Origin of the sequence: Pauljensenia sp. 20925_1_27 (assembly GCF_041432835.1) — a bacterium.
Classification (GTDB): Bacteria; Actinomycetota; Actinomycetes; order Actinomycetales; family Actinomycetaceae; genus Pauljensenia.
Window position 1 is genome coordinate 1 of record NZ_JAPWAH010000015.1, and the last position, 46,216, is coordinate 46,216.

A 46,216-nucleotide genomic window follows, 5' to 3' on the forward strand; every position below is an offset into this window, starting at 1 on the left:
GGCCAACCGGTACAAAACTCTCCCAGCACACGGCGTGTAAGGCCACAACCGGTACAAAACTCTCCCAGCACAGCAAAAAACGCCCATTTCAGCCCATCTAGCGCGAGCAGGGAGAAAAATATCCCGGTCCAGACGCAAACAACCCGAGCAGGGAGAATCTTTTCCCGCAGACCACCACCCACCAGCCACGCAGCGCACACTCCCCGGTACAAAACTCTCCGGGCAATCCCCGCCTCAAGGCCAACCGGTACAAAACTCTCCCCGCACTCCCCGACGCGGACACGCACGCTCAAAGTCGCATGCAATTCCATAACCGCCCGGATCCGCGCGTACTCAAAAGCGTTGGAATCTCAAGGATCTGTCATCACGGCCCGAAGGACTCACTGGGGAATTGCATGCGAAACTGCCGAGCATCCAGAAAGACGGCACACAAAACGGGGCCGGTGATCATTCACCGGCCCCGCCTCGTATCTGTCAGTTCTATCAGCGCAAACGCGAGCGACTATCAGGCGCGCACGGAACGCTCGTAGTCCTTCATCAGGTCGATGCGGCGCTGGTGACGCTCGTCGCCGCTGAAGGGGGTCTCGAGGAACGCATCAATGAGCGCGATAGCCTCTTCCTCGCTGTGCTGGCGGGCGCCAACGGCAATGACGTTCGCATCGTTGTGCTCGCGAGCCAGACGCGCGGTCGCATCAGACCACACGAGGGCGGCGCGCACGCCTTCCACGCAATTGGCGACCATCTGCTCACCATTGCCGGAGCCACCGATGACGATGCCGAGGCTACCCGGCTCGCTGACGACGGCCTGGGCTGCCTCAATGCAGAACGGCGGGTAGTCATCGAGCGCATCGTAGGCGTGAGCACCATGGTCAACGACATCGTGACCGGCCTCGCGCAGGTGGGCGACAACCTTTTCCTTGAGTTCGAAACCGGCGTGATCGGTGCCGATATGAACGCGCATGGGATCCTCCTGAAGAGTTCTCAAACAAGCAACGTCCACTAGTATGGCACACATCACCGTTCCGCGTGGATGTATGAAACCCTGCTAGACTGGCCGAGCTGCCCCGATAGCTCAGCGGATAGAGCGCTTGCCTCCGGTGCAAGAGGTCGCAGGTTCGAGTCCTGTTCGGGGTGCCACGCATACCCACGCATACCCACTCGCGCGCACATACACCCGGCGGCCAGCAATGCCCGCGTTCGCCCGACGGAAACCTACGCGCGCACGCGCCCCGGCCTCGTCGATGAGGCCACTCCCACCTGCCGGAACACTCCACGCCCCACTCCCCTACCCCATAAAATGGTGGGCGTATCTATCGTCAACCAAGGACTGGCCGATGACCTACCCCTGGTGGAGCCTGCTCCCCTTCGTTGCGATGCTCGCGTGCATCGCGCTCTTGCCTATCATCCCGAAGACCTCGCACTGGTGGGAAAAGGAATGCTCCCAGCTCTCCGTCGCGCTCGCTCTCGGCGTGCCGACGACGGTCTGGATGTTCATGAGGGCGGGCACCGGACCGCTCATCGCCACGGGCGTGGAGTACGTGCAGTTCATCGCGCTGCTCTTCGCGCTGTTCGTGGTGTCCGGCGGCATTCACCTGGCCGGCGACATTAAGGCGACTCCGCGTAACAACACGATCTTCCTGGCGATCGGCGGCCTGTTGGCGTCGTTCATTGGGACGACGGGCGCGGCCATGCTGCTGATCCGCCCGCTCCTGGAGACGAATAAGGAACGTAAGCACCGCGTGCACACGGTCCTGTTCACGATCTTCATTGTGGCGAACTGCGGCGGCATACTGACTCCGCTCGGCGACCCGCCGCTGTTCCTCGGCTACCTGCACGGCGTGCCGTTCTCGTGGACGTTCGCACTGTGGAAGGAGTGGCTGTTCGTCCTGGTGCTGCTGCTCCTCACCTACTACTCGATCGACCGCGTGCGCTACGCCTCCGAGGACACCTCCTCCATTGAGGCCGACGACCGCGACGTGCAGCCCCTGCGCCTGCACGGAAAGATCAACCTGCTGTTCTTCGCGATCATCATCCTGTCTGTCGCTTTCGCTCCGTCGTGGGATGGCGAGGCTCTCGCCGAGGGCCACTTCGAGTCGTGGGTCGACCTGGTGCCGTGGCGCGAGATCATCATGTTCGCGGTCGCGGGCCTGTCCTACAAGCTCTCGGACAAGAAGGTGCGCTTCGAGGAGAACGCGTTCACATGGGGCCCGATCATGGAGGTTGCGACCCTGTTCATCGGCATCTTCTCGACGATGGCGCCCGCGCTGCGTTACCTGGAGCAGATTGCCCCATCTCTGCCGCTGACCCGCATGACATACTTCGTGTTCACTGGCGGCCTGTCGTCGGTCCTGGATAACGCTCCGACGTACATGACGTTCTTCGAGATGGCGAAGGCGTCCGGCGGCGAGGGCACCCTGATCGCGGGCGTGCCCGAGTACTACCTGATTCCGATTTCGCTGGGCGCCGTGTTCTGTGGCGCTATCACGTACATCGGCAACGGTCCGAACTTCATGGTCAAGTCGGTCGCCGAGGCCGACGGGGTTCCCATGCCGTCGTTTGGCCGCTACGTGGGCTACGCGTTCACGCTCCTGGTGCCCGTCCTGGCTGCCATGGCGATGATCTTCGTGGGTGAGTCCTGGCTGGTTCGAGGCCTGGGCATCGCTCTGGCGCTCGGCCTGGCCTTCCTCTCGCTCGTGCGCATCCGCCGCGCGGGCCTGGACGAGGCCGTGGCCGACTTCAGCGGCAACGAGTGAGTCAGTGGTCCTGACACATGCGTCGAAGGGGGCGGAGCCAAGCGGCTCCGCCCCCTCGCTGTGTGGTGTCAGACCCTAGGGAGAGTCTTCCTTGTATTCCTCTTCGCCGGTCTCCCCCTCGTTTCCCTCGTCGGGCCACTGTTCGCTGAGGGGATCGGGGTAGGTGGGATACCAGTCGGCAGGATAGCGGATCGGTAGCAGGCCGCCGACCATGACGATCCCGGCGACGATCTCGAGGGCAGTGAGCCCGAAAAGCGCCCGTGGCAAGGCACCGTAGTAGGCCACTACCTTGATGAAGGCGGCGAGGTAGCACAGGCACAGAAACGCCGGGATGCAAATCGCGCGCACATTCTTGGAGACCTGGCTGTTGATGTTCGCGTTGCGCCAGGCGACGCCGATTCGGCCGGTTGAGTTCGTCTCCACCCACAGGATGGCGGCGAGCAAGATCCACAGGCCGAAGAGGCACAACGATGTGACGATGCTGTCTTGCATGGGCCCCTTTCGTGTCTCAACTCATGTGGGTTGTCGGACCAGTGTGAGGGCGCATGGGGCTGTGGCCTGGCATTGCCAGAGCTTCCAGGGCCTCCCAATGGCGAACGAGGACGCGTTAACGGGTGCGCACTCACCGGTGCGCACCCGCCATTTCAAGCAATAGCCTCAGTCCCTCGGCCCAGAGACGGAACCGGGAGCCGGAGGCTGGGTCCACAGGCCGCGAGCATCGAGGAAGTCACGCAGGAAGACGGGGCGGTCGGTGATGATGCCGTCGACGCCGACCTCGAGGAGGCGCAGCACGTCGGCCACCGTGTTGATGGTCCACACGTGGACGGCCAGGCCCAGGGTGTGGGCGGTGGCCACGAAGCGCTCGTCGACGACGCGGATGGGGCCCTGGTGCATGGGAACCTGCGCGGCGATGGCGCCCTGGCGAGGGCCGGGCACGTGCCACCAGGCGGGGTTCGTGGCGCTCTTCGCGGCGCCCACGAGGCGCACGACGGCCTCGGTGCCGAGAGACGTGGCGACCGCTCGGGCCGGGTCCGAAGCCGCAGTATCGCGCACGGAACGCAGACGAGGCTCGGAGAAGGAGGCCACCAGCACACGGTTGGCCGCGTCGTGGTCAGCGATGACGTCGAGGAGCGGCCCCTCAACGCCCGGTTCCTTCGCATCAATGTTGAAGTACATGTCAGGGAAAGCCTCGAGAACCTGAGCGAGCAGCGGCATCTGTTCCCCGGAGTCGCGGTGACGCAGCTTAGACAGCTCGCGCCACGTCATCTGGGCGATTGCGCCGGTCCCGTCGTAGCAGCGCTCCACGGTCACGTCGTGGCAGAGGACGACCTTGCCGTCAGCGGTGATGTGAGCGTCCGTCTCCACGTGGCGGATCCCGGCCTCGTACGTGTGCGCGAACGCGCTCATCGTGTTTTCGGGTGCCTCTTCACTGCCGCCGCGGTGGGCGAAAATGATGGGTCCCTGACGCATCGTGACGGGCATCATGAGCAAGACTCCTGTCCGAGATAAACAGCTTTGTTTGCCTCCATCCACGACTCGGGGTCCACGGGGGTATCCGAGGAGTCGTGGATTTCGAAGTGCAGGTGGGGGCCCGTCGACCAGCCATTGTTGCCGACCGCGCCGATGACCTGTCCGGCGGTCACGGTGTCGCCGACCTTCACCTTAATTTTGTTCATGTACTGGTGCAGGTAGGCGGAGTGGAAGACGGTGCCGTCGGACTTTGTGTGCTTGATCTGCACGTAGGCGCCCGAGCGCGAGTTCTCCGCAACCTCTTCGACGACGCCGCCGTACACGGCCGTGATGGGCGTGTCGAGCGGGGCGGCCATGTCGATACCCTCGTGGGCCAGGAGCTGGCCGGAGACGGGCGAAATACGCATCGTGAAGGGCGACGTGATCGTGTAGGACCCCTCCGGCAGCGGCCAGTAGATCGTGTCGGCGACGACGCGCACGTTGCGGTTGCCGTCCGCGCCGTTGCCCGACGCGCAGCCGGTGATGGACACGGGGGCCTTCGCCTTGGCGCGGGAGTTCGCGGTGAGGGTGCCGTCCAGGGCGGTCGCCTGCGGCAGCGCGGAGGACACGGCCCAGCTGGGTCCGCCCACCGAGGTGCCGAAAGCGCGCGCGGGCACGGTCAAAGACGAGTCGGAGCCGACGCGTCCCGTCATGGGGACGGCGATCGTCGTGCCCGCCAGGCCCAGGACGAGGAGGGCGCGCAGCACGTAGCCCACGGGGTGGACGTCTCGGCGTCGGCCAGCGGACGAGGCCGGGGCCTCGCTCCCGGGTTCAGCCTCACTCTCGAGTTCGGCCCGGTCCTCGGGTTCGGCCTGGCTTTCGGGTTCGGCCACGTTCTCGGGTTCGGCCACGGGCGAGGCCGGGGCTGCCTCGTCGGGTGCGGCTTCGTGACGCGTGACCGCGGCGCGAGGGGGCGGCGGCGCAGCGGGATCCAGGTCGAGCGGAATCGCCGCGGTGATCGGGGTCTCCTGGGAGTCCTCGCCGCTCTCGGAGCGCGCGGCGCGCAGCTGTGACCGCTTCGGCAGCGGGCATTCGATGTCGCTCACGCTCTCCCCCTCATCTGTGTTCGTCGTTTGCGGGCCTCGATCTAATGTACCTTGCTGATCGCGCCGCGTCACGGGCGCTGGAGAGCATCTCGGACTTCGCCGACCAGCAGCTCGAGGATGTCTTCGAGGAAGAGGATGCCGACGACGACGCCCGCGTCGCGCACGAGAGCGCAGTGGACACCGGTGCGCTGCATGTGGCGCAGCGCATCCTCGACCTGGTCGCCGGAGGACACGGCCTCGAGGCGACGGATGCGCCACGGCGTGATCGGCTGCTCGCGATCCTCCCCGGTGGCGTACAGGACGTCTTTGAGGTGAACGTAGCCGACGATGGAGCCGTCGTCCCCAGCGATCGGGAAGCGCGAATAGCCCGTGTGGGCGACCTGCTCCTCGACGTCGGCGGGGGTAGCCCCTTGCGGCAGCACGACGAGCTTGTCGAGGGGAACCATCGCGGTCCCAGCGGTTTCCTCGGAGAACTCCAGGGTGCCACTGAGCAGACCCAGCTCATCTGTCAGCACGCCTTCGGCCTGCGAAGCGACGACGATCGAGGCCACCTCCTCGACCGTGTAGGTGGCCGAGATTTCCGAGCGCGGCTCGTAGCCCGCCATGCGCACAAACCAGTTCGCGAAGTGATCCATGGCCTCGATGATCGGACGCAGGACGTGGCCCAGGCGCACGAGGACGGGGGCCAGGACCAGCAGCATCCGCACGGGGGCGGCAATCGAGACGTTTTTGGGGACCATCTCGCCGAACACGACATGGCAGAAGAGGACGATGACGAGGGCCGCCGCAAATCCGACGACGTGGCTGGTCGCCTCGGGCGCGCCCAGGCGCTCAAGCGGCGACTCGACGAGGTGCGCGATCGCGGGCTCGGCGACGACGCCCAGGGTCGTGGACGCGACCGTCACACCCAGCTGGCAGATCGCCAGCATGAGGGAGACGTGCCGCAGGGCGAAGAGAGCAGCGCCGGCTCCGCGCACCCCCTCGTCCGCGAGAGGCTCGACCTGCGAGCGACGCGTCGAGGTGACGGCGAACTCGCCGGCCACGAAGAACGCGTTGACGGCCAGCAGGGCCACGGTGATAGCGAGACCAACCCCGACGCTCACAGGGACACCTCCTCATCGGTATCCTCGGAGGCCGCGGGCGTGATCGCCACCTGGGCAACGCGCCTGCCCTGCATCTGGGTGACCTCGATGCCGATACCATCGACGCTCACGCGCGAGCCGACGCAGGGGATCTCACCCAGCTCATTCATGACGAGGCCGCCGATCGTGTCGTAGGGGCCGTCCTCGGGCAGGTTGATGTCCGTGCGGCGCGCGAGCTCATCGGGGCGCAGCGTGCCGGGAACAAGGAAGGTCCCGTCGGGGCGCGGGCGGATACCGAGGCGACGCTGGTCGTGCTCGTCGGAAACCTCGCCGACGATCTCCTCAACGACGTCCTCGAGCGTCACAATGCCGGACACGCCGCCGTACTCGTCGACGACGACGGCCATTTGCAGGCCTTCGTCGCGCAGCTGAACCATGAGAGGACCGATCGGCGCGGTCTCGGGAACCGAAGGCGCGTCCGTCAGGAGCGACGACGACACAACGGGGACCTCGGCGCGCCGCTCGGCGGGTACGGCGACCGCGCGGCGCAGGGACACCAGGCCGAGGATGTCGTCGGAGTCGTCGCCGATCACCGGGAATCGGGAGTGCCCGGTTTCGTGGGCCAGGTCGAGCACGTCCTGGGCGCTGTCGCCTTCGCTGAGGGTGTGCAGGCGGCCGCGGTCGGTCATGACGTCGGCGGCGCTCAGGGTGGACATGCGGATCGTGTTGACGAAGAGGTCGGCCGTGGACATGTCGAAGGTCCCCTCTTCGACGGAGTGCTCGACGAGGGCCGCCAGCTCGGAGGCGGATCGCGCGGACGAGATCTCTTCCTGCGGCTCGATACCCATGCGGGAGAGCACCCAGTTTGCCGTGCCACCCAGCACCCAGATGATGGGTCGGGCGATCACCGTGAAGACCATCTGGAAGGGAACGACACGTACGGCCGTGGCCAGCGGATGGGCCAGGGCGAGGTTCTTGGGGACGAGCTCACCGAAGAGCATCGAGAAAACGTTGATGAACGCGGCAGCCACGAATGCCGCGATGCCGGTCGCCAGGCCCCACGCGAGGCCGACCGATCCGAGCAGGTCCTCCAGCAGCTCAGCCAGAGCGCTCTGCGTCGTGTAGCCGAGCAGGATCGTGGTCAGCGTGATGCCCACCTGAGCGCCCGACAGCTGAGTGGAAAGAGTCCGGGTGGCCCGCAGGACGGATGCGGCGCCGCGATCCCCCTCCTCCGCTTTCTTCTCGAGGACGGCCTGGTCGACCGCGACGAGGGAAAACTCGGCGGACACGAAGACGAAGGTGCCGGCGGTCAAGACGATGCCAAGCACAAGCATGAGCGCTGTGATCATCGCGCATCCCCCTCCACGAGGGCGGGGCTGGTCGCGGGCAGACGCGCGGGCAAGGGGTGAGAAAGAGCGGCAGTACAGCCGACAGTGTCGCAGTCCATGATGGTTCCAGTCTAGCGTCCCAGCCCCTCTCCCCCAGCGCGCATTTCCACACACCGCGGCGCATGTGCCAACAATCATTCTCCAACGGACCAAAGACCCTTGAAGTACACGCCAAAGGCATACCAGGTTTCGTGAAGACGGTCACGCGGCGGTAGAATTATTGAGGTATGGCCGCGCGGGATTTTGCCCATGCGCGCGGCGCGACACTTACGGAGGAATACGTGCCCACTCCCACCGCTTCTCAGCCCGATCCCCAGTGGTACATCGCGAAGATGCGAGACCTCTACGAGCGCGATCCCCAGCTCCTGGATCCCTCCTGGCGAGCCTATTTCTCCACCGAGTCCGCTCCCCCGCAGCTGCGAGCCAAGCGCCCCGCGATCCCCGAGGGCACACCCACACTCGAGTCGGCCTCGGCCCCCACTGATCACGCGATTCCCGCATCGGTCACGCCGCCCACCCTCGACATTGAGGACGACGCTCCCGAGGCCTCGCGCCAGCCGGACGCCCATGTCGTCTCCGTGACGCGCTCGGACCTGCCGCCCGCACCGCCCGCCGCCGTCGCGGAGGCCACCAGCCCCTACACGCGCCAGCAGCACGGGCGCGCAGCCTTCACCCTTTTCCAGGGTGCCCCCTCGCAGGATGAGCTCCACATCCTCAAGTCCGCCGCGCGCGCGACCGCCAAGCACATGGAGGCCTCGCTCTCCATCCCCACGGCCACCTCCCAGCGCCAGATCCCGGCCAAGCTCCTCATCGAAAACCGTGCCCTCATCAACGCGCACCTGGCGCGCACGGTCGGCGGCAAGGTCTCATTCACCCACCTCATCGGCTACGCGCTGGTGGAAGCGCTGTGCGAGATGCCTGACCTCAACGTGCGCTACACGATCGAGGGCGGCAAGCCCGCCGTCGAGCAGCTCGCGCACATCGGCTTCGGCCTGGCCATCGACGTGGCCGACGCGCAGGGCAACCACTCCCTGAAGGTCCCCGTCATCCACGACGCCGACACGCTGACCTTCGCCGAGTTCGTCGACGCCTACCAGGACCTCGTCACGCGCGCCCGCAACGCGACGCTGACGACCGCCGACTTCCAGGGCACCTCGGTCACCCTGACGAACCCGGGCACGCTGGGCACCACCACCTCCGTGCCGCGCCTCATGGTCGGCCAGGGCCTCATCATCGGCGTGGGCGCCACCGACTACCCGGCGGAATACCGCGGCGTCTCCCCCAAGCGCCTGGCCGCCCTCGGCATCGGCAAGACGATGTTCTTCTCCTCCACCTACGATCACCGCATCATCCAGGGCGCGGCGTCGGGCCGCCTCCTGGCACTCGTGGACGCCAAGCTCTCGGGCCGCGACGGCTTCTACGAGCGCGTCTTCACCTCGATGCACGTACCCGCGCGCCCCTACGCGTGGGAAGCGGACTACGACTACGACCCGAACCACGAGAAGGGCAAGCCCGCGCGCATCGCGGAGCTCATCCACGCCTACCGTTCGCGCGGACACCTCGCCGCAGACACAGACCCGCTGGCCTACCGCGTGCGTCGCCACCCCGACCTCGATATTTCCTCCTACGGCCTGAGCGTGTGGGACCTGGATCGTCCCTTCCCCACGGGCGGTTTCGGCGGCTCCGACCAGATGCTGCTGCGCGACATTCTCACGCGCCTGCACGACACCTACACGCGCACGGTCGGCATCGAATACATGCACATTCAGGATCCCGAGCAGCGCGCCTGGGTCCAAAAGCGCATCGAGCGCCCCTACGAGGCCCTCTCCCCCGACGCGCAGCGCCACATCCTGGGCACCCTCATCCGCGCCGAGGCCTTCGAGGAGTTCCTGCAGACCAAGTTCATGGGCCAAAAGCGCTTCTCGCTCGAGGGCGGCGAGTCCCTGATCCCGCTGCTCGACCACATCCTGGCCGACTCGGCGCGCACCGGCATCCACGAGGTCGCCATTGGCATGGCGCACCGCGGCCGCCTCAACGTGCTCGCCAACATCGCGGGCAAGTCCTACGCGCAGATCTTCGACGAGTTCGAGGGCAACTACATGCCTAACTCCGTCCAGGGTTCGGGCGACGTCAAGTACCACCTGGGCACGTGGGGCGTCTACTCCCTTGACGACGGCCTAGCCACCAAGGTCTACATGGGCGCCAATCCCTCACACCTGGAGGCCGCCGACGGTGTCCTGGAGGGCATCGTGCGCGCCAAGCAGGAGCACCTGGGAGACCCCGACCTGCCGATCATCCCGATCCTCATCCACGGCGACGCGGCCTTCATCGGCCAGGGCGTCGTCCAGGAGACCCTCAACCTCTCCCAGCTTGAGGGCTACAAGACCGGCGGCACGATCCACATCATCGTCAACAACCAGATCGGCTTCACGACCGGCCCGACGCAGGGCCGCTCGACCGGATACGCGACTGACCTGGCCAAGGGCCTGCAGGTCCCGATCCTGCACGTGAACGCGGACGACCCCGAGGCCGTCATCCGCTGCGCGCACCTGGCCTTCGAGTACCGCAACGCCTTCCACAAGGACGTCATCATCGACATGGTGTGCTACCGCCGTCGCGGTCACAACGAGGGCGACGACCCGTCGATGACCCAGCCCGTCATGTACTCCCTCATCGACCGCATCCCCTCCACGCGCGCCGTGTACATCCGCGGCCTCGTGGGTCGCGGTCAGCTCACCGAGGACGAGGCCCGCCAGTCGATCACCCAGTACGAGGCGGAACTCGGGCGCATCCTTGACGAGACCCGCGCGGGCGGTGCTTCTTCCGTGTCCGAGATCAACCCGGGCAGCCGCACGCACGACCCCGCGCTCACCGTCGGCGTCGGCGAGGCCGGGGAATCCCCCGACGAGGAATGGACCATGCCGGAATCCCAGATGCCCGGCATCGGCATGATGATCGGTTGGACGTCGGCGGCCCCCGCCGAGCAGCTGCGCCGCATCGGCCGCGCGCACACGCGCTTCCCCGAGGGTTTCGAGCCCCACCCGAAGCTGCGCCAGCTGTGCGAGCGCCGCCTCGAGATGGCGCTGGGTAACAAGCCCATCGACTGGGGCTTCGCGGAGCTCCTGGCCTTCGGCACGCTCCTCATGGAAGGCACCGGCGTGCGCCTGTCCGGTGAGGACGTGGGCCGCGCAACCTTCGTGCAGCGTCACGCGATCCTACACGACGCGAACGATGGCCGCGAGTTCACCCCGCTGCGCTTCCTCACCGAGAATCAGGCGCGCTTCGACGTGTGGAACTCCCCGCTGAGCGAGTACGGCGTGCTGGCCTTCGACTACGGCTACTCGCTGGAGAGCCCCGAGACCCTGACGATCTGGGAGGCGCAGTTCGGCGACTTCGCGAACGGCGCGCAGACCGTCATCGACGAATTCGTGTGCTCGGCCGAGCAGAAGTGGGGCCAGCGTTCCTCGCTCGTCATGCTCCTGCCCCACGGCTACGAGGGACAGGGACCCGACCACTCGAGCGCGCGCATCGAGCGCTACCTGCAGCTGGCCGCCCAGGACAACATGTGGATCGTTCAGCCCTCCACGCCCGCGAACCACTTCCACATGCTGCGCACGCAGGCCTACAAGCGCCCGCGCAAGCCCCTCATCGCGTTCACGCCCAAGCAGCTGCTGCGGCTGTCGGCGGCATCCTCGCACATCGAGGAGTTCACCTCCGGCGGCTTCCAGCCCATCATCGGCGACACCACGATCACCGACCCTGCATCGGTGACACGCGTCCTGCTGTGCTCCGGCCGTCTCTACTACGACCTCGCCAAGGAGCGCGAGCACCGCGGCGACACCTCGACGGCCATCATTCGCCTGGAGCAGCTCTACCCGCTGCCCGAGGCCGAGCTGGCCGAAGTCCTCGCCCAGTACCCGAACGCGTCGGTAACGTGGGTGCAGGACGAACCGCGCAACCAGGGCGCGTGGCCGCACCTGGCGCTCAACCTCTTCCCGTCGCTGGGACGCCCGGTCCGCGTGGTCTCGCGCCCCGAGTCCGCGACGACCGCCGCGGGACGTGCCTCGCTTCACAAGGAGCAAGCAGCTACCCTTATTGCGCAGGCCTTCGAAGGCTAAGAGGGATCGCGCGCATCATCTGGGTTCGCGCGGGAGGCACAGGAAAGGAACACCATGCGGATCTGCTTCATCGGAGACGAGCTCGTCGCCGGCGTCGGTGACCCCCGAGGCCTGGGCTGGGTCGGTCGCGTCAATGCTCACTCGACCTTCGATCTGCCCGCCACGTTCCTGACCCTCGCCGTCCCCTCAGAGACGACGAAGCAGATGGCTGCGCGCTGGGAGGCCGAGGTCCTGCCGCGCCTGGCCGAGGGCGAGCCCCACGGCCTCGTCATCGGTGTGGGTCCGGGCGACGTCGCGGCCGGCATCTCGACGGCCCGCTCGCGCCTGAACCTGGCCAACATCACCGACCGGGCGACCGCGCTCGGCATCCCTAGCTTCGTCGTCGGGCCCCCGCCGCTCGCGGGCGTGGACTCCGGATCCCTCAAGGCACTGTCCTCCTCGTGCTCCGAGGTGTGCGCGCGCCGAGGCATCCCCTTCGTCGACTGCTACACACCGCTGGTCGCACACGACCAGTGGTTCGAGGACATGGCTGCCTCCCTCGCGCGCGGAGGGGACGGCCAGACCCTGCCCGGCCAGGCCGGCTACGCCCTCATGGCGTGGATCGTCCAGCACCAGGGCTGGTACGAGTGGACGGGAGCGATCCCGGCGGACGTGTGAGCACAGGAGGAATGTGTGTACCCACGTCATTCACGTTTCTCCCCCGAGAGCCGTCCGATGAGTGCTCGGCAACAGCTCGGCATGGCCATATGGGCCTGTGTGATCGTCGGATCCGCGGTCGTCATGCTCGGCGCGTTTTTGCTGGCCGGGAACTTCGGCGTCCGTCAGCTGGTCTGTTCACTCATCGGCTCTGGCGCGGCCGTTGTCTTCGGTATCTGTCTCTTATCGCTCCTTCCGACGCTTGTGCGCACGATGCGCGCACAGCTGGATCAACCTGGCGACGCAGGCCCTGCGATCAAGACACTTGTCGGCATTGCTCTCATCGCGTTGGTCGCGACCGCGTGTACCGTCATGGGCGGTGGAGCCTTCAGCGAGCTGTCCAGCGACGCCCGCCAAGGCCCCCAGACGCGGGCCGTCACGAGCTGTGAGAACTTCCAGACGCTCACCGAGCACGGGCGTCGCGGCAGCACCTACTACCGCAACGTTTTTACCCTCCATTTTGACGAAGGAAAGCCGCGTCACTTCGACATCACGACGCACACGCAAGACGAGTTCACGAAACCAACAAGCCCCTACTACGCTGTCTATCAAGCATGTGTCGTCCACCCTTTCACGACCTCGCTCGTCGTCGACTACTACCCACGCAGTGGGATCATGAAGGCTATCCGTGAGGCGTGACGCGAACGCGCCCCGGCCTCGTCCATCCCACACACGTCAGTGAGACCATGAGCAACCAGTACCCCACCTCTCCCCCGCCCGGTCCCGCCAACCGCCCCCCGGCCTCGTCGATGATCGAGCGCCTGCCGCGGGGGTTCTCAACGCGCGCAAACCTGCTCGCATTCGTCGTCATCGGCTTCTTCGGCACCATTGCCTACGCCTTCGCGACGCTCGGCAGGTACGTGCACTTCGGGTTCTGGCGGCTCGTGTGGGTGGCCGCATGGTGCGCCATCGGTCTCGTCGCTGCGATCGCATGCGCGGTTCTCTTTACCTATCTGCGGAGGCGTGGGCGCCGAGCGCAGGCCAAGGGGAAGGCGTCCTCCAGCAGGCTCTACGCCGTCATCTATGAGACATGCAAGGCGCGTTCCGGCGCGACATCCCTGACCGTCGATGTCTACAGCCACAGCTGGATCATCGTCGACGCACGAGTGGAATGAGGTTCACATGACCAAGCAGAAAGTCACCACGCGCGAAAAGCTCCTCGTCTGCGCAATCATCATCGCTTTCATGTCCCTCAATATCGTCCTGGGATCTTTCTTCTCACCCCGCTCATGGGCACCGGCCGTCGTCACCGCATCGGCCTCCTATCTGATTATCTTCATCGTGGTCGCAGCCGCTGCCGGCATCCGATTCCTGTACAGGGATTGGAAGACGCCTCCCCGCCACGCCCTCGACCACCCAGCCGCGACACTGCCCGCGAACCTCGCTGGGCCCACCCCGACGCCCGCCCGCGCCCAGGCGGCCAGCCGCGAGCGCCCAGCCCCGCCCGCACCACCGAGCAATTTCGCGACCATCGACGGCGCCATCAGCCACGCGCAGCAGTCCGGCTTTTCCATCATCAACCTGTTCACTGAGCACACGCCGCTCAATGACTTCCGCGAGGCCGTGGGCGCGGAAATCATCTACCTAGTTCTCTCCCACATCGCCGAAATCGACAAGAACGCCTCGGTGAGCGTCACCGGGTCTGCGATGGACGGGGCGCTGACACTGACCATCAGCGCCCTCACGCCTGAGGCGTCCGTCCTGGGCGGGCGTCGCATGGGTGAGATACGCGCCCTCATCGATAGCGTGAGCGGTAGTGTGGAGACCGACGAGCAAGTCGGTGCCTGGTCGCTCACCGCGCACCTGCCCACCGCAGCGGGTGCACCCTCCTAGCTCAGGCCTCGCCCACCATCGCCCGAACACCTGCATCAGGAGATCATGACCACCCAACCCCAGAAGACGTCCCGACGCGGGCGCAAGAAAACGCGCATCTCCTTCCCAGTGGCGCTCATTCTCGGGTGCGTCTACATCTACCAGATGAGCGGGCAAGGGCGAGACGTCGGCAAAGACAGGTTCATCTGGGAACTGATCGGCGCCGGGGCAGCGCTCCTCATCCCGCTTGGCTGTCTGCTCGTCATCGCCCTGCTCACGTATAGCTTCACGCGCCCCGGAAAAAACGGAAAAGGACTCGGCGCGACGGTCATCTCCATCCTGCTCGGTGTCGCTTTCTTCCTGTCCGCCCTCATCAGCTACGTCCCGGTCACCTACGCCCTCCCCCGCATCCGGGACGCGATCGACGGGCCACAAACCGTCACCATTATCTCGTGTCGATTCGAGCAAGACACGCACACCGAAAAACGATCCCGACACAGCAGCACAACCGTGTACGACAACAAGTTCATCATGACTGCGGCCGACTACACCAGACACACAACGACATTCGAGACCGGGTCACAAACCTCAATCCAGCACGCGACCGGTGTCGGGGCTGTTCTGTACGACGCGTGCGTGACGCGATCCGGTTCCGCGACCTTCACCGTGGACGTCTATCGCCACAGCTGGGTCCTCGTCGACGCGCGAGGGGAATGAGCGGCACATGACCAAGCAGAAAGCCACCAGCCGCGAGAAGCTGCTCGCGAACCTCGCTAAGCCCACCCCGACGCCCGTCTGCGCCCAGGCATCCGTCCTGGGCGGGCGTCGCATGGGTGAGATCCGCGCCCTCATCGATAGCGTGAGCGGCACTGTGGAAACCGACGAGCAAGTCGGCGCCTGGCCGCTCACCGCGCACCTGCCCACCGCAGCGGGTGCACCCTCCTAGACCAGGCCTCGCCCGTCACCCCTCACATCATAGGTCCCCGCATGAGCAACCCCAACCAGTTCGACTCCCCGTCGAACCCGTCCGGCCCCAGACAGATTCCGCCCTTCGATGCCTCCCAGTACCAGTACCCCTCCTACCAGGGCACCGACTCCCAGCGGGCATCCGGATACCAGTATCCGCAGTACGGGCACCCCTACCAGGTGCCCGGTGCCGCGTCGCCCGACGGCTACCGCAGCGAGTATCAGGGCCAGCACAACCCGCAAGCCGACTACCGGTACCCGCAGAACCAGTCGCCCGCGGGTGCCGCCTCCTACGGGTACGCCCAGCCCGACTCCTCGCACGAGGAAGATGATGCGCCCCCATCCAACAGAAGAAGCGTTCCCTCGCGACGACCATCCTCACGATCCTGGCCGTCCTCGCCATCCTCATCTACACCGTGGTGGGAGGCTCATTCGACTTCGGCACGGATCGACTCACCTGTACGGCCGCGGCCAGCGGGCTCGCGCTCATCGTCGCCATCGGGTGCCTGGTCAGCATCCCCCGCTCCTTCCGCGAATTGCGGCGAGCCAAGGCCGCCGGCGACATCGCAACCAGAAGCATGCGCGTTCGCGCCCTGTTCTTCGCCATCATCATCCTCCCCCTCAGCGGCTACTTCTCCGTCGCCTACGGCGTCCCGGCCGCCCAAGACCTCGTCGAAGGCCACCACACCGTCACCGTCACCTCGTGCACCTACGAGCAGGGCTCGCATCGAAAGTCACGTCGGCGCGGCCGCGGACGCACCGTGTTCGACAACTACTTCACGATGACCCTCGCGGACGGGACGTTGCATACGACAACCATCGAGACAGACCAGCCCGCGAGCATCCAGACCATGGGCGGTACCTACGAGGTGCTCTACCAGGCGTGTAAAGTGCAATCGGGCAGCTCGTCGATGACCCTGGACGTCTACGAGCACAGCTGGATCATCGTCGACGCCCGCCTGAACTGACACACACGATCAGTCTCGCCCCGGCCTCGTTCCCACCCTTTCCCTCAGGTCCACCATGAGCAATCAATACCCTTATCTCTCCCCCTACGATCCGTCCACTGACGGCAGTCAGCCCGCCAATCAGCCGCAGGTGCCGCAGCCGCAAGCGGGCGACGCGCAGCCTTCCTTGCCGCCGCTGTCGTACCAGGGTTGGGCATACCAGGGGTCCCCATACGGGCAGGCGTATGCCGCGTCGTCCGACGCCGACGAGGCCTCTCAGAGTGTTCCTGCCCCCAACGATCCTTCCGGCGAGGACACAGCGCCGAAGAAGCACACGGGGTGGTGGATCCTGCTCACGCTCGTGGGCCTCCTCCTTGGCACAGTCCTCTATTTCTTCGGCGAGATGTTCGACTTTGGCACGGAACGGATCGTCTGGACCCTCATCAAGTGCGCCGTCGCGCTCGTCTTCGCCCTTGCCATGATTCCCCTCTATGCCGCTACGCGGCGCAATTACCTCGTGGCGAGCGCGCGGGGCGATGAGAAAGTGGCACAACAACGCCAGCTCGGCCTGGGGATGGTCGGCGTCTTTGGCCTCGGTTTTGCCGTTTTCGCGCTGTCGAACGGCGTTCCCGCGGTGCTTGACGTCGCTGACGGCCCACACACTGTGACGGTCACGTCATGCAGCTTCGAGCAGTACAAGACGAGTCGGTCACGCCCCCGCGGGGGCGTCTCGACCGTGTATAAGAACCAGTTCATCATGACGTTTGAGGATGGCTCGACCCACACGCAGACCGTCGAGACGGACAGCAAGGATGAGATTGCGAGGCAAGGGGACGTGACAGCCGTCCTCTACGAGGCCTGCGCCCTGCGCTCCGGCAACGCGACCATGACCATCGGTTACTACACGCACTCGAGGGTCGTCGCGAGCGCGAGGATCAACAACTGATCGGTCGACCCGCCCACCCGGCAGGCCGGCGCACGCGCCCCGGCCTCGTCCCAACCTCTGTGGTCTGAAAGGGAACCCATGTCACGCAACCCCACTTCCTCTCCTCGTCGGGCATCCTCGCCCGCGCAAGGCCCGACACGCACACGCGTCCTCAAAAAGATCGCCAAGGCCATCGGGGCCGCCCTCGTGGCTCTGGTCATTGCTGCCATCGCCACCTTCTGGTTCATCGGAGATCACACAGACTTCGGCCGCGAGCGCGTCGTGTGGAAAGCGCAGGCCTGCGGCGTTGGGCTCGTCCTCGTCGCCGGGCTCCTCATCGCGTGCGCGTTCGCGTACCTCGGCGTTTGGCGGGCCAAGCGCGACGTCGATATCGAGAGATACAACCAGCGTTCCTTCGCCATGGTCGCCCTGTTCGTGATCGCGTTATTCGTGGGGTTCCAGTCGATCAGCCGCGGCCTGCCCGCCTTCCGCGACCTGAAGGAGGGCACCACCACCGTCACCGTCACTTCGTGCAGCTACGAGCAGACACCGCGGTCAAACCCGGGGACGCGCGGTGATCGTACGCCCGACAACGATTGGGACAACACCTTCACGATGACGCTCGCTGACGGCACCAAGCGCGCCACGGTCATCAAAACAGCCACTGGTGAGGACATCGCCTCGCGCGGCGGTCTCACGGGCGTCCTCTACGAGGCCTGCGCTTCGCGCTCCGGGTCCGCCTCCATGACCATGGAGGTCTACCCCCACACGTGGTCCATCGTCGAGGCACGCATCGACTGACAAAGCACAGGAGAGAAGCATGAGCACACCCCCACGTGATCCTTCCTTTCCGCCGTCGCGGCAGGACTACAGGGACCTCATCGACCACCACTACGTCATCCGCGGCCTCACGTTCGCCCCGCTCATCCTCTTCCCAATCGCACTGAAGACCGGCGCGCAATACGGGCCGCTCAGCCTGTGGACGGGCATCGGCATGAACCTCAGCATCCTCCTCACCTGCCTGACGATCCCGCTGGCGATTCCCGTGATGCTGCGCGACGCCCGCGAGGCGCAGGCCCGCGGCGTCGACAAGGCGATCCCCCGCCGACGCCGCTGGAAAGCCGCCGGACGAGTCGCCATCGCCATCTCTTTCGGGATACTGAGCACCGTGCGCATCGTCCCACTCATCCAAGACCTGGCAAGCGGGCCGAAACCCGTGACCGTCACCAGCTGCACGAGTAGCGTCGCCGACCGTGAATGGCGCAGCGGCAGACGAGGATCGCGCACAACCACCGTCTATCAGGTCTACGAGAGCACCATGCAGCTCGCAGACGGCTCCACCCGCGTCCAAGACATCAGCCTGCAACCGCCGGATTCCGAACCCGCCGACTCCCTCGCGGTCTACGACACCCTCTACGACGCCTGTGTCACCCATCCGGGTCAGACTTCCATGACGCTACAGGTCATGCCCCGCAGCTGGCGGATTATCGAGGCCCACCTCGGCTAGCACCAGGCTCCACGGCCTCCACACACAGGACACGACCCCATGAGTTTTCCCAGTACCCCTCCCCTGCCTCCAGTTCCTGATACTCCCCCTACTCCTCCCCTGCCTCCGACACCCGCACCCGCCGCCGCGAAGCAGGGCCGACGCACCGGACGCTCCCTGTTCCTGCTCGTCCTCGTTCCCCCGGCGTTGATCATCACGATCATCGTCGTCATGTACAACATGGGTTCGTATGGGAGGAGCAAACTCGTCGGCGTCATCATCCTGTGCTGTCTGGGGCTCCTCGTCGTCATCGGCGCAGTCGCTACCCTCCTCGCCTCCATACCAGACCTGCGCGCCGCGAAGCGCTCCGGGGACCGGCGGGCGGTACGCAAGCAGCTGGACAACCTCGCCTCGATGGCATTCGGCGTCCTCGTGATTGCCGCACCGGTCTTTTACTTTCTCACGCACGCGGTGATCGACCTGGTCCAAGGACCCCAACCGCGAGCTGTCGCCTCCTGCAGCTACGCCCAAGACACCGTCACACGATCACAGTGGTTCACCGGAGGCACCAGCTACAACAACCACTTCGTCATGCGCTTCGAGGATGGCACCCAACACACCTTCACCATCGCCACCTCTGAGCAGGACATTTCCCAGCTGTCGGGCATCATTCATCCGCTCTACGACGGCTGCGTCCTCCACCCCGACCAGACGCCGCTGACCATCGACATGTACGTCCACAGTAAAACGCTGGTGGACGCGCGCCTCGACTAGTTGCCTAGTGGCGCAGGGCGGCCTGCGGCCGTGGCTTGCGACCGTGATCCTCGATCGACGAGGCCGTGAAACGGCTCGGTTACGCCTGGGTGAGGATCCCCGAGATGAAGCGCGCGCTGTGGTCGAGGGCGGCCTCGGCCTCGGGAATGACGGGAACGCTCAGGACATACACGTGGAAACCGTCCGGCTCCACGCGCAGACGCACGTCCACTCCAGCGCGAGCCGCCTTGCGGGCGAAGTCGATCGCGTCGGGCCCCAGGATGTCAGTGTCACCCTGGAAAATACGCATCGGCGGCAGGCCCGACGGATCGCCAAACAGGGGGCTGACACGCCAGTCGGCCGGATCCAGGTCGCCAGCCCACGCGCGGCCCGCCCACGCTAGCCCAGGCACGCGCAGGATCCTATCGCGGCCCTGCACGTCCTCGATGCGCGGGTTCGTCATGGTGACGTCCACCCACGGTGCGTACAGGACGAGGCCGTCCACCTGACGCGCACCCGTGTCGCGTCGCTGCATGGCGAGGGACAGCGCCAGGCCGCCACCCGCCGAGTCGCCGAAGATGATGACGCGGCCGAACTCGGCCTGCGCCTCGTCGATGATGGGCTGGACGAAGTCGAACGCTTCTGCCGCAGTGTAGTTGGGGGCGAGCGGATAGTCGGGGATGATGACGGGCAGCCCGGTGCGGTCGATGAGGCCCTCGACAATCCCCCACTGACCAGCGACCATCGGGTACACATACGCTCCACCATGCAGATAGATGAGTACTCCGCCCGAGCGCAGACCCTGCTTCGGGAACACGCGGGTTATACCTCTGTCGCACGTCGCCGTGAAACGCTCTCGCATCGACGCGGGCATCGGGCCCGGCTGTGGGGCGTGGGCCGCCATATCGCGCGCGGCTTCTTCGGTGTGCAGCGCGGGAGGCGTGAGCCCCTTGCGGGCGTGAACGAGACGCATCTGGAGGGACATGGAGCCTCTTTCGCTCTTTCAGGTCGACAAACGGTTTCTGTTCGCATCGGGACGCACCCGCGCGCCAGCACGTACCAGGATACGCCGCACTTGATACTCCCACCGTTGGGCCCGCGTCGCATCCCGAATGGAAGAACCACTAGTCTCGCCACTACTCGCGGGCTCCACGCATAAGAGGCCATCACGCGGATAGGTTACGAACATCCGGATAGCTTAATAACCTATCCAGAAGCGCCGATCCTATCCGGATGCGCCGTTCCTATCCAGATACGCGGTTCCTATCCGGATGCGACGCCACAAGTCCACCAACCGCCAGGCTCACGTCGTCTCGCAAGCAGACAATCAACAGGACTCACATGTCCTCACAGATCCCACCCACCACACGCGATCACGCAGATAGGTAACGAACACCCGGATAGGTTACGAACATCCGGATAGCTTAATAACCTATCCAGAAGCGCCGATCCTATCCGGATGCGCCGTTCCTAACCGGATACTCGCATGCGCTTATCCACAGGGCTGTTTCCAGTGTCGGGTGTATCCACAGGCACTCGTCTAGCGCTTTACTCGATACCGATGAAGATACGAAACTCCGTCTATGACAAAGTGTTCCATTATTATCGCCCCGCCCACAGATGCACCTCGCGAACGATCAGCGTCAACATCGGCCCACATCATGCGTGGCGTCTGCGCAGTCCTACCCCTCGATTCCACAAACACCAACCCCTGGGAGGTATGGGACGCCGTCGCTCGCGCACGTATACATGCCGTCGATACCTCCCACGAGCACTCTCCCGTCTTTGTCGGACAGAGCTGCTTACGACTGTTGGGGATTCACGGCTGGTCCCAAAACCCTCCCGTAACCATCTACCGGGAAAGTCGGAGATGCACCTCGTCTCTCCCCTCTTGTAGTGTCGGCTCCACGACGGTTCCAGCGACATCGGTGTCATGCTCTGAGTTTCCACCTCTTTCGGAAGAACGTAACAGGATCGACGGCTTGGTCGTAGAACACCCCTACGATGCGCTCGTGAGAAGCACGCTTCATGATGAGCCGTTAGAGTCCTTCGTCCTTGGGTGCATGGCACTCAACGCATGGAGCCAATTCTCAATGTTCCATCAAGATGAGTGCCGCCGGAGAGCCGAGGAGATACGAACTGAACTGATCGCTCGACTTGAGCGGGCTGGCCACGTGCGCGGCTACCGACGCGCTCACGCGATCCTCAAGACTATCGATCCGGGCTGTGCCAATCCCGCCGAAGCTGCGCTTTTGTGGCTGGTACGGTCCATCTGTCCCTTCTCAGTTAAGACGCAGGCGCATATTGGTGTACGCGGCCACCACTACTACATCGACATCCTGATTGAAGACTTGCACCTCATCATCGAATTTGATGGGGTTGCAAAACTCGGGGAAAGTCGCGTCGAGCTCGAACAAGCCAAGCGCGAATGGGTGTTGCGCGATCAGAACCTTCGAGATGCCGGGTGGCAGGTCATCCGAGTGAGTTGGCCAGACTACAACGACTGGGAACAGCTGCGGATCAGGTTGAGCCGGGTCCTCGGGCCGATCAATCCTGCTCCCGACTGCCGTTTCCTGTGGAAACTACCGACGCAACGTTGCGATGGCCCATTGCGGCGCTTCTACTCACGAAGCCGTGCTTAGGCCGTCATTACGCGGATAGGTTACGAACACGCGGATAGGTTAATAACCTATCCAGATGCGCCGTTCCTATCCAGATGCGAGGGCACGAGTCCACCAACCGCCAGGATCACGTCACCTCGCAAGCGGAAAAACAACTGGCCCTACGTCTTCTCACGGACCCTCGCCTAGGCCGCCACAACGCGGATAGGTTATGAACATCCGGATAGGTTACGAACACGCGGATAGGTTATGAACATCCGGATAGGTTAATAACCTATCCGGATCCGCTGATCCTATCCAGATGCGCCGTTCCTATCCAGATGTGACGCCACAATCTCCCTGATTCTGGCCCTTCGGACGCCCCACGCGCTAGGTCGGGAGTGTGCACCACCGATCACCAGGTGCCCCGTGAATCGCTGCCTCGCAATGCGCCTGGCACCCAGCCCCGGCAGCACACCCCACACGTCACGCGCGCCCAGCACGCGGCGCGCACCTCGCACGGCCGCACCCGGCTCCTGTAAGCCGCGCATACAAAACGCGCCCGGACCATCCGGTCCGGGCGCGCAACGTATTCGGCTCAGGCGTTAGGACGCTTGCCGTGGTTCGCGCCGTGCTTACGACGATCGCGACGCTTACGACCCCGCTTCGACATGTCATTCTCCTTGGGTTTGTTGTCTAGACTGAAGCATTTTTGCACACATTGACCCAAACCACCAAGGCACAGGCGGTTCCCGGCGACGAAGGTCACCGAAAAACGGGGGGCTCACCGGGCCTCGTCGATGCACGAGTCGATACGCGGGTTGGCACGCGAACGGGCGCCGACGACGCGACCAAGCGGGTAGCAACCCCACGCCAGGTTCAACGCCAGCTGACAGACAGGCTCGTAATGGAGGCGACGACGCGGGCGCGCAGCGCATCCGAGGCCTGTTCGGACTCGTAGCAGCCGCGCATGAGGGCGCGCACGTGACGTTCGGCGTCCAGGGCGTCGGAGCAGTGCTCGCAGGTGGCGACGTGCTGGATCATGAGGGCGCGGGCGCGCGCGTCGGGGCCGGGGACAGACCCGGCGTCGATGAGGCCGCTGCGGCGGTCGCATTCCTCGCAGTCGATCAGTTCGTACAGGGCGTCGAGGACGTCCTGGCAGGTGACACGCGTGTTCACTTGGCTCCTCCGATCCCGTATTCCGCGGCGACGTCGGCCAGCGCGGAGCGCAGGTTCTTGCGCGCCCGGTTCAGTCGGCTCATGACGGTCCCCATGGGAACTCCTAGTTCTTCGGCGATTTCCTTGTAGCTCATACCTTCAACGTCAGCCATGAGGACAACCATCCGGTGTTCCTCTGAGAGCGAATCGAGGGCCTCGCGCAGCTGCGTGGAGGGCAGCGCCTCGAGGGCTTCGACTTCCGCAGACTTGAGGCCGACCTCCGCGTGGGAGGCGGCGTCGGCGAGCTGCCAGTCCTCGACGGTGTCGCTGGAGGCGCGCTTGGGCGAACGCTGTTCCTTGCGGTACCCGGTGATGTAGGTGTTCGTCAGGATTCGATACAGCCAGGCTTTGATGTTGGTGCCGGGCTTGTACTGGTGGAACTTCTGGTAGGCCTTGAGGTACGTCTCCTGGACCAGGTCCTCCGCGTCGGCTCGGTTGCGGGTCATGCCCAGGGCCGCGCCGAAGAGTTGGTTCATGAGGGGCATCGCTTCGTCCATGAAGCGCGCCTGGAGCGACGCGTCGTCCGGGGCGGACGAGGCCGGGGCAGCAGAGGCCGGGGCGGAGGAGGCCGCGGCGAGATCGGGGGTCTGCTCCGCTGGTTGGGGGGTTGTTGCATCCATCGCCTTCCAGCGTAGTCGCGCGCGGACGGGGCGCGGCTGCGAGTGGTCGATGGGAGCTCATAGTGAGGGCAACGCCTCAGATGCGCCTTTATTCCACAACCAACCACATCTGTGCGTTGCACCACTTTCACACCGTTGATTGGGAGCCTCAGGGCCGTTCGGCTTCCCCCAGGGACAAAGGTGTCGAACAATAGGGGTATGAATCTGCTGCGCGTTGTTGCCCGTCCCCTGCTCGCCGCCCCGTTCATCGCCGACGGGGTTGATGCCCTCATGCATCCGCGTTTCCACGTGGAGCGCGCCGCGGGCGTTCGTCCCCTCATCGATAAGGCGACCGACGCGGTCGGCCTGGAGCCGCTGACGGACCAGCAGCTGGCCGTCGCGACCCGCGTGACGGGAGCGGTCACGGTCGTCGCGGGCCTGCGCTTTGCGCTGGGGCGCAAGCCCCGCGTGGCCGCCCTGACCCTGGCCGCGATCGGCGCGCCCATGGCCCTCGTGAACGCTCCCCTGCCAGGCACGACGCGAGACCTGTCCAAGGAGCAGATCAAGCGCCGTCGCTACCGCACGCTGAATAAGGCGGGCCTGGCCGCCGGCGTCCTCCTCGCGTCGACGGACCGCGTCGGCCAGCCCTCGGCCCTCGTCGCCCATGCGATGCGCCGCGATCAGCGCCGCGCAATCGCTGCGGCCGAGGCCGCCATCGTGGAGCGTCTGAGCGGCACCGCTTCGTGAGCGCGCCCTGGCCCGCTCCCCTGGCCGCCTCTCCCGTGGATGCCACGGTCGAGGTGCCGGGGTCTAAGTCGATCACGGCGCGCGCCCTCTACCTGGCGGCCGTCGCCGACTCCCCCTCCATCATTCGGGGTGCCCTGGATGCGCGCGACACGCGCCTGTTCGCGGCCGCCCTGGAGGTGATGGGCGCTCGCGTCGAAGACGAGGGCGCGGGCACCCTGCGCGTCACCCCGATGGAGCTTCCGCCCCGAGGCGGTCGCATCGAGTGCGGGCTGGCCGGCACCGTCATGCGTTTCCTGCCGCCCCTCGCTGCCATCTCCCCCGAGGAAACGCTTTTTGATGGGGACGAGCAGGCCTACGCGCGCCCCCTCGGCCCGCTCCTGGACGCCCTGGTGCGCATGGGCGCGACCATCACCTATCACGGGGAGCGCGGGCACCTGCCTTTCACGATTCAGGGCCCGATCCACACGCCGCTGGGCGCGCAGGCCTGGGTGGACTCCTCGTCCTCCTCGCAGTTCCTCTCCGCGCTGCTTCTGGTCTCTCCCCTCGTGGGCGATCCCCTGTTCGTGTCGGCTCCGGGGCTCGTCCCGTCGATGCCGCACGTGGAGATGACGCTGGCGTCCCTCGCGGGTGCGGGCATCGACCTGGAGGTCGTGGACGAGGGCCGGGCCGACCTATCCACCTGGCACATCTTCCCGTCGCGCCCCCGCGGCGGCGAGATCACCGTCGAGCCCGACTTGTCCAACGCCGGCCCCTTCCTGGCTGCCGCGATGGTGACGGGTGGACGCGTGCGCATCCCGGCGTGGCCGGGGGCGACGACGCAGGCGGGCGACGCCTGGCGCGCGCTGCTGGGACACATGGGCGCGACCATCACGCTGGACGAGGAGGGCCTGACCTTGACGGGTCCGGGCGCCGGCAACTACCCGGGCATCAAGGCGACCATGGCCGAGGTCGGCGAGCTCACCCCCACCCTGGCCGCGATCTGCGCCTACGCCTCGACTCCCTCGCACCTGAGCGGGATCGCGCACCTGCGCGGACACGAGACCGACCGCCTGGCGGCGCTGGTCGCCGAGATCAACCGCGCGGGCGGGCAGGCCGACGAGACCGAGGACGGCCTGATCATCACGCCGCGCCCGCTACACGCCGCGCAGATCCGTTCCTACGCGGATCACCGCATGGCGACCTTCGGCGCGATCCTGGGCCTTGTCACGCCCGGCATCACGGTCGACGACATCGCCTGCACCTCCAAGACGATGCCCACCTTCGAGGCGATGTGGGCCTCGCTCGTGAGCACTCACGGTCAGGACAGCACCCCGGCCGCCCCGGCCTCGCCCGTCGAGGAGGAGAAGTGATGGCCCGCCGCGACACCGGAACCGACGACCCGCGCGTGCGCGTGCGCGCCGGCAAGGGCTCGCGCCCCCGCACGAAGGACCGGCCCGACTGGTCCTCCAAGCCGCTGGGCCGCGTCGTCGGTATCGACCGCGGCCGCTACCAGGTGTGCCTGGAGGCGGACGGGACCCGCGTGGTCGCCGTGCGCGCCCGCGAGCTGGGCCGCGGCTCCGTCATCATGGGCGACCGTGTGCGCCTCACCGGCGACCTGTCCGGGCGCCCCGACACGCTCGCGCGCATCGTCGCCGTCGAGGAACGCTCCTCCGTGCTTCGCCGTTCCCTCGAGGACGCGCCGGATCAGCGCGGGGAGAAGGCGATCGTCGCGAACGCGGACATGATGTGTATCGTCGTGGCGCTGGCGGATCCGCCGCCGCGCACCGGCATGATCGACCGCTGCCTCGTCGCGGCCTTCGAGGCGGGCCTGTCCCCGATCCTCGTGCTGACGAAGGCGGACCTGGCCAGCGCGGACGAGCTGATCGCCGCCTACGAGGACTTCGACGTGCGCGTCGTGCTCACGAGCGCCGAGGCCGGGGAGGCCGACCCAGGCGTCGCCGAGCTGCGGGCCCTCCTGACCGGCCATTGGTCGGTGCTGGTCGGTCATTCGGGGGTCGGAAAGTCCACGCTCATCAACCTCCTGGTGCCGGGCGCGGGCCGCGCGACGGGGCACGTCAACGAGGTGACGGGGCGCGGGCGCCACACGTCCACGTCCTCGGAGGCCTTCGAGCTGGAGACGGGCGGCTGGATCGTGGATACGCCCGGCGTGCGGTCCTTCGGTCTGGGGCACGTGAGCGTCGCCGACGTGCTGGGTGTCTTCCCGGACGTCGCGGAGGCGGCCGCCTGGTGCCTGCCGCTGTGCTCGCACGGCGAGGAGGAGCCCTCGTGCGCACTTGACAGTTACGCGCGCGCCACCGGCCCCTTCAGCATTGACGAGGCCGGGGACGAGGACGCGGATCGGGTGCGGTCTGAGCGCGCGTCGCGCGTAGCGTCGGTGCGCAGGCTCCTCGAGGCCGTGGCGACGGCGGAGGCCGCCAGCAAGGCCGCCCGGTAAAGATAGTGGGCGCTGAAAGTGCTTGACAGCGCCCCCCCTTCGTGGATAATGAGGAAATAGCGAAGGTCGCTATCTCTGAGTCACAAGGTCGTGATCGCTATGTCCACCATTGAGCAGAACCTTATCGGCAACACTGCGGGGCTTTCGCGGGTCGACAGGGTCCTCCGCTACTTCTTCTTCGCGCTGTTGATCGGCACGGTCGTCTATTCGACTGGCGGCACCTTCTTCGGGATAGACAACCGCCTGAATGACTACGGGCTCGTCACTGCCTTAGCGGCCCTCGCTTCTCAGATGCCAGGATATTCGCGCACGATTCCCGGTGTTCATCGTTTCCTTCGAGCCTGCGAGTGGGCGGTGATGGGCTGCTCCCTCGTATGCACCGCCGCTGTCATCGTCGGTGACGTCACGGACCACGGAGTCCGCCCCGAGCCCTACAACACGCCATCGAACGTCGCGATGGGTGCTGTGTTCGTTGCCCTCTGTTTATTCGTGGTGCTCTTCATCGCAAAGGACCGCGCTCGCAGGCGCGGGCTGATTCCCCCGGCCAGCTAAAGCCGGGGCATGGGCCGGTCGCCCGCGCGTCAAGCGCGCGGGCGCTCAGCGCTGGAAGCGGCGCACGAAGTTACGCAGGATGAGGCGCGAGGGGTCCGTGTCGACGGTGGCGACCTGGGCGCGGATGGCCTCGGCCTTCTCCACCGGGTAGTAGCGGCCCGCGTACTGGTCGATGCGCACGTTGACACCGCCCAAGTCCATCTCGGGGTGGAACTGGGTCGCCCACGCGGCCTCGCCCACGCGCACCATCTGGATCGGGGTGTCGTCGCCGGCCAGGAGGACCTGCATGCCGGGGGCCAGCTCGCGCACGGCCTCGTGGTGGCCGACGTAGGAGTGGAAACGGTCGGGGGTGCCCTCCAGGAGCGGGTCCTCGCGGCCGGCGTCGGTCTTTGTCAGAGCGATGCCGCTGATTTCCTCGCCGTGGTGGGTGTCGACGACGCCGCCCAGGTGCAGGGTGAGGGTGCCCAGCCCGTAGCACAGGCCCAGGATCGGGAAGGACTCTGCGAGCGCCCGGTCGTAGAAGGAGCGCAGCCACGCTTCGGCGCGCACCTGGCGTTCTTCCTTGAGGTGGTCGTCGGTGTTCGCGTCCCACGGGGATCCGCACACGAAGGCACCCGAGTACTCGGACAGGTCAAGGTCGGGCAGCTCCCTCTCCATGCGCACCTGGCGGACCTGGTCGGGGGCCAGTCCCGAGAAGCGAGGCAGGTCGGCGCATTCGGCGGCCAGGACGGGGCCGTCGTCGCGCGAGGTCAGCATGAGGAAGGGCTTGGTCATGCCCACCATGCTATCGGGTGAGCGCGCGTATGCAGCTCGTGTCCGCTCTCCAAGCGTGTGTGACGGACGCAGATGTGGGCGCCCTCTGTCACACTGGGATCATGTTGATTCTGCACACCTCCGACTGGCACCTGGGGCGCACGCTGCACGGCGCGTCTCTGGCAGACAGCGCGGACGCGTTCATCGAGTGGCTGGTCGCCCTGGTGCGTGAGCGCGGCGTGGATGCCGTGCTCATCTCGGGCGACGTGTTCGACCGCGCGGTTCCACCCGTTGACGCGCTCGCGCGGATGCGGCGCGCCCTGCGCGAGCTGACGGAAATCACGACGGTCATCCTGACGTCGGGAAACCACGACGGCGCGGCTCGCCTGGGGCTTTTCGCCGACATGCTCACCCCCTCGCTGCACGTGGTGACCGACCCCGAGGCGATCGGCACGCCCATCCAGGCCGGGGGCGCTCTCGTATACCCGATGCCCTACCTGGAGCCCGACCTCGTGCGCCAGCCACTGTCGGACCTAGAGCCCAGCGGCGAGGCCGACCTGCCCGCTCCCCTACCCCGCTCCCACCAGGCGGTCCTTGCGGCCGCGCTGCGCCGGGTGCGCGCGGACCTGGTGGTCCGGCGAGAGGCGGGCGACGAGCGCCCGGCCATCGCGATGCCGCACGCCTTCGTGACGGGAGCCCAGGCCTCGGACTCGGAGCGCGATATCCAGGTGGGAGGCGTGCCCTCCGTGTCGGCGGACCTGTTCGACACGCTCGGGGGCGCGGATCCCCTGGCTCACGGACTGGACTACGTGGCGGCCGGGCACCTGCATCGCCCGCAGGACATCTCGGGGGCGCGCGTCCCGATCCGCTACGCGGGCTCTCCCATCGCCTATTCCTTCTCCGAGGCCGGGGCCAGCAAGTCGATCACCCTCGTGACCACGGACGACACGTCGGTGACCGGCATTGAGGTGGTGCCCATCCCGACGCTGCGCGCCGTCGCCGTGCTCGAGGGGACCATGGAGGAGCTGCTCACGGATCCCGACGAAGCCACCATGGCCTCGTACGTGTCGATCACGGTCACGGACGACGCGCGCCCCGAGCGCATGGTGCCCCGCATCCGCGAGATCTACCCCCACGCCCTCATCGTCGTGCATCGCCCCCGCCAGGCGCCCACGCTCGCCCCCGCGATGACCGTGCGTGCGTCCCGTGATCCACGCGAGGTCACGGAGGAGTTTTACGAGGCCGTGGGCGGGCGGGCGCTGAACGTTCAGGAGCGCGAACTGGCCCTGGACGTGTGGGCTGGGCTTCGAGGAAAGGACATGCAGTGAAGATTCGGTGGCTGCGTATCACGGGCATCGGCCCCTTCACAGGGACACACACGGTCGACTTTTCGACCTTCGAGGATTCGGGCCTGTTTCTGCTGGATGGCCCCACGGGCGCGGGAAAGTCCACACTCATCGACGCGATCACCTTCGCCCTGTACGGGGACGTCGCGCGCACGAAGGACGCATCGAAGGACCGCCTGCGCTCCAACCACATCTCGGATTCGGATCCGTCGGAGGCGGACCTGGTGTTCGAAGTGGCGACGGGCATCTACCGGGTGACCCGCACGCCCGCGTACACGCCGGCGGGCAAGAAGTCGCAGCGCAATTCGAAGTCGACGCTCACGCGGGTCGTGGAGGATCCGGACGCACCGGACGGGTGGCGCACGGTCGAGCCGATCGCCTCGGGCCCGCGCGACGTCGGCTACGAAATTCCGCGCATTGTCGGTCTGGACAAGGACCAGTTCCTGCAGACAATCGTGCTCCCGCAGGGCAAGTTCTCCCAGTTCCTCAACGCCACGTCGGATGCTCGCGAACAGATCCTGCGCGACATCTTCGACACGCAGATCTACGTGGACTTCACGAAGGCCCTCGTCGATGCGGCTGCCTCGTCGAAGCGCGGCATCGAGGAGCGGCGCGTGGCTGCCGTTAGCGCTTTCGAGCGCGTGCGGGCGTTGGATGACGCCCTGAGCGAAGACGCGCACACGGATACATCTGGTGCCCAGGAGCGTGCAGCCGAGGCCGAGGAGGCCGACCAGCTGGACGCGGGTGCGGAAGATGCCAGCGCGGTGAGGCGATGGGCACAGGATGCGTGTGATCGCGCGCGAGAGGCGCACGCACAGACCCTGCGTGTCGCCGAGGTGGCCACAGCGAGCGCGCGGGAGGCTTCCCGCGCCCTGTCCGAGGGGCGCGCCCTGGCTGAGGCCCAGGCCGAGCACGCGCGCGTGAGCGCGAAACTCGCCGAGCTCACGGCGTCCCAGGAGGCGGTCGCATCCGACCGCGAGCGCGCGCGTCAAGCCCGCCGGGCCCTGGCCGTGGCGCCTTTTGACGCGGCCGTCGCCGAGGCATCGGCGCGCCTGGAGTCCGCCGGAGACCAGGTCGCGGCTCTGTCCCCCGCCCTCGGAGACGAGGCCTCCGCCCAACCGGCTGCCCTCACGCCTGAGGACGTCTCTGCTCTCGGCGAGCGGGCGCAGGCCCAGCGCGACGAAGCATCGCGAACGAGGGGTTCCCTGGAAGAGGCTCTCGCGGTTGAGCGCTCACTGCCCCAGGCGCGCGCCCAGATTGAGTCGCTGCGCTCCCGCCGCGAGCAGGCACTGGCGCACATCGCGTCGATCGAGGCCGAGCGCGAGGAGCTGCCCGGGCGGATCGAACAGGCCACCGAAGCCCTGCGCCTCATGCGGGCCGACGCCGACACTCTGCCCGAGGCCGCGTCCGCACTGCGCGCCATCAACGAGCGTCTGGATGCCTCCATGCAGGCGGACCTGCTGCGCTCGGCTCTCCTGGGCGCGTCGGACGAGCTGCGCGAGGCCACGGTCGCCGCGAAGCTCGCGAACGCTGCGGCGGCGGATGGCCACGACCTGTGGATCGCGCAGAGCGCGTCGGCGCTCGCGCGCGAGCTCGAGGAGGACACGCCCTGTCCCGTGTGCGGGTCCACGGAGCACCCCAGCCCCGCACCGGCTACGGACGGGGACATCACGCGCGAACAGGTCGCCGAGCTCGACCAGGCGCGAGACCGCGCGGAGAACGCGCTGCGCGACGCGCAGGCACGCCACCAGGACCTCGTGCGCCGTATCACCCAGCTCAACGAGGTGGCCGGCGCCCCGACACCGACGCTCGAGACCGAGCGGGATCGGGCCGCCGGCATCGTCGCGAAGCTCGAGGCTCTCACCCCTCAGATTGCCGAGATCGAGACCGCCCTCGAGCAGGAACGCATGCGTCTGGGCGGGCTCACGGATTCCCTCGCGAGCGCGCGCGAGAACGCCGCGTCCCTCGCGTCCACGCTCCAGGAGCGCGAATCCGCGCTGGCCGCAGCCCTGACCCGCGTGGAGGCAGAGCGCGCGGACTTCGACTCCCTCGACGCGCGCGCTGCAGCCCTGGATGAGCGCGCACATCGGGCCACGGCGCTGTCGGGGGCCTGCACTGAGTGGGAGAATGCGAGAGCGGCCCTGACCAAGGCGCAGCACTCCCTCACGGAGGCGCTTGAGGAACAGGTGCTCGAATCCGATTCCTGGCGGTCCCTACTCCTCCCGCTTCCCGAGGTCGAGGTGCTTGAGGCGCGCGCGACTGCTCACGACAAGGAGCTGTTTGCGGCACGCGAGGCCCTCGCCTCCGAACGCCTGACCCACGCGGCAGCAGCGCCCGCACCGGACCTTGAGGCCCTCACCGAGGCCTCCCGCAAGGCAGATGAGGATACCGCTGCGGCCGCCCGGGCCTCGGGAATCCTCGAGCAGCACTGCGCGCAGCTGGATGCCGCCCGTACGTCGCTCGAGCAGGCGTTGGACGCGCTTCGCCGCGCCCGAGAACAGGCGGGTCCGATCCGACGACTGGCCGACATTGCGATGGCCTCCGGGCCAGAGAACCTGGCGTCCACTCCCCTGTCGGCGTGGGTACTCATCGCGCGTCTGGAGGAGGTGCTCGCGGCCGCGAATCCGCGCCTGGCGGCAATCTCGTCGGGACGCTACGAGCTCGCATCCGTCCCCGACGACGGCACCGCCTCGCGCAAGTCCGGACTGGGCCTGGCGATCATCGACCACGACACGGACGCGATGCGCAGCCCACGCACCCTGTCGGGCGGGGAAACGTTCTACACCTCCCTCGCGCTGGCTCTCGGCCTCGCGGACGTCGTCTCAGCGGAGGCCGGGGGCGTCGAGCTGCGCACGATGTTCATCGACGAGGGCTTCGGGTCGCTGGACTCGCACACGCTCAGCCTCGTGATGGCCCAGCTTCAGGCGCTGCGCAGTGCGGGGCGCACGGTCGGCGTGATCTCGCACGTCGAGGAGATGGCGACCCAGATTGCGGACCAGATCCAGGTGCGGCCGCTGCCGGAGGGAGGATCGACCCTGAGCGTGCGCGCCTAACCCTCAGCCCCTGTGCAGGGCCAGGACGGCGGGACGCTCGGAGCGGTCGAACCAGGCGAGGGAGGACTCCCACAAGGCGGCCACGGCCTCGTCGGCATCCTCCTGCGTCTCGGCGCTCAGCACGGCCTCCACCGCGGGCGCGGTGTCGGGCAGGTCCGCGAGGATCGCTGCCACGTCCGACCAGGTGTATTCGAAGGCCGCGGCCTCGAAAATGTGAGGCTCGATCTGCTCGCCGGGGGTCAGCGTCGTGGAGGTCGGCGTGTCGACGGCCAGGACGACGCGCGCCGTGCCAGCGCCTTCCGTGTCTCGGGCCAGCGCGAGGGAGGACAGCGCGGCCTCGGTGATGGCGTCGTCCTCGAGGACCTCGATGTCCTCCCCGCTCATGGCGGCCTCGGGCACGCACAGGACGCCGCTGCGCACGGGCGGGAGCGGAACGGACAGGTCGGACAGGACGGCGGGAACGTAGACGCGCATGGTCACAGTGTAGGCATCCACTGCGCGACAATCGCCTCCAACTCGTCGGAGGCCTCGCAATGCGTGCCGCTTTCCCCCAAAGCTTTGCCGCGCAGGGCTGCCCGCGCGACGCCCGCATCTTCATCGACAACGTGGAAGATCTGTTCGGGCATGAAGGTGCCAATCGCGTCCTGGAGGGATGCGACGGGGCGCGCCCCGATCGCATCAGTACTGACGCGGTTAACAATCAGCGTGATCGGACAATCACTGCCGTGCTCGTTCCACCAGCTGGCCAGGAAGGAGAGTCGGTTGATGCCGACGATGTCCCCGCGCGCGACGATCACGAGCCGGTCGACGCGTTCCAGCACGCCGAGCGCGGCGTCGTCGCGGCTGGCTCCTCGGCTGGATTTTTCGAGGGACGTGGACGCGATGTCGACGACGCTGTAGCGGGCGCTAAGTCGTAGCGCTCCGATGATCGATTCGATGCTCGGACGGCTCACTTCGCGCCACCGGTGAGGAGTGACCAGGCCGGTGATGACGCGCAGTCCCTCGGATCGCTGGACGGCGGCGGACTGGACGTCCTGGGGCGTGAGCGGTCCACGGGAGGCGGTGCGCGCCAGGATTGACAGGCCCGAGGCCTGGACGGGCAATCCGAGAAGGTGCGCGATCGTCGGGTTGGCGGTGTCCGCGTCGACGAGGAGGGTGGGGGCGATGCGCGCGAGGATCGTCGCAATGCCCGTCGCGAGGGTCGTGCGCCCGGGGGCTCCGCTGGTCCCCCACACGGCGATGACCGTACCCGGAGACGAGGGCGGTGGGGGTGGCGGGGGCTGTTCATCCGCGATGGCGGGTTGGACACGAACGTTGCGTGTCGCCGCTATCAGCGAATTGACGACCTGTTCGGGACTGCCCGGAGCGGCGACCGAGGCAACGCCGATGGAGACAAGCCTCGCCCTGAGCGCATGCGAGCCGAGAGCGACGACCGCCATGCCACACGAGCGCAGCGCATCCACGGCCTCGGCCGTCAGGTCGGGGTCGGCACCATCGATGACTGCCAGATCCGCGATTCCCGCGCGGCCGGCGGCGATAACCTCAGCGAGGTCTGCGCAACGACGAACGATCGCAAGGGTCTCACCGTGGCGTTGTATTGCCTGGATGAGGGGCGCTTCGTATCGCTGCTGGGCGAGGATGACGACCCCGTGGACGGTACTCATGGCGCACCGACGGGCACGGCAGCGAGGCCATCCGTCGAGCTCTGGGCGGCGAGCAGGACGGGTAGCGAGGAGGAGTCTGCCAGGATCTCGATGCGCGCTCCCCTCCTCGTTTGGGACGAGGAGGAGGCCTCGATCGTGCGCACGAACGTAAAGGACCCCTCAATTTCGTGCGCCTGCTCGGCCCCCTGGGACTGCGTGCGCGTTGGAACCGTCCACAGCTGGATCCTGGTGCCGTCGGCCACCCCGTCGGGTAGTCCGGTCGTCACCGTCACGGCAAGACGCACCGTCTGCCCCGCACCCTCCGATGCGGTCTGCGCGATATCGGAGCGCATGATGATCTGACCGGGGACGAGCTGGCGCGTCGCAACGGATCCCATGGGAGCCTCGGACGTGGGCGCATAGACGGAGCCATCCACGCGGAGGTCGGTTTCTCGCACGTTGTCGGCTGTGATGGCTTCACCGGACGCAATCGTACTGGTCACGGTGTAGACGCGGGATCCACCCCGAAGGAAGCCGCTGAGGACGCTGAAAGCGATCACGGACGCGATGACGAGGACCACTCCGATGATGAATCGGCGGTCTATCTTGCCGGGGGCGCGCGCCGGAATCGACACTGAAGCTGAGACGCGTTTCACTCTTCTATGATGCACGTTCAACCGGAAAAGCGGTAGGTTGCCGACTATTCATCAGAATCAACCGATCTCATCGGTCATATGTCGGACAAAAAATTGCCGACTCAAACCAATCAAACGAAGCAATCTCAACTGATAACATGTTGCCATGGCAACACGATTCCTCACTCTCGCTGATGTCGCCGAGACCCTGAATCTCACGATGTCAGCTACCCGCGCCCTCGTTTCCTCCGGCGAACTCCCGGCCATCCAGGTCGGCGGTAAGCACGTGTGGAGGATCGAAGAATCGGTCCTGGAGCAGTTCATCCAGGACCAATACGCCGCGACGCGCGAGCGTCAAAAGGCGGAAAACGCTCAGTAATCGGTCGACCATCGCTGGCCGAGCACGCGGAGTCGACGAAGCCCCGCAAGCGCTAGCGAGACGACCATTTCTTCCTGCTCATCGCGGCCGTCATAGCTGATGGCCGTTCCACTGAGGGCGACATCGACGTGGTCCGCATAGACCGCGTCGATGACTCCCCTGTGGTCTCCTCCATCGGATTCGATGGCAACGCCGACGCCCCGCGCACTCAGCTCGCGCAAAACGTGTCCCACGCCGACCCCACCCCTGATCGACGACTCGCGCGCGACGCTTCGTCCGAGCGGCCAGGCGCCGACGACGGCGGACAGCATGACGAGGCTATCGCCACCTTCGCCACGCAGGAGCACCCACGTGCGAGTCGAGTCAAGAACCTGTCCCGACACCACATGCCCGCCACGCAGCGCGAGGGTAACGATGCCCACCGCGCCAGCGAGTCGAGCCGAGAGGGTGACGGACGCGCGCTCCGCGTCCGTCAGCTCATCGATAAGCTCTTCCAGATCACGCTCGCGTTCCTCGTCGAAGCGCGCCTCCAGCTCGGCCATGAATGCTGACATATCCATGCCCCAACGATGCCACACCCACAAAGAAAGCGCTGTGCATCACACTTTTGTCTCATTTTAATAAACGTATTGACATCAACTGACAAGAAGCGGATAGTTATTCGCATCGAATCCATCTCACTCGATGAAGAGTCCACCATGATTGATGATTCACCTACCCCTCACAGGCAGGAACACCTGTCTGACGCTTGTCTCTGGTTAGTCGGCGCTCCACTCACCGTCCTCGACACCCTGTACCTGACCAGGCTCGCACCGCCCATTGACGCGGAGCACCCCGAAACGCTCATCGTGTGGGCGCTGGGGGTGGCCGCACTCCTCCTGCTGTCGTGGAGCCTTCTCAGCTCCGCATGCGCCCACCTTGTCCTCCTGCGCGCCACCCCTCCCATTGTGCGCCGCATCGCACGCACACTCGTCTCGCGCTACGGCACCAAACTCTCGCGAACGCTGCTCGCCCGCGCCGGTGCCGGGGCACTCATTGGCTCTGCGCTGGTGACTGGCGCTCCGGTAGCGCCGACGCATGCGACGCCGCAGGACCTTACCGTCCCAGGGGTCTCGCTCACCTGGGCGGATAGCCCACGCGCCACGCAGGAACCGACGCAGACAGACCCAGCCAGCTTGCCCACTCCCGAACCCACGCCGAACGCTCCTTCCGCGCCCACGTCCGCCGCGCCCGAATCGTTCACGGTCGCCCCCGGCGATTCCCTCTGGTCGATTGCCGTATCCCTGCGCCCCGGCGCTAACGACGCATCCATCGACGCGGCGTGGCGCGCGATCTACGAGGCGAACGCGGACACTCTCCCGGATCCAAACCTCATTCACCCCGGACAGAAACTCACCCTTCCCCAGGACCTACCATGAGCACGCAAATCGCACCACGGCCTCCTACGGCCGAAACACCCCGGCGTCGCGTGAGCACGAGGCCGACGCCCTCCCGCCCGCTCCAGCCAGCCCCCTTCCGCTGGAGTCGGGACGAGGCACTCCCCCACGGCACTTCCCCCTCCGGCGCATCCGCGAACACCCTTGAGCCAGGACCGCACGCCCTTCCCGATCCCGACCAGTGGGCTGCAACGCTCGCGCGCGCCGTCATCGAAGTCGTCACGGGAGCGCGCCAGGCACCGCAGCTGCGACGATGGCTCCTGCCCGAGCTCTATGGGGCGCTGGCATCCGTGCACCTGTCCCCCTGCGCACGCGGCACACGTCCCGTCCACGTGCGCACCTGTCCGATCGACGCGGTCACCACCGAGGCGGCCGTCATTATTGCTACCGCCGCCCGCACGTACGCTCTCGCCCTGCGCCTGGAGGAGTACCACGGACGCTGGATGATGACGGCGCTGGAGCTCGCCTAACCCACCAACGAGGCCCGCCCGCGGGTAGCGCAAACGGGTGAGAGGCTCCCGAAAGAACCCCTCACCCGTATCAGCTAGCAATCAGCGGCGGCGACGCTTCTTAGCGGCCGCGCGACGCTCGGCGCGGTTACCGCCGGACGACGACGCACCCGACTCGATGCCTTCGGCGGAGCTGTAGTTCACGCGCGACGGAGCCTTGCGCCGGCCCACGTTGCCCATCACCGAGCGGGCTTGGGCCACGGCCTCGCGCGCGGCCTCGGAGGACGCGGATTCGGCGGCCGCCACATCTTCGATGCTCGGCTCGGACGGCGCAGGCGAGGCGGGGGCAGACTCGGACGCGACGGACGCGACGGACGCGGAAGCGATCGAGCCGCCGGCCTGTTCCTCGGCGGAGGCCAGGGCACGCTCGAACTGCTTGGCGTAGGAGAATACCTGCTGGACGGACTCCTCGCGGATGCGCTCGACCATCGCCTGGAACATCTGAGCGCCCTCGTCCTTGTACTCGACGAGCGGGTCACGCTGACCCATGGCGCGCAGGCCAATGCCTTCCTTCAGGTAATCCATCTCGTAGAGGTGCTCGCGCCACAGGCGGTCCACCACGGAGATGACGACGCGGCGCTCGAGGGTGCGCATGGGCTCCTCGCCCAGCTGCGCCTGCGCCAGCGGGTTCGCGTTCAAGCGATCCTCGGTGTCTGCGTAGACGGCGTGGATGTCGCCGACCAGCTCGGTCACCAGGTCATCGCGAATGAGGGACGCGGCGCCGCCGTGCTCCTCTTCGACCTCGTCGATCGTGACCGACGGCGGGTAGTAGCCGCGCAGGTTCTCCCACAGGGAGGGCAGATCCCACTCATCCACGGCCTTGTCGGCGATTGCCTCATCAACCAGGCCAGTCACGAGGGACTCCATGAAGGCGCGCATCTGCGGGCCCATGTCCTCGCCCTCGAGCACCTTGCGGCGCTCACCATAGATGGTCTCGCGCTGACCCGTCATGACGTCGTCGTACTTCAGGACGTTCTTACGGATCTCGAAGTTGCGGGCCTCCACCTGATGCTGGGCCGATGCGATCGAGCGCGACACCATGCGGTTTTCCAGCGGCATATCCTCCGGGTAGGCACCCGAGGCCATGATGCGCTGGGCCATGCCCGAGTTGAACAGGCGCATCAGGTCGTCTTCCATCGACAGATAGAAGCGGGACTCGCCCGGGTCACCCTGACGGCCGCTTCGGCCACGCAGCTGGTTGTCGATACGACGTGACTCGTGACGCTCCGAACCGAGCACGTACAGCCCGCCCAGCTCGCGCACCTCCTCGCGCTCAGCCTCGACGGCCTCTTCCGCGGCCTCGAGGGCCTTGGGCCACGCCTCGCGATACTCCTCCGGGTTCTCCTTCGGGTCGAGGCCCTCGGCGGCCAGGTTCGCCTGCGCGAGGAACTCCGAGTTGCCGCCCAGCATGATGTCGGTACCACGGCCGGCCATGTTCGTGGCGACCGTGACCGCGCCCTTGCGACCGGCCATCGCGACGATGGCGGCTTCGCGCGCGTGCTGCTTGGCGTTGAGCACCTGGTGCGGAATGCGCTTCTTCTTGAGCATCTGGGACAGCAGCTCGGACTTTTCGACCGAGGCGGTACCGATGAGGACGGGCTGGCCGGCCTCGTGACGCTCGACGACGTCCTCGATAATCGCGTTCAGCTTGCCATTCTCCGTCGGGTAGACGAGGTCGGGCTGGTCCTTGCGGATCATCGGCTTGTTCGTGGGGATCGGGATGACGTCGATCTTGTAGGTCGACGCGAACTCGGCGGCCTCGGTCTCGGCCGTACCGGTCATGCCCGAACGTGAACCCTCGGGGTAGAGGCGGAAGTAGTTCTGCAGCGTGATCGTGGCCAGCGTCTGGTTCTCGGCCTTGATTTCCACGCCTTCTTTGGCTTCGATCGCCTGGTGCATGCCGTCGTTGTAGCGGCGCCCCGGCAGGACGCGGCCCGTGTGCTCGTCGACGATGAGGACCTCGCCGCCATCCACGATGTAGTCACGGTCCTTGAAGAACAGCTCCTTGGCGCGGATCGCGTTGTTGAGGAAGCCGATCAGCGGAGTGTTCGCGGCCTCGTAGAGGTTCTCCACGCCCAGCTGATCCTCGACCTTGTCAATGCCCGGCTCCAGGATGCCGACGGTCTTCTTCTTCTCGTCGACCTCGTAGTCCTCGTCGCGCCTGAGCAGGCGCGCGATGCGGGCGAACTCCACGTACCAGCGGTTCAGATCGCCGTCCGCGGGGCCCGAAATGATCAGGGGGGTACGGGCCTCGTCGATGAGAATGGAGTCAACCTCGTCGACGATGACGAAGGCGTGGCCGCGCTGAACCATATCCTCGGGCACCTGCGCCATGTTGTCGCGCAGGTAGTCGAAGCCGAACTCGTTGTTCGTGCCGTAGGTGATGTCGCAGGCGTACATCTCGCGACGCTGCGCCGGCGTCTGGCCCACGAGGATACAACCGCACGTCATGCCCAGGAAGTTGTACACGCGGCTCATCAGGTCCGACTGGTACTTCGCCAGGTAGTCGTTGACCGTCACGACGTGCACGCCCTTGCCGGTCAGCGCGCGCAGGTAGGAGGGCATCGTGGCGACCAGGGTCTTACCTTCACCGGTCTTCATTTCCGCGATCTTTCCCTGGTGCAGGGCGATACCGCCCATGACCTGCACGTGGAAGGGACGCATGCGCAGGATTCGCCACGAGGCCTCACGCACCGTCGCGAACGCCTCGACCAGGATGTCGTCCAGGGTCTCGCCCTCTTCGAGGCGATCCTTGAACTCCTGGGTCTTGGCCTGCAGCTCCTCGTCGGTCAGAGCCTCAAAATCCTCCTGCAAGGCATCAACCTGCGACGCAAGCCGATCCAGCTTACGCAGCATACGCCCTTCGCCAGCGCGAAGGATCTTGTCAATAATCGACACGAATAGCTCCTGACGTTCCTCGCCCGCCCCCTTGTAGAGCGGACAGTCAAATCCACCCATTAGTTTACGAACTAACCGCCCAAAGTGGAAACGCCCGCGCGAACATGGACGCATTTAACGCTGACAGCGCACACAGGGGCGCCCCGGGCCTCGTGCCCGGGGCGCCCCACGGTCCTTCAACCGTCAGACTGTCGTGTTCAAGCGAAGCACACCGTACGTCCACCCGTGACGATGGTAGACGACGCACGGCTGGTTCGTCTCCTTATCGACGAAGAGGAAGAATGGGTGACCGACCATCATCATCTGGTCCAAGGCCTCATCCACGCTCATCGGCGGGGCCTCATGCACCTTCTGACGGACAATGATCGGGGTGTCACCCCACTGCTCTTCGCGGGCCTCTCCAACCTTCAGATCCTCAGCGCTGCGCAGCGGCTTGGGAGCCTCGGGTTCGACGACGGCAACCTCTTCGACGACGGGAGCTTCGAGGATTTCGGCTTCGACCAGGTCACGCGGGTACCTGCGGCGGTGGTCCTTCACGCGATCACGCAGGCGGCGCAGGCGCTCGTAGAGCTTGCCGGCGGCGATGTCGACGGCCGCGTAGCGATCGGCGGACTGAGCCTCAGCGCGGATGATCGGGCCCTTACCGTAAACGGTCAGCTCGATGCGCTCGGCAGTGTCGGCCTGGCGGGGGTTACGTTCGTGAGTCAGCTCCACGTCGACGCGCTGAGCGCGGGGGTAGAACTGAGTGATCTTCGAAACCTTCTCCTCCACGTAAGCCCGGAAATTCGGGTGAATCTCGGCATTACGTGCGACGACGGTGATGTCCATGTGTTTCCTCCATGGTGTGCGGCGGGCATCGTTGCCCGCGGGTGGGGATTGTTCGGTGCTCACTGCCCGAACCGTGGTCTGAGCTATCACCTCCCGCATTGACGTGAGGAGCGTCCCTGCTGCTCACGCTATCGAAAGTCTGTAGTCACATCATACCCCAGCCGGTGACGCACGTCATGAGATAAGCCCGGGTCGGCACAGCGTCACAACCGCGTCAAGCCCTCCCACAACACGCTCCATTTCCCGGATCGTCGCCCCCGTCGTCACCACGTCATCCACCGCCACAACAAGAACTCCGCGAGGAGGCACCGCGAGCGCCCGCATCGCCCCCATGCGCCCCACCGTGCGCTGCGCCCCCGCCTTGCCCGACTGGGACGAGGCACCCACGCGCAGTCGCACCGCATCTACCACCCGCACGCGCACTCCTGGCTGCGCGCTCGCCGCCAGAGCCCGCGCAACCGCGCACGCCAGCGGCATCGCCACCTGCCTGCCCCGCGGGCGCCTCTTCCACGAGGAGGGCGCGGGCACCACCCACACGTCCACCGCTCCCCCGGTCGGCGTTGCCCTCCCCTGACGGGAACCCCCAGCGCCAGCGGGCGACCCAGCCACGCCCAGCACCCGGGCCAAGGCGGTGCCGAGGCGAGCCCCGGCCTCGGCGAGAAAATCGGTGACGTCCGTGCGCGCGGAATGCTTGGCGGTGAGCACGATGCGCCGCAGGGGACCCGCGTAATCCCCCATGGCCAGAGCGGGTATGTCGCCGCGCGCGCCCTCAATGAGCGTCGGGGTCGGCTCGACCTGGGCGAGACGCCGACATGAGGGGCACAGGACCTCGTCCCAGGCGCGACATCCCGCGCATTGCACGGGAAGGATCGCCCCGATCAATCCCCGCGCAAGAGTGCGATGACCGCGCGCACCCACCACGACACCTACCCCGCGTAGCGCGCAGACGTCAGCGGATCGGGGGCGTTTTGCCACAGCGCGCCCGAGCGGATCAGGACCTGGGGTTTGCCCGCGTCATCGGTGCCCGTAATGACGATTGACGAGGAGGACGCGCCGGCGCTCATCGTTCTCACGCGGATGGGCAGCGACACGTTCGACGGCAAACCACCCAGGGGAAGGGTGACGAGCTGGTCGTCGGAGCTTCCTGCTTCGCGCACGACGAGGGCCAGGCCCGTTGAGGTCGTCCACGAGCCATCGATGACAGTTCCGCGTTCGAGACTCACCTGGGTCAGGGATCGCACCGCCTGCGGGCGTCCCGCGGGGCCGCGTTCGACGACGCCCACCCATGCGCTGGAATCGGCTCCGCGAATCACGAGCGCGCGCACCCCATCCGGCGAGATACGCACGGCGCGAATATCGCCCGCGCCCTCAGACTCGACGCTCACGGGGAAGACGCCATCCGCCCCACCCGCGACCGAGACAGAGGCCGCCGACGTCGAGGCGCCCCACACCCAGCCGAAACGATCAATGGAGGGGCCCGCAGGCGCGGTGCCGGGAATAAACGCCACGGATGTACCCGCTCGCTGCGCGTACACCCCGTCGGTGCTACTCCACGCGATGAGCGACGGATCCACCGGCGACGCCGTCGGAGAGGAAGCCCCCGACACCGAGGCGAGCATCGTCATCGTCGTACCCGAGACGATTCCCACCCCGTCCGGCCCGGCACCGACGAGAGTGTCGAGGGAATACGTGGGCTCAGCAGGAGGGGCGGACGCGTCCAAGGTCTCGCCGGACAGCGACACGCTCACCTGGGACACGTCTGTTGCCTGTGTGAGCGTGCGCGTCAACTCCCATGCCAGGCTCTCGCGGCCGCCCTCGCTCGCGGGCATGACGGCGTTGAGTTCGACGTGCGCGACTCCATCACTGACGTCGACGCCGTGAGAGGGGATCGTCGTGCCCGCGGGGATCGCGTTCGCGGTGACGGGAGCGAGGGCCTGGCTGGGCCCGGCGACGAGGCCGGCCAGCAGATACGAGGCGAGGCGACGCGAGGGATACCACCGAGGATCCGCGACCAGGTCGGAGCCTTCCACAGTCGGGAAGTAGAGGTTGACGAGCGAGTACGAGGCCGAAAAGGCCGCCCGGCTCATGAGGACCATGTTGTCGGGCGCGTTGATGCGCCACTGTCCATCTTCACGCACCAGCGTGAACGTGTGCGAGGCCGTGGATGCATCGACGCGCGTGAGCACACCCGAGGAATCGACGCTGGCCACGCCGAGCACCGAGACCGTCACATCGACCTGCGAGGCCGTCTCGGAGCCGGCGGTGATGGCGGGCGTCGTGTCGGTGTCGTACAGGAGGATCTCCGTGTCCGGCTGCCAGGTGCGAGCGGAGGAAGCACTCAGGAAGAGGCGGGCGGTCGCAAAGTCGTCCTGCGGCCCGGCCGCGCACGCCAGGAGGAAATCATTGACGAGGGTCGCCGCATCGGAGCCGTCAGCGGGCCCCTCCGCCGAAAACTGGACGCCACTGCCGTCGCGGGAGGACACGTCGAAGGGAGCCGGAGCCGACGACCGGGGCAGGGACGTGCAGCCCGCGAGAATCAAGCACGCGAGAGCAACGAGGACGAGGGAGCGTTTCATTCGGCCTCCCACAGGACGAGGGGGCGGCTGGCGATCTCCTCGCCGGCTCGCTTGGGCAGTGTCATCAGGAAGGATGCCCCCTTTCCCGGCTCGCCGTACGCCTGCAGGCGCCCGCCGTGGATGGCGACGTCTTCCGTCGCGATCGCGAGGCCGAGGCCGGTGCCTCCAGTCGTGCGCGCCCGCGCGGTGTCCGCACGGTAGAAGCGATCGAAGACATGGTCAGCGACCTCCTGGGTCATTCCCACGCCGCGGTCGCGCACGCGGCAGGCCACGTCCGTCTCGGTGGCCGCCACGGTGATCGTCACCGTCGTACCGTCCGCGTGCTCGATCGCGTTGACAACGAGGTTGCGGATCACGCGTTCAATGCGGCGCTCATCGATCTCTGCGGCAGCTCGCACCGGTGCCACGATCTCAACCGTCACGCCCTGACGCTGCGCGAGATCGGCGCACCCCTCAACGACGCTGGTCACGATGGGGCGCAGATCCCGCTCCTCGGCATCGAGCAGCGCGCTCGCGGCGTCGTATCGCGAGATTTCCAACAGGTCGGCGAGCATCTGCTCCATGCGTTCGGTCTGGTCATGCAGGAGCTCCGCGGAGCGGCGTGCGTGTGTGGGCAGCTCGTCGCGGTTATCCCACACGACGTCCTCGGCCATGCGGATCGTCGTCAGCGGCGTGCGCAGCTCGTGGGACACGTCGGAGACGAAGCGCTGCTGCAGCTTGGCGAGCTCGTCGTAGCGCGAGATGGTGTCCTGCAGCGAGGACGTCATCGCGTTGAATGCTCGCCCCAAGTCCGCCATCTCGTCATCGCCGCGCACGTCAACGCGCACATCCAGGTCGCCCTCGGAGGCCTTCGTCGCCGCCTGGGCGGTCACGCGAACCGGCAGGAGCAGGCGATGGAGGAGCGCAAACACGCCGATCGGCAGGGCGACGATGACCGGCAGGGAGGACAGGAGCAGAACCCGCAGAACGACATCGACCTGGGCTTGGTCAGCGGACAGCGAATACAGAATGTAGAGCTCGTGCGTGCCCGCTCGGGGCAGCTGAACCTGGGTGCCGACGAGGATCCCCGGCTCTTCCTTCTTGCCGTCGCTCGACCGGATGGCCACCGACTGCCACTGCGCCCCTCCCCCAGCAACCGCCGCGCGCATCTGCGCCGTCACGAGGCCGCGCATCTGCTCATCCTCAATCTGGTTGATGCGCAGCGAGGCCGCGGTGCCCTCGGAGCGCAGCAGCGCCACATTGGTCGCACCCGCGCCCGCCGCCGAGGCCTTGAGCGAGGCCAGCGCCCCGCGCGCGGATTCCTGCACCTGAGCGGGAGACGAAGCCGTCGACGACGAAAAAACGGACTGAGCCGAGGAGAACCGCAGGGACGCGTCGGCCAAGATCGCATCCCTGCGCGTCTCGAACATGGACGTGCGCAGTTGGGAGGCGATGATGACGCCCGAGACGAGGACGATCACGAGGACCGCGAGCGTAATCGCGACCGCGAGCCGAGCCGACAGGGAGTGACGGATGCGGCGGGCGATATGCGAGGACGCGAGAAAGCCCCACGGCCTCGACGACGTAATGACGCCCACGAGGCGCTTGAGCGCGTCCCTACGCTCCCGCGCCTGCACGGTATCCCACCCCGCGGACAGTCACAACGAGCTCGGGGCGCTCCGGGTCACGCTCGATCTTCGAGCGCAGACGCTGCACGTGAACGTTCACGAGCCGGGTGTCGGCCGCGTGACGGTAGCCCCACACCTGTTCGAGGAGCTCTTCACGCGAAAAGACCTTCCAGGGCGCTCGAGCCAGCGTCACCAGGAGGTCGAATTCGAGGGGCGTCAGAGCGATGACATGCCCCCCTCGCTTCACGACGTGACCGGCCACGTCGATGGACAGGTCCTGCAACGTGAGCCCCTCGTCCACCTGGGCGTCCTCGCGTCCGCGCAAACGTGCGCGCACGCGGGCCACGAGCTCCTTGGGTTTGAAGGGCTTGGGCACGTAGTCGTCGGCTCCGGCCTCCAGTCCCGTGACGACGTCAGACGTGTCGGAACGAGCGGTCAACATAACGATCGGCGCATCCGAGATACGTCGAATCGCACGGCACACGTCAAAGCCGTCCATGCCCGGCAGCATCACGTCCAGCAGGACGAGGTCGGGGTGGCTCTCTTGGAATTGAGCCAGCGCCTGGGATCCATCGGCACAAAAGACGACGTCGAAGCCCTCATTCTGCAGGACAATCCCGATCATCTCGGCCAGGGCGACGTCGTCGTCGACGACGAGGATGCGCGAACTCATGTCACGATAGTGTCACGAAATCGTCACGAACGCAGAAGACTCGCGCATCAACGACCCAATTTCTGTCCTGGACAAGGTTTCACGCGACGGCCACGTATGGCAGGATTGGTCACAGACCGACACCATCAACATGGAGGCACGAATGAGCACCCCGTGGACCGCTCCCGATTCGTCGAACTCGTATCAGCCCACCGGTGCACAGCCAGGGGCAGCGGGCGGCCAGGCGTATGGCTCTCAATCCCCCTACGG

Annotated in this window: 44 protein-coding genes and 1 tRNA gene; 24 read left to right on the forward strand and 21 right to left on the reverse strand. The window is 66.5% G+C overall.

Translation table 11 applies throughout. The annotated features are described in order from the left end of the window. Positions 1 to 505: 505 nt before the first annotated feature. Positions 506 to 961: a ribose-5-phosphate isomerase gene (locus O3684_RS08000; RefSeq protein WP_500066188.1), complete on the reverse strand. Its 456-nt coding sequence runs from the start codon at positions 959 to 961 to the stop codon at positions 506 to 508. A gap of 100 nt (positions 962 to 1,061) precedes the next feature. Between O3684_RS08000 and O3684_RS08005 the strand changes: the two genes are divergently transcribed. Both O3684_RS08005 and O3684_RS08010 read left to right on the forward strand, forming a co-directional pair. Further along, positions 1,062 to 1,137 (forward strand) — tRNA-Arg (locus tag O3684_RS08005). Between the two features lie 197 nt (positions 1,138 to 1,334). Further along, positions 1,335 to 2,753, forward strand: coding sequence for a sodium:proton antiporter (locus O3684_RS08010; RefSeq protein WP_500066190.1), 1,419 nt, complete (start codon positions 1,335 to 1,337; stop codon positions 2,751 to 2,753). A 75-nt stretch (positions 2,754 to 2,828) separates the two neighbouring features. On the opposite strand, the gene O3684_RS08015 is transcribed toward O3684_RS08010, so the two are convergent. From O3684_RS08015 to O3684_RS08035, 5 genes are all read right to left on the reverse strand, one after another. Then, the gene (locus tag O3684_RS08015; RefSeq protein ID WP_500066192.1) at positions 2,829 to 3,245 is read right to left on the reverse strand and encodes a hypothetical protein; all 417 of its coding nucleotides are present in this window, start codon (positions 3,243 to 3,245) and stop codon (positions 2,829 to 2,831) included. Between the two features lie 165 nt (positions 3,246 to 3,410). Continuing rightward, the gene (locus O3684_RS08020; protein WP_500066193.1) at positions 3,411 to 4,238 is read right to left on the reverse strand and encodes a glycerophosphodiester phosphodiesterase family protein; all 828 of its coding nucleotides are present in this window, start codon (positions 4,236 to 4,238) and stop codon (positions 3,411 to 3,413) included. Further along, positions 4,235 to 5,308, reverse strand: a complete 1,074-nt coding sequence (locus tag O3684_RS08025) for a M23 family metallopeptidase (protein ID WP_500066195.1) — start codon at positions 5,306 to 5,308, stop codon at positions 4,235 to 4,237. The genes O3684_RS08020 and O3684_RS08025 overlap by 4 nt, the downstream gene beginning before the upstream one ends. 68 nt (positions 5,309 to 5,376) lie before the next feature. After that, positions 5,377 to 6,411: a hemolysin family protein gene (locus O3684_RS08030; protein ID WP_500066197.1), complete on the reverse strand. Its 1,035-nt coding sequence runs from the start codon at positions 6,409 to 6,411 to the stop codon at positions 5,377 to 5,379. Then, entirely contained in the window at positions 6,408 to 7,739 is a 1,332-nt protein-coding gene (locus tag O3684_RS08035) for a hemolysin family protein (protein ID WP_500066199.1), read from the reverse strand. The genes O3684_RS08030 and O3684_RS08035 overlap by 4 nt, the downstream gene beginning before the upstream one ends. A 266-nt stretch (positions 7,740 to 8,005) precedes the next feature. Here O3684_RS08035 and O3684_RS08040 point away from each other — a divergent pair, with 266 nt between their 5' ends. From O3684_RS08040 to O3684_RS08095, 12 genes are all read left to right on the forward strand, one after another. Continuing rightward, positions 8,006 to 11,896 (forward strand): multifunctional oxoglutarate decarboxylase/oxoglutarate dehydrogenase thiamine pyrophosphate-binding subunit/dihydrolipoyllysine-residue succinyltransferase subunit, encoded by a 3,891-nt coding sequence (locus tag O3684_RS08040; protein WP_500066201.1) that lies wholly within the window; start codon positions 8,006 to 8,008, stop codon positions 11,894 to 11,896. A 54-nt stretch (positions 11,897 to 11,950) separates the two neighbouring features. Then, a complete protein-coding gene (locus O3684_RS08045) occupies positions 11,951 to 12,553 on the forward strand; it encodes a GDSL-type esterase/lipase family protein (RefSeq protein WP_500063100.1) in 603 nt (200 codons plus the stop codon). Positions 12,554 to 12,610: 57 nt separating this feature from the next. Further along, positions 12,611 to 13,231 carry a hypothetical protein gene (locus tag O3684_RS08050; protein WP_500066202.1) on the forward strand — a complete coding sequence of 207 codons (621 nt, stop codon included), beginning with the start codon at positions 12,611 to 12,613 and terminating at the stop codon, positions 13,229 to 13,231. Then, on the forward strand, positions 13,228 to 13,707 hold the full coding sequence (locus tag O3684_RS08055) for a hypothetical protein (protein ID WP_500066204.1): 480 nt from the start codon (positions 13,228 to 13,230) through the stop codon (positions 13,705 to 13,707). The genes O3684_RS08050 and O3684_RS08055 overlap by 4 nt, the downstream gene beginning before the upstream one ends. Positions 13,708 to 13,714: 7 nt before the next feature. Beyond that, positions 13,715 to 14,425 (forward strand): hypothetical protein, encoded by a 711-nt coding sequence (locus O3684_RS08060; protein WP_500066206.1) that lies wholly within the window; start codon positions 13,715 to 13,717, stop codon positions 14,423 to 14,425. Positions 14,426 to 14,470: 45 nt separating this feature from the next. Continuing rightward, positions 14,471 to 15,121, forward strand: a complete 651-nt coding sequence (locus tag O3684_RS08065; protein WP_500066207.1) for a hypothetical protein — start codon at positions 14,471 to 14,473, stop codon at positions 15,119 to 15,121. A gap of 7 nt (positions 15,122 to 15,128) precedes the next feature. After that, on the forward strand, positions 15,129 to 15,350 hold the full coding sequence (locus O3684_RS08070; protein WP_500066208.1) for a hypothetical protein: 222 nt from the start codon (positions 15,129 to 15,131) through the stop codon (positions 15,348 to 15,350). 436 nt (positions 15,351 to 15,786) lie between these two features. Next, positions 15,787 to 16,338 (forward strand): hypothetical protein, encoded by a 552-nt coding sequence (locus tag O3684_RS08075; RefSeq protein WP_500066210.1) that lies wholly within the window; start codon positions 15,787 to 15,789, stop codon positions 16,336 to 16,338. A gap of 55 nt (positions 16,339 to 16,393) precedes the next feature. Beyond that, positions 16,394 to 17,263 (forward strand): hypothetical protein, encoded by an 870-nt coding sequence (locus O3684_RS08080; protein ID WP_500066211.1) that lies wholly within the window; start codon positions 16,394 to 16,396, stop codon positions 17,261 to 17,263. A 78-nt stretch (positions 17,264 to 17,341) separates the two neighbouring features. Further along, the gene (locus tag O3684_RS08085) at positions 17,342 to 18,043 is read left to right on the forward strand and encodes a hypothetical protein (protein ID WP_500066212.1); all 702 of its coding nucleotides are present in this window, start codon (positions 17,342 to 17,344) and stop codon (positions 18,041 to 18,043) included. Positions 18,044 to 18,062: 19 nt separating this feature from the next. Further along, positions 18,063 to 18,749, forward strand: a complete 687-nt coding sequence (locus O3684_RS08090) for a hypothetical protein (RefSeq protein WP_500066214.1) — start codon at positions 18,063 to 18,065, stop codon at positions 18,747 to 18,749. A gap of 39 nt (positions 18,750 to 18,788) precedes the next feature. Then, the gene (locus O3684_RS08095; protein ID WP_500066215.1) at positions 18,789 to 19,502 is read left to right on the forward strand and encodes a hypothetical protein; all 714 of its coding nucleotides are present in this window, start codon (positions 18,789 to 18,791) and stop codon (positions 19,500 to 19,502) included. Positions 19,503 to 19,581: 79 nt separating this feature from the next. Here O3684_RS08095 and O3684_RS08100 read toward each other — a convergent pair whose 3' ends face one another. Then, complete coding sequence (locus tag O3684_RS08100; RefSeq protein ID WP_500066216.1) at positions 19,582 to 20,466, reverse strand: alpha/beta hydrolase; 885 nt, start codon at positions 20,464 to 20,466, stop codon at positions 19,582 to 19,584. Positions 20,467 to 21,493: 1,027 nt separating this feature from the next. Here O3684_RS08100 and O3684_RS08105 point away from each other — a divergent pair. Beyond that, the gene (locus O3684_RS08105) at positions 21,494 to 22,123 is read left to right on the forward strand and encodes a putative endonuclease domain-containing protein (RefSeq protein ID WP_500066218.1); all 630 of its coding nucleotides are present in this window, start codon (positions 21,494 to 21,496) and stop codon (positions 22,121 to 22,123) included. Positions 22,124 to 22,679: 556 nt separating this feature from the next. On the opposite strand, the gene O3684_RS08110 is transcribed toward O3684_RS08105, so the two are convergent. From O3684_RS08110 to O3684_RS08120, 3 genes are all read right to left on the reverse strand, one after another. Continuing rightward, on the reverse strand, positions 22,680 to 22,754 hold the full coding sequence (locus O3684_RS08110) for a 50S ribosomal protein bL37 (RefSeq protein ID WP_106406425.1): 75 nt from the start codon (positions 22,752 to 22,754) through the stop codon (positions 22,680 to 22,682). Between the two features lie 206 nt (positions 22,755 to 22,960). Next, positions 22,961 to 23,260 carry an anti-sigma factor gene (locus O3684_RS08115; protein WP_500066219.1) on the reverse strand — a complete coding sequence of 100 codons (300 nt, stop codon included), beginning with the start codon at positions 23,258 to 23,260 and terminating at the stop codon, positions 22,961 to 22,963. After that, positions 23,257 to 23,919: a sigma-70 family RNA polymerase sigma factor gene (locus O3684_RS08120; RefSeq protein WP_500066221.1), complete on the reverse strand. Its 663-nt coding sequence runs from the start codon at positions 23,917 to 23,919 to the stop codon at positions 23,257 to 23,259. The genes O3684_RS08115 and O3684_RS08120 overlap by 4 nt, the downstream gene beginning before the upstream one ends. Before the next feature lie 198 nt (positions 23,920 to 24,117). On the opposite strand from O3684_RS08120, the gene O3684_RS08125 reads away from it, so the two are divergent. From O3684_RS08125 to O3684_RS08140, 4 genes are all read left to right on the forward strand, one after another. Then, the gene (locus O3684_RS08125; protein ID WP_500066222.1) at positions 24,118 to 24,645 is read left to right on the forward strand and encodes a DoxX family protein; all 528 of its coding nucleotides are present in this window, start codon (positions 24,118 to 24,120) and stop codon (positions 24,643 to 24,645) included. Then, positions 24,642 to 25,994 (forward strand): 3-phosphoshikimate 1-carboxyvinyltransferase, encoded by a 1,353-nt coding sequence (gene aroA / locus O3684_RS08130; RefSeq protein ID WP_500066223.1) that lies wholly within the window; start codon positions 24,642 to 24,644, stop codon positions 25,992 to 25,994. Before O3684_RS08125 ends, aroA begins: the two co-directional genes overlap by 4 nt. Then, positions 25,994 to 27,079 carry a ribosome small subunit-dependent GTPase A gene (gene rsgA, locus O3684_RS08135; RefSeq protein ID WP_500066224.1) on the forward strand — a complete coding sequence of 362 codons (1,086 nt, stop codon included), beginning with the start codon at positions 25,994 to 25,996 and terminating at the stop codon, positions 27,077 to 27,079. The genes aroA and rsgA overlap by 1 nt, the downstream gene beginning before the upstream one ends. A gap of 99 nt (positions 27,080 to 27,178) precedes the next feature. After that, positions 27,179 to 27,631, forward strand: a complete 453-nt coding sequence (locus O3684_RS08140) for a hypothetical protein (protein WP_500066225.1) — start codon at positions 27,179 to 27,181, stop codon at positions 27,629 to 27,631. A 45-nt stretch (positions 27,632 to 27,676) separates the two neighbouring features. Here the strand turns inward: O3684_RS08140 and O3684_RS08145 are convergent, their stop codons facing one another. Then, positions 27,677 to 28,405 carry a glutamine amidotransferase-related protein gene (locus O3684_RS08145; protein WP_500066227.1) on the reverse strand — a complete coding sequence of 243 codons (729 nt, stop codon included), beginning with the start codon at positions 28,403 to 28,405 and terminating at the stop codon, positions 27,677 to 27,679. Positions 28,406 to 28,506: 101 nt separating this feature from the next. On the opposite strand from O3684_RS08145, the gene O3684_RS08150 reads away from it, so the two are divergent. After that, on the forward strand, positions 28,507 to 29,712 hold the full coding sequence (locus tag O3684_RS08150) for an exonuclease SbcCD subunit D (RefSeq protein ID WP_500066228.1): 1,206 nt from the start codon (positions 28,507 to 28,509) through the stop codon (positions 29,710 to 29,712). After that, positions 29,709 to 32,783, forward strand: a complete 3,075-nt coding sequence (locus tag O3684_RS08155; RefSeq protein ID WP_500066229.1) for an AAA family ATPase — start codon at positions 29,709 to 29,711, stop codon at positions 32,781 to 32,783. The genes O3684_RS08150 and O3684_RS08155 overlap by 4 nt, the downstream gene beginning before the upstream one ends. A gap of 3 nt (positions 32,784 to 32,786) precedes the next feature. On the opposite strand, the gene O3684_RS08160 is transcribed toward O3684_RS08155, so the two are convergent. Genes O3684_RS08160 through O3684_RS08170 form a run of 3 tightly spaced genes read right to left on the reverse strand, consistent with a single transcriptional unit; the run spans position 32,787 to position 35,082 of the window. After that, on the reverse strand, positions 32,787 to 33,257 hold the full coding sequence (locus tag O3684_RS08160) for a DUF6912 family protein (protein ID WP_500066231.1): 471 nt from the start codon (positions 33,255 to 33,257) through the stop codon (positions 32,787 to 32,789). A gap of 2 nt (positions 33,258 to 33,259) precedes the next feature. Further along, the gene (locus O3684_RS08165; RefSeq protein WP_500066233.1) at positions 33,260 to 34,447 is read right to left on the reverse strand and encodes a CpaE/TadZ family protein; all 1,188 of its coding nucleotides are present in this window, start codon (positions 34,445 to 34,447) and stop codon (positions 33,260 to 33,262) included. Next, on the reverse strand, positions 34,444 to 35,082 hold the full coding sequence (locus tag O3684_RS08170) for an SAF domain-containing protein (protein WP_500066234.1): 639 nt from the start codon (positions 35,080 to 35,082) through the stop codon (positions 34,444 to 34,446). The genes O3684_RS08165 and O3684_RS08170 overlap by 4 nt, the downstream gene beginning before the upstream one ends. Before the next feature lie 145 nt (positions 35,083 to 35,227). On the opposite strand from O3684_RS08170, the gene O3684_RS08175 reads away from it, so the two are divergent. Beyond that, the gene (locus tag O3684_RS08175; protein ID WP_500063127.1) at positions 35,228 to 35,440 is read left to right on the forward strand and encodes a helix-turn-helix domain-containing protein; all 213 of its coding nucleotides are present in this window, start codon (positions 35,228 to 35,230) and stop codon (positions 35,438 to 35,440) included. Here O3684_RS08175 and O3684_RS08180 read toward each other — a convergent pair. Beyond that, positions 35,434 to 36,000, reverse strand: a complete 567-nt coding sequence (locus O3684_RS08180) for a hypothetical protein (protein ID WP_500066235.1) — start codon at positions 35,998 to 36,000, stop codon at positions 35,434 to 35,436. The genes O3684_RS08175 and O3684_RS08180 overlap by 7 nt on opposite strands. Before the next feature lie 69 nt (positions 36,001 to 36,069). Between O3684_RS08180 and O3684_RS08185 the strand changes: the two genes are divergently transcribed. After that, positions 36,070 to 36,858, forward strand: coding sequence for a LysM peptidoglycan-binding domain-containing protein (locus tag O3684_RS08185; RefSeq protein ID WP_500066236.1), 789 nt, complete (start codon positions 36,070 to 36,072; stop codon positions 36,856 to 36,858). 50 nt (positions 36,859 to 36,908) lie between these two features. Then, the gene (locus tag O3684_RS08190; RefSeq protein ID WP_500066238.1) at positions 36,909 to 37,346 is read left to right on the forward strand and encodes an Rv3235 family protein; all 438 of its coding nucleotides are present in this window, start codon (positions 36,909 to 36,911) and stop codon (positions 37,344 to 37,346) included. Between the two features lie 81 nt (positions 37,347 to 37,427). On the opposite strand, the gene secA is transcribed toward O3684_RS08190, so the two are convergent. The 6 genes from secA to mtrA all read right to left on the reverse strand — a co-directional run bounded on the left by secA (position 37,428) and on the right by mtrA (position 45,967). After that, positions 37,428 to 40,283: a preprotein translocase subunit SecA gene (gene secA / locus O3684_RS08195; protein ID WP_500066239.1), complete on the reverse strand. Its 2,856-nt coding sequence runs from the start codon at positions 40,281 to 40,283 to the stop codon at positions 37,428 to 37,430. Between the two features lie 183 nt (positions 40,284 to 40,466). Then, the gene (gene hpf, locus O3684_RS08200; protein ID WP_500066241.1) at positions 40,467 to 41,111 is read right to left on the reverse strand and encodes a ribosome hibernation-promoting factor, HPF/YfiA family; all 645 of its coding nucleotides are present in this window, start codon (positions 41,109 to 41,111) and stop codon (positions 40,467 to 40,469) included. A 174-nt stretch (positions 41,112 to 41,285) separates the two neighbouring features. After that, on the reverse strand, positions 41,286 to 42,032 hold the full coding sequence (locus tag O3684_RS08205; protein WP_500066243.1) for a competence protein ComF: 747 nt from the start codon (positions 42,030 to 42,032) through the stop codon (positions 41,286 to 41,288). Positions 42,033 to 42,037: 5 nt separating this feature from the next. Continuing rightward, complete coding sequence (locus O3684_RS08210; protein WP_500066244.1) at positions 42,038 to 43,687, reverse strand: LpqB family beta-propeller domain-containing protein; 1,650 nt, start codon at positions 43,685 to 43,687, stop codon at positions 42,038 to 42,040. Continuing rightward, positions 43,684 to 45,303 (reverse strand): MtrAB system histidine kinase MtrB, encoded by a 1,620-nt coding sequence (gene mtrB, locus O3684_RS08215; protein ID WP_500066245.1) that lies wholly within the window; start codon positions 45,301 to 45,303, stop codon positions 43,684 to 43,686. The genes O3684_RS08210 and mtrB overlap by 4 nt, the downstream gene beginning before the upstream one ends. Further along, entirely contained in the window at positions 45,284 to 45,967 is a 684-nt protein-coding gene (mtrA, locus tag O3684_RS08220) for an MtrAB system response regulator MtrA (RefSeq protein WP_500063136.1), read from the reverse strand. The genes mtrB and mtrA overlap by 20 nt, the downstream gene beginning before the upstream one ends. Between the last annotated feature and the right edge of the window lie 249 nt (positions 45,968 to 46,216).

Excerpts from the sequence above, each read along its gene's own strand:
- O3684_RS08180 (WP_500066235.1), bottom strand. The coding sequence starts at position 36,000 with ATGGATATGTCAGCATTCATGGCCGAGCTGGAGGCGCGCTTCGACGAG.
- O3684_RS08160 (WP_500066231.1), bottom strand. The coding sequence starts at position 33,257 with ATGCGCGTCTACGTTCCCGCCGTCCTGTCCGACCTGTCCGTTCCGCTC.
- O3684_RS08090 (WP_500066214.1), top strand. The coding sequence starts at position 18,063 with ATGAGCACACCCCCACGTGATCCTTCCTTTCCGCCGTCGCGGCAGGAC.
- rsgA (WP_500066224.1), top strand. The coding sequence starts at position 25,994 with ATGGCCCGCCGCGACACCGGAACCGACGACCCGCGCGTGCGCGTGCGC.
- O3684_RS08045 (WP_500063100.1), top strand. The coding sequence starts at position 11,951 with ATGCGGATCTGCTTCATCGGAGACGAGCTCGTCGCCGGCGTCGGTGAC.
- O3684_RS08145 (WP_500066227.1), bottom strand. The coding sequence starts at position 28,405 with ATGACCAAGCCCTTCCTCATGCTGACCTCGCGCGACGACGGCCCCGTC.
- O3684_RS08010 (WP_500066190.1), top strand. The coding sequence starts at position 1,335 with ATGACCTACCCCTGGTGGAGCCTGCTCCCCTTCGTTGCGATGCTCGCG.
- O3684_RS08040 (WP_500066201.1), top strand. The coding sequence starts at position 8,006 with ATGGCCGCGCGGGATTTTGCCCATGCGCGCGGCGCGACACTTACGGAG.
- O3684_RS08150 (WP_500066228.1), top strand. The coding sequence starts at position 28,507 with ATGTTGATTCTGCACACCTCCGACTGGCACCTGGGGCGCACGCTGCAC.
- O3684_RS08035 (WP_500066199.1), bottom strand. The coding sequence starts at position 7,739 with ATGATCACAGCGCTCATGCTTGTGCTTGGCATCGTCTTGACCGCCGGC.
- O3684_RS08070 (WP_500066208.1), top strand. The coding sequence starts at position 15,129 with ATGACCAAGCAGAAAGCCACCAGCCGCGAGAAGCTGCTCGCGAACCTC.
- O3684_RS08015 (WP_500066192.1), bottom strand. The coding sequence starts at position 3,245 with ATGCAAGACAGCATCGTCACATCGTTGTGCCTCTTCGGCCTGTGGATC.
- O3684_RS08000 (WP_500066188.1), bottom strand. The coding sequence starts at position 961 with ATGCGCGTTCATATCGGCACCGATCACGCCGGTTTCGAACTCAAGGAA.
- O3684_RS08175 (WP_500063127.1), top strand. The coding sequence starts at position 35,228 with ATGGCAACACGATTCCTCACTCTCGCTGATGTCGCCGAGACCCTGAAT.
- O3684_RS08165 (WP_500066233.1), bottom strand. The coding sequence starts at position 34,447 with ATGAGTACCGTCCACGGGGTCGTCATCCTCGCCCAGCAGCGATACGAA.
- O3684_RS08125 (WP_500066222.1), top strand. The coding sequence starts at position 24,118 with ATGAATCTGCTGCGCGTTGTTGCCCGTCCCCTGCTCGCCGCCCCGTTC.
- O3684_RS08085 (WP_500066212.1), top strand. The coding sequence starts at position 17,342 with ATGTCACGCAACCCCACTTCCTCTCCTCGTCGGGCATCCTCGCCCGCG.
- O3684_RS08120 (WP_500066221.1), bottom strand. The coding sequence starts at position 23,919 with ATGGATGCAACAACCCCCCAACCAGCGGAGCAGACCCCCGATCTCGCC.
- mtrA (WP_500063136.1), bottom strand. The coding sequence starts at position 45,967 with ATGAGTTCGCGCATCCTCGTCGTCGACGACGACGTCGCCCTGGCCGAG.
- hpf (WP_500066241.1), bottom strand. The coding sequence starts at position 41,111 with ATGGACATCACCGTCGTCGCACGTAATGCCGAGATTCACCCGAATTTC.
- O3684_RS08020 (WP_500066193.1), bottom strand. The coding sequence starts at position 4,238 with ATGATGCCCGTCACGATGCGTCAGGGACCCATCATTTTCGCCCACCGC.
- O3684_RS08100 (WP_500066216.1), bottom strand. The coding sequence starts at position 20,466 with ATGTCCCTCCAGATGCGTCTCGTTCACGCCCGCAAGGGGCTCACGCCT.
- O3684_RS08065 (WP_500066207.1), top strand. The coding sequence starts at position 14,471 with ATGACCACCCAACCCCAGAAGACGTCCCGACGCGGGCGCAAGAAAACG.
- O3684_RS08140 (WP_500066225.1), top strand. The coding sequence starts at position 27,179 with ATGTCCACCATTGAGCAGAACCTTATCGGCAACACTGCGGGGCTTTCG.
- O3684_RS08210 (WP_500066244.1), bottom strand. The coding sequence starts at position 43,687 with ATGAAACGCTCCCTCGTCCTCGTTGCTCTCGCGTGCTTGATTCTCGCG.
- O3684_RS08060 (WP_500066206.1), top strand. The coding sequence starts at position 13,715 with ATGACCAAGCAGAAAGTCACCACGCGCGAAAAGCTCCTCGTCTGCGCA.
- O3684_RS08050 (WP_500066202.1), top strand. The coding sequence starts at position 12,611 with ATGAGTGCTCGGCAACAGCTCGGCATGGCCATATGGGCCTGTGTGATC.
- O3684_RS08095 (WP_500066215.1), top strand. The coding sequence starts at position 18,789 with ATGAGTTTTCCCAGTACCCCTCCCCTGCCTCCAGTTCCTGATACTCCC.
- O3684_RS08080 (WP_500066211.1), top strand. The coding sequence starts at position 16,394 with ATGAGCAATCAATACCCTTATCTCTCCCCCTACGATCCGTCCACTGAC.